Below are 57671 nucleotides of genomic sequence, written 5' to 3' on the forward strand. Positions count from 1 at the left end.
GGTTGCTTGGTTGTTTTTGATGACATAACTTTGTAAAGTTACGCTTTTCGACTGTCCGTCTAAATAGGACCACTCCATACATCGGTAAAGGTACTCCAAAGATGAGTACTCAGTTTAAGAGCAAAGGCCTTAATTTCGAGTATCAACTTCGGTCAATCAAAGACTTTGATTATCAACTTTTCTTAAAATCGAGCAAACCAGAAGAGGTTGTGTTTGCTGTTTTAAGTAATTTTGGGGAAGATATCCCTAAAATTGCCATCGAAAAAATAATTGACAGGCTTGAGGAAACTACTGAAAATGAATTATCGTTGAAAAAATACATCAATCAGTTGCGTGTTCTAGCGGAACTGCGTAAATTAGACCTTAGAATAGATGAAATCATGGAAAGTATAGCAAAATATTTGAACGAAGAAAATGACTATTTCGTAGTCAAAGCTAAAAGAAAGTTTGTCGAAAACTTAATCAGAATTGGTAAGTTATCAATCAAAGAAATAGCTGACGCCGCAAACGTTACTATTGATTTTGTAATTGGTATCCAACAAAAACTTTCAGCCGACAAGTAATTTGAAAGGCTTTTGTTTCTTGGGTAGGCAAATTCACGAGCAACCTTCAAGCACTTTGGGACTTAGTTCAAGCCCCCCGATGGAACAATCCTACCGCTCCTTCCCTTTATGAGCCGTCTTCAAGCCTTTCTTGCACCCTAACTAGGCTCGAAGCCTTGGAATAGTAAGCACGAGCAGAATGCTCGCGCTATCGGGTCTTTGTTTTCCTTTTTTCTACTAAGATTTCGCCTCTCTGAGGCTTTTTTGTTTTTAAGGCGTTTAGCCTAATAAAAAAAGCCTTTGCCAGAGTAGTTAAACTTTGACAAAGGCTCGTAGCTGTTCCCGAAATTCGGAAACGTTATGGTCTAGCGTCTCTGACGCCACGGCAATTAAATCGCTTCCAAAATGCGCTGTTCCGATACGGCGTAGCCAATCTTTGCTTTGAGTTCGCTGATGTGTACGCGCTCTTGCTCCATGCTATCGCGGTGACGAATCGTCACGGTGTTGTCTTCCAACGTTTGGTAATCAACCGCAATACAGAATGGCGTTCCGATAAGGTCTTGGCGCGTATAACGCTTACCGATTGCATCGCGCTCTTCGTAAAACACGCGGAATTCGGTTTTCAAGGCTTTTTCGATTTCGCGGGCTTTTTCTGGCAAACCGTCTTTTTTCACCAATGGGAAAATCGCGGCTTTGAAAGGCGCCAACGCAGGGTGCAATTTCAACACCGTACGCTCTTTTTGGTTTTCGCCTTCGCCTACCATTTCTTTGGTAAAGGCATTGCAGAATACCGCCAAGAACAAACGATCTGCTCCCACCGACGTTTCTACTACGTACGGAATGTAGTTTCCGAAAGGCTTACCGTTTTCGTCGAGGTCATTATCGAAATACTGTTGCTTTTTCTTTGAAAGCTCTTGGTGGTTTTTCAAGTCGAAATCCGTGCGAGAGTGAATCCCCTCAATTTCGCGGAAACCAAACGGGAACTGATACTCAATGTCCACGGCGGCATTGGCATAGTGCGCCAATTTTTCGTGAATGTGGAATTTCAATTTTTCCGTAGGAAGACCCACCGCTTGGTGAAACTTCAAACGCGTATCGCGCCATTGTTCGTACCACGCCATTTCGGTGCCAGGACGCACAAAAAACTGCATTTCCATTTGTTCAAACTCCCGCATACGGAACGTAAACTGACGCGCCACAATCTCGTTACGGAACGCTTTCCCGATTTGGGCAATTCCAAACGGAATCTTCATCCGACCAGATTTTTGTACGTTCAAGAAGTTCACAAAAATCCCTTGAGCTGTTTCGGGGCGCAAATAAATCAAGTTGGAATCTTCGGCCACTGAACCCACTTGCGTGCTGAACATCAAGTTAAACTGACGCACTTCTGTCCAGTTGGACGTGCCCGAGATAGGACATTTAATCCCTTCGGCAATGATTAATTCACGCACCGCCTCTAGGTTATTGTCACCCAACAAACGTCCCATTTCGTTCAACAACTCCTGTGCTTTTTCGGCTTGACCCTCAGCGGCATACTGCTCGGCTTTCCCTTCGAGAAGTTGATCGGCACGATAACGCTTCTTTGAATCTTTGTTATCAATCATGGGGTCGTTGAAGCCATCCACGTGGCCCGACGCCTTCCACGTGAGCGGGTGCATGAAAATAGCCGCGTCAATCCCAACGATGTTGTCGTTGAGTTGCGTCATGGCTTTCCACCACATGTTTTTGAGGTTGTTTTTCAGCTCTACCCCGTTTTGACCGTAGTCATAAACTGCTTGTAAACCGTCATAGATTTCAGAAGAAGGAAATACAAAACCGTATTCTTTGGCGTGAGATACGATGTCTTGTAAGGAAGTTGCTGGAGCTTGGCTCATGAGGACGTTATGCGTTATTGGTTAATTGCGGTTTGCCGCTTCGCGGAGCCGCACATGCGGTTATCTTTAGTATTGGGGCGCAAAATTACGCAATTTGTGGCTAAACTTGTCGATGTGTATAATTTTTCTATTTTTGTGTGTAAATAATATGCAAGATGAGAACGAATATAGAAATTGACGACCAGTTATTGAGCCAAGTAATGGCTTTTAGCGGTGCGAAAACCAAAAAAGAAGCCATCAACGAAGCCCTCAAGTTCTATCTTTATAGAATGGCTTTGCAAAAACTAGAAGAACTGAGGGGGCCAGGTTCGTGGGAGGGCAATTTGGATGAAATGAGAACGGTAGAGCGATGATACTCGTTGATACTTCGGTTTGGGTCAGTCATTTTAACGGGTTTGCCACGCCGCAGACGCTGTTTTTAGCGAATGCACTGGACAGCGATCCCAAAGAAATAACCATCAACGCCACCATTTATCAGGAAGTGTTGCAAGGAGCAAGAAGCGATAGTCATTTTCACGTTTATCAAATTGTGCTGGATAATACCCAATTTTTGCAATTACCACTGCGTTCTTCGGCGCTTAAATCCGCTCAACTCTACCGCCAACTCCGCAAAAAAGGTGTTACCATTCGCAAACCCAACGACTGCTTGATTGCGGCTTATGCCCTTCATTTTGACCTCGAACTTTGCCACAACGACGTGGATTTTGATCAAATTGCCGCCCATACTGACCTAAAAATTTGGAAACCGTAACGATATGTTAATCCAGAACCTTTCCCTCAAAAACTTCAAGTGTTTTGAAGAAGTAGATGTAGAATTTGCTCCCATCACCCTCTTGACAGGCGCTAACAGCAGCGGAAAAAGCTCACTCATTTACAGCCTCTTAGCCGTTTTACAAACCGAACAGTTTCCCTTTTATCTATCTCCAAATGGGAAATATGTGAATTTGGGTAGTTTTGAGGAGATGGTTTATAAGAAAGATATTAGTAAAAAAATAGAGATAGGAATATCTCCTTTTTTAGAAATTTATCGATTTAGACTACCTCCTCCTGAACATAGATTTCAATGGACATGGACAGTTGATACCCTCCATTCATTACCTAAATTAGAAAGTCTCTCATTAGCATTTGAAGAGTTATATTTCGTAAACTCTACGTTCAGGATGGATATTAAAGCTATTGATAAAACTTATGAATTTTCCTTTCAAATGTCTGCACACGATGGCAGGTTTAAAGGGGTAAGTCGTCAAATTAAGGAAAGCGAATTCATGAAAGATAAATTTAACATTCATCGCATCAGCGATACTAATATATTTGGTAAAGGGTATTTTAATCTAGATACTATAAATAGTATTTATAAAGACCCAAACTTCATATTTCGTAAATCGTTTGAGAATGCCTTCCTTATCTCTGACACAAACTTCAACTACATCGGCTCTTTCCGCCAGCCACCCGAACGAACCTACTACCAAAAATCCAAAGCGCAATCCAAAGTAGATACTGACGGGGCAGGTTACATTGACCAAATCATAGAATGGGAAGAAACTGATCCTGATAAGTTGGCAGAATTGGCTAAAATCATGTCAGAGTTAGAGCTTTTCAAAGAAATAAAATCCAACAAATTTAAAGGAGGTCGCTTTGAATTGGCAGTTAAAACACAAACTAACAGCGAGTTAGCTGCTTTAACCGATGTAGGTTTTGGCATTAGTCAATTTTTACCCATTATCGTGGCTGATTTACAATTAGGTGATAATTCGTGCCTAGCCCTTTCCCAGCCCGAAATACACCTTCACCCTAAGATTCAGGCACTGTTTGGTAATTTTTTGGCCAATCAAATTAAGCAAACACAGAAGCAGTACATCGTCGAAACGCACAGCGAATATTTATTAAATCGCATTCGCTTATTGCTGGTAAAAGGCGAACTCAAACCCGAGGATGTGCGGGTCTATTACTTTGAAAATGACGGTGTAAAAACCACGACCCACCAAGTAGAATTTGCCACCGACGGCCAAATCAAAGGCGCTCCACAGGGATTTTTTGATACTTATGCCATTGATGTGTTAGATATAGCCATGAACTCATTTGCAGACTGATGAAAGATATTTTTATCGATAATAATGTGGCAAGCCGCTTCAAAAACCCTGCTGACGAAGAATACAAAAAATTGCTAAATTGGATTACAGAAAAAGGCCACTTAGTTCTTTCTCAGAAGTTACTTAAAGAATATATTAGTAGTAATCGTGGCAATTTTGGACAGAGTATTATTACGGTAATCGACCGATTGACGCGTGAAAACAGAATCGTTAGAATTGAAAACACACAACTAAAAGCCTTTTCTTTTCCTTCTCATATTGAAAAGAAAATCAACAAGTTAAGGATGAATATTGAAGATTACGACCATTTGAAAGCAATCATTATCTCTAATCGAAAAATTGGAATTGTCATTGACGAAAAACTCCGACTATCAGTAAACGATTATCCTAGCATTGATGGAATAAAACCTCAAGCCGTCTCTCGTCCTGAGCAGATTGATTATGAGAATTATGAGCCATAATTGCCCATCTAAAAGAATAAATCTAGGCCACATGTAGTAACTCCAACGCAGTCCTTGCGTCAAAGGCTAAAAAACAACCTATGTTTCAGCGCCTTTTAGTTGCAATTCGTGACGAATTTGGGATTTCCCGCAGCCAAGCGCGGGGTTTTATGGTACTTGCCGCCCTGATGGTTTTGTGTTGGTTTGGGCCTTTTTTAGTGGGACGGCTTCTTCCACTTCCCTCCTCCGAAATAAGTCAAGCCGACCGCCAAACCGCCGATAGTTTGGTGGCTGTTCTGGAATCTATTCAGCCCGAGCAACCAACGTATTCTCCAAAAAATTACGCCAATTACCCCTCTAAAACGCCCGAAAGCCCCCGACCTCTCTCAGAACCATTTCCCTTTGACCCCAATACCGCCACCATACAGCAATTGCAAGCCTTAGGAATGCCGACGTTCATTGCCGAGCGCATCGAAAAGTACCGTTCCAAAGGAGGGAAATTTCGTAAAAAAGAAGATTTGCAACGAATTTATGGGCTACAACCTACGCTCTATCAACGCCTCGAACGGTACATTAGCCTGCCCGCACCCAGCGAAAGGAACGCAACCACGGCTGCCTCCGCCCCTAGTTCGTCGCTCCCTCCCCCTCCTACTTTTGCTAAAAAAGCTGCTCCCGCGCCCTTCGACATCAACACGGCAGACACCACCCAACTCATTCGTTTAAAGGGAATTGGCAGCAAACTTGCCGCAAGAATTGTGAAATTCAGGGATGGTTTGGGCGGATTTATTTCAGTGACCCAATACAATGAAATTTTTGGTCTTGACTCCGTAGCGCTGAGTGAATTGAATCGTTGGGCGGCGGTTCGTACGCCTGTTCAAAAAATCAACATCAACACGGCTTCCGCTGAAGACATCGACCGACATCCGTACATTTCCAAGCGCCAAGCTGAAATCATCGTACGTTACCGCGAACAACACGGCGCTTACAAATCAGCCCAAGAGTTGCTGAATATCAAAATTTTAGACGAAAAACTGGTTTCAAAAATAGCACCTTATTTGGCTTTTTAAGAGCGTTCTAAGGAAAACGCAGGTAAACCAGCGTGCCCTTAGCCCCAATCGCCCAGCAAGCATTCCCGACACAGGTCATGGCATGTAAACCCACGGGTGCGTTGGTCAAGGCTTGCCACGTTTGACCATTATCCTTGGATAGACTTGTGCCCGCTGGCCCAACTGCTACAAAATAACCGTTATTCAATTTACGAACGGCTTCTTTTAAACCCGCTGGCTGAGTTGGCGTTGCTTTTTGCCACGTTTGTCCGCCGTCGTGGGTCACGATAACGTTATCCGATGCGTCTTTGTCAGCTTTGTAATTTCCTCCAACGGCTATCCCATTTTTCGCATCCCAAAAATTCAACCCAAAAATCCCAGAAGAAGCATTGGCCGCCATCGGGGTATCTGTCACTTGCCAAGTTGTGCCACGGTCGGTCGAATAAAACACGCGGGCGTGATCGCTCCCACCCGTGCCAATCCACACATTTTTCTTACCTTGGAGCACCATGGTAGAATTACTAGCCGCAAAAGCTGCTTCGCCCGCCTTATTTTCGGGCAATTGCGACGGTGAAATACGTTGCCAAGTTTGGCCGCCATCAGCGGTTTTAAGCAAATAAATTTTAGTGCCAATGGGATCCCCAAAAATCAGTCCGTTTTTAGCATCCCAAAATGATATACCATCCAAAAAGACTCCTTTTTCGGTTGTTTGCCATACTTCTTTCCACGTTTTCCCGCCATCGTTGGTTCTAAAAATACGTGCTTGTCCTTCCTCAGCCAAACCCGCACTTACTGCCACGGCCGTTTGGGCATCTAGGCCTTGAATCCCACGAAAGTCTAATTTTTCAGCACCTTGTACGTGCAAAACCTCCCAAGTAGTTCCTCCATTTACGGTATGTAGCACCGTTCCTTTGGAGCCCCCTGCCCATACAATTTTCTCATTCACGGCCGAAATTGAACGAAAATGAGCATCAGTGCCGCTATTTTGTGGGGTCCACTGAGCATAACTTACACAAAGCGAGAGTTGTAGTAAAAAAAAGGACGCAATAAATTTCATCGTAGTCTTATATTTGTCGTAAATATAGTCAAAACAATCCTTGACATTTTACGTTTTTGCTTCATCAACCTTCTTAATGCCATGCACAAAACGGCCTTTAAATCCCTCTCTTACGCAGCCCTGGTACTGCTTGTGACGCTTTCGTCGTGTAGTTTGTTCAAAGAGGTAGCCTCTGGCGATGCCTTGGTGAATGAGTTTATCAAAGTAAACATGGAGTATTGGTATTATTGGAACGACAAAATTCCAAGCGGCGCTGACAACAAACTTGCCTCTTCCGACTATTTTAATGCCATGCTTTATACGTATGACAAGCAAGCACGCCCCGACGGAGACCGTTTTTCTCGTTTTTTGGACAATGCCGAAACCACCGAGGCATCACTCGCAGGAGAAAGTAAAACAACAGGCGCACGACTTAGTTTGTATAACATCAATAATACCATTTCGGCCCTCGTTTTGTACGTCATTCCTGGCTCACCCGCTGCCCAAGGTGGTGTCAAACGAGGCGATATTATTGCTAAAATGACCGTTGATGGACAAGCAGTTACGGTCGATAACTACGCCAATTTACTCGCAGTTGGCACCAATTATGTCTTTACGCTAGGTCGATACGAAAACGCTGCTTTTGTAAGCACGGGCCAAACCAAAACGGTAGTGGCGCAATCGCTCCAAGAAGACCCCATGCCGTTTGATACCGTTTACACCAAAGGCAACAAGAAAATTGGCTACTTGGTCTATAACCGTTTTTATTCTAAACCCAACAACAGCGACCAAGCCCTTTACGACCAAAAAATGGCGCAGATTTTTGGGAAGTTCAAAGCCGCTGGTGTCACTGATTTTGTACTTGACCTGCGCTACAACGGTGGCGGCTACATTTCTACGGCGGTGACGCTGGGCAGTTTTATTGCCAAAGGAGCAAATGACAAAGTACTGATGACCCGCGACGAATACAACAAAAACGTAACGCCTGACTTACAGAAGCAATACGGTGCCAACTACGGTCAGCGTTTTTTTGAAAACCGCCCCGAAAACATTGGCAGCAACCTGAGTCGGGTCTATGTTCTGACCAGTACACGCACGGCATCGGCCAGCGAAATGGTTATCAATTCCCTCAAACCTTTTATGGAAGTGTTTTTGATTGGAGATGTAACGGTAGGTAAAAATGTGGGTTCGACGGTCATAAAAGACACTAAAAAGCGCTTTGTGCAAGGTATTATGCCGATTATTCTCAAAACATACAACTCCGCAGGGCAGTCTGACTACACCGCTGGATTTACGCCCAATGTCACTGTAAAGGAAAGCATTACGCAACCATTTTACGCTTTTGGCGACTTGAGAGACCCCCTACTTTCTGAAGCTTTTTATCAAATTACAGGCACACGCAACGCCCGTAGAGGCATAAGCGAAGCTGAGCCTATCGAGAGGTATAAAATACAGCCACAAGGCCCTGAAACCGAAATGTTTATAGATAGCCCCCAACAGTAATGTATTGTGTTGTTGGATGCTCACATCCAACAAAAGAGGTTTCTCAAAACCTCGTCAAAAGTGCTGTTGGATGCTCACATCCAACAAAAAAGGTTTCTCAAAACCTCGGATTCGTTCGGTTTTGAGAAACCTCTCGGGTGGGTTATAGTAACCCACCACACATTATGAATAACCCACCCCACAAAATGCTCATTTAGCTTATTCGGCTTTCAACTGCGTCAGTTTTACTTTCGTTGGGTTTGCGTTTACTACGTCGGTTTCCACTAGCCCGTCGCGTAGACGGATGATGCGGTGGGCATATTTGGCAATATCATCTTCGTGCGTAACGACGACAATCGTGTTTCCTTTAGAATGAAGTTGGTCAAACAAATCCATGATTTCGTAAGAAGTACGGGTGTCCAAGTTACCTGTAGGTTCGTCGGCCAACAAAATACTCGGGTCATTGACCAATGCGCGGGCAACAGCCACCCGCTGACGCTGCCCTCCCGAAAGTTCATTGGGGCGGTGTCCAGCCCGTTGTTCCAAACCCACACTTTTCAGCGCAGCCATGGCGCGTTCGGTGCGTTGTGCTTTTGTGTATCCTGCATAAATCAAGGGAAGTGCCACATTTTCGAGCGAAGTCATCCGAGGCAACAGGTTAAAAGTTTGAAACACAAATCCAATCTCTTTGTTTCGCACCTCAGCCAATTCATTTTCGGTCATATCGCTTACGTCCTTGCTATTTAAGATATACTTTCCCGAAGTAGGCGAATCCAAACATCCAATGATGTTCATTAATGTTGACTTTCCTGATCCAGAAGGACCCATAAAAGCCACATATTCTCCTTTACTAACCGAGATGGTCACATCTTTGAGGGCGTCGATAATTTCGGTACCCATGATGTAGCGTTTGGCGATGTGCGATGTTTCGATAATTTTCATGACTGTATTTTTTTCAAAATGTCTAACACTTCCTTGCTATCAGCGTCATTTTTCATGATTCGCTTTAAAAACTCCTGAAACTCCGCCTGCAAAAGGGTTTGGTCAAACACCTTTAATTCGTTGGTAAATAGGACAAATTCAATTTTATTTCCTTTTTTATCAGTGGCATACAAGGCATAATTCAACACAAATGCGGTTGAGCCACCCTTTGCCCCGAAATGCGTAAAATACCGTTTATTTTCAGGGTTTAATCGCATTGGCCACTCCATTAGGTCATCGAGTACGGTTTGGGTGGCTGTGTCAAAATAGGTACGACTATCTATTTTTTGCATCAAAGAACCGTATTCTGCCGCCGTTGAAGCTGGCAAGCGATTCGACCAAACTTTTTGTACTGGCAACGGAATATTGGCTAGCTTAAAATTCGCCTTCGTTGTTGTGTCTATTTTCAGTAATTCAAAATATTTATTGGCACGTTCCAAATAAACCGACATTGGCAATTTTTTCATCGCAGCCTCTGAATGCTCGTCCGAACAAACATACAAAGCCGACACAAAAGGGTACAACGGCTGGTGTTTGGTTAGCCCCAATTTGGGTAAATTGGCATTGATGTTGTTCAAACCCAATTTCCACATCAAATACTCCGTGTTGGCATTGCTACTGTATTGAAGCATTCCTTTGGCTACTTCTAACAGCGGCACTGCGTTATTTTGTAATTTTTTGGTTTTTCTTTGTTCGGCCAACCATTGTGGATGAGCGCCTCCATCGGTTTCTGGAATGTAAAACCGCGCTAGTTCTCCTATCGCAATCGGTTCCTCTGGTTTTATTTTTCCAGAAGCTACCTGCTGCGCAAACTCCACAGCAATGATAACCTTTACGGTACTTGCCAGCGGCATCAAGGTGTCCACCCTGTGGGCGACCTCCACCTTCCCGTTTTTAGCATAATAGATAGCACATTTTTGAGGATTTTTCTGAAGATATTCGGCTACAAAATCGGTTTCGTAGCGTAAATACTTAAAATAAAAATACCCAAACACACAGCTAAACAACAAGGCAAGTATGCCAAGACCCGTGGCAACAACTTTCCACATAATACGTGGTTTTTAAAAAATTAACGAAAGTTCAAAAGCAGGGAAAAAACAATGCGTAAAGGTACATTTTTACCTGAAACTTTCGCGTTCTTTTTCGATGAGTGCGCGTTGGGCTTGATAGGTTTTCAAAAATGCTTGATAATCGGTAGCAGTGGTCATTTGGGCTAAGTCCTGTAGCCCTTCTTCTGCGAAGTCAGTTAGGTATAATTTTAAACACTGAAGAACATACAATTTTTGCAAATCAGGCGCTGTCCGACGAAAGCGTAAGGCATTGAGTAGAATATCGTAGGCCGCTTTTGGATTTTTTTGAGCATTAAAATAGTGGGTCGCCGCCGTCAATACACCCATGTCAAACGGATGCTGTCTCACGGCCGTCCAATAGTCGGCTTTTGTTTTCAATTTAGCAAGGTTTACAAAGCTTGGACGGGCTTCTTTAATAAGCCAAAAATCCAGCATCTGACGGGCCATCGCTACCTTTTGGGAAGTATCCGCTACTGTTTCCGACGCCAAAATATCGAGGGCCGTCAATTTGTTTCGGGGATATTCCGCGTACGCTTGGGCTACTTGCAGCTCATGGTAAAAATTACCGTTGTTGCCCGTATTTATCAGTTTTTTAAACAAAATGGCTTGGTTTGTATCTTTCGTAAATTGCCCCAAGTTGTACAAATACGCAAAGTTATTGACACTCAATGCCGAATCTTTGGCAAAATCAGGGGCTACCTTCACGGCTTCGGTGCGGGCATTTGTTAGCTGTACAACGGCCAATCGGTTGGCTTCGTGCGAAAGATTGGCGGCTTTGTTTTCGAGCAATTGCGTTTCTTCTACGTCCTTTTTGGTAAGCCCCAACGACGCCAACGACCCTTTCCCCGACGAGGTAGTAAGTGCTTTTGCCCAGAAAGCCAGCAAATTACTCTCCGCCACGTCGCGGTTTTTAGCATTCTGACGTGCCAACTCAAAATAATAATACGTAGAGTCTGCAATGGCCGTTCGAGAATACAAATACCCTAAATTGTTTTGAATTTCACCATTATCAGGAAACGTTTTTAGTCCTTTTCGTAGGTTAAAAACCGCATCAAAAAATAGGTTTTCGTTCAACAGCGCTTGCCCCAAACCCACATACGCTTGTGGCGTCGGGTCTTTTTGCAAGGCTTGTTGAAAAAAAGACCCTGCCGTAGCCTGATCTCCCTGCCGCAAAGCCAAGGATGCTAGGGCAAAAGCCGACTTATGGTTCTGATAATCAATGTCCAGTGCTTGTTGGTAATAACCACTCGCCACTGTCCACTCCCGCGTAACGGTATGCAAATCGCCCAAGCCATTGTAATACCCCGCCTGCGCTTGGTCGATGGTATAAAAACGATTAAAAGCTAAAATGGCAATCCAAGCCATGCCACCAATCAGCCAAGCCTGCGACTGTAAAAATCGCATGGGTTTGTACACCACTTTATAAACGGCTTTCCCCTGTTTGAACAACGGCCAGAAATTAAGACCAACATAGACCACAAACAGCGTTCCGATGCACAATTGGCTATACACCACCGCATCCTCAAAAACTTCAATAAACGAATTGTTATGGGTAAAAAGCGCAAAGGACATCACAGAAGTCGTCACCAATCCTAGTCCGACGTATAACCATGCCCCAATCTCACGAAAAGGCAAAAATGCTTCGGTTCGTCGGGCAAAACTCCATATCCCTAAAGCAAGACTTATAGTATATATCACGACAGGACTTATATACCAAAACGCCGCATCACTCTGACGGGTTACTTTGAGGTACAACAGATACGTACTAAAAATGTACAGTACCGACAAAAACAAAAAGTTGAACAAACTCGTCTTGCCAAAACCTGTTCGTGGGTTGGTGACGACATACACAAAACCCGCCACAATTTCTATCGACAGCCACCCGATAAACCCAACACTCAACATCAACATGGGAAGCAAACTGTAGGTAGTCGCCGTCAGTGCTTGCAGAGGAGCATTGCTTCCAAAATAAAAAACGCCTACTAAAACGCCTACTACTCCCGCAAATAGAAAAATCCGCTGCACCATCGGCATATCTTCTCGAAAAGCGTGGACATAGTAACTTACAATACCCAACACTGCCGCTACCACCACAAAGCCCGTTGAATTGTCGGTCCCAAAAAGTTGCAGCACTTCAAAATGAGACAGCGAAAGCAGCGTAATGACTAACATCATGGCGCCAATGTACCACCTACGTGGCAAGCCCGAAATCGCGGCCAACAATAGCACAAAACCCGCCAACACGCCCCCCAAATACCCCCACCCCAGCCATTCGGGGACGTCGATTTGAACAGGTACAAATTGCTCTTTTAAAATATAGGCTTTTCCCAACAAAAAGAGGGTTTCTACTGACTGCTGTCCGCTATCTGCCGACCGCTGACTGCTATCTGCCAACTGCTGCCCACTCACCTTCAAACTATCGAGCTTTACGGGTACTTCGTCCAATTCGCTCAAAACTTTCCACTCAATCGAATTTTCGATGCCACGGTAGTGAAAAAAGAGAAGACAAACCAAGCTAAACGTCAAAAGCCCTAAAGCAGTAAGGTACAAAAACCGCTCAGAACGGTTCCAATTTTGCCAAAAAAGAAGAAATCTCATTGAATTTGAATGAATACTGAATGTCATCAGGCGATCCTGAACCACGTGTTACTAAAAACGTCCTTCCGAAACGGTTATTTTCTCGTTCTTCAAAAAATCGAAAAGCGTTAATCGTCGCAAGGTATAAAAGGAAGTCCAGTATGTCTTCAATACATTCACATAATTTTGTCGGGCTTGTACGGTTTCGTTGAGGGCGATGCTCAGGTCAGTGATGGTCAATTTCCCTAAAAAATAGCGCTGTTTCGTGATTTCAAATCGTCGCTGCGCAATCGTATCTGCTTTTTGAGCTACGGTGAGTTGTCCTTGTTGCTGATTGAAACGAAGTGCTTGCAGGTAAATCTCTTGCTCAAACGTAATTTCTTCTTGCTTTACCGTTACTTCTACCAATTCCCGATTGGCTTTGGCCAATTTTATCTGGGATTTTCGATACCCCCAATCTTGGATAGGGACGTCGATGTTGACCCCGATGTATTGGCGGGTTTGAAGGTTTTGGTACGACTCCAACAATCGGTTAGAGGTTTGTTGCGTACCCACGTTGGCAATCACGCCCAAGTTGATACTATTTGAACCTTTCGCCTCGGCGAGTTGGCGGTCGGCTTCCATACGCTGACTTTTAAAATCCGTCAACGCTTTGCGATTGGCTTTTGCTTCATTGAGTGCTATTTCGGGTGAGACAGTCAACAACGGAAGTTGAGAAGGCAGCACAAACGTCAGTGACTCCCCCAACGGCAGTCCAAGAATCCGTTTGAGGGTTTGGGTCGCAATTTCGAGCGTCACCTTTGCCTCGTTCAATTGATTTTGGGCATTTAAACTATTTAACTCTAACTGTAAAAGTTCGTTTTCGGTAATTTTCCCAATCAAGTACCGTTCCTTTGATACTTTTAAAAGAGTATCGGTATTTGCCTGATTTGTTTGCGCAATTTCCACCGCCGCCTGCGCCACCAATCCATCAAAAAAAAGTCCCACGGCCCTTAGACTTGCTTCTTCAATTTCTTCCAAATACCCACGCTGAGCTATATCGTACTGCAAGGGCTCCAGTAATTTCCGCCATTTTAGTTCATTATACAATAACGAATTTTGTTCGTAAGACAACGTAAATGGCGACGAAAGAAAAAAACTATTTTGACCTACTAAAAAATTATCTGTTCGTTGTAATGCCGTTCCAAATCGCAATTGTCCCCCTGTCAATCCGACATTTTGTACCATTGTCAGTCCTACTGAGTTATTAGCTTGGCTTACTTTTCTAAATTCCAACGAACCATCGGGTTGCGTAATAGGATTGATAGACCGATAAAACGTAGGAGCATTGGCGCTGAGTCGGATTTGAGGCTTAAAATTTGCCTTGAAGTTTTGATACCTCCAGTAGCTACGTTCATAGGTATTTTTGGCACGGTAATAATAAGGCGAATTTGTTTTCGCCAATTCAATTGCTTCTTCTAAATCAAGTAATTTAGCTTGTGCACTTACAGTAGCAATTCTACCACTAGCTAAAAAGCAAACAATAAAAGCAAAAAAACCGATTAATTTTCTCATAAAATATTACATAATTTAAAACTATTAAATACTATTTCTTAATTAAAAAACAAGGCATAAATACTAAAAGTACCACAAGTGACATAAGTAACCCTCCTATTGTACCTACTCCCAAGGCAAACCAGAAAGGCTCATTTTCGTACAATAAAAATGGAATTAACCCTACGATTGTTGAAGCAACAGTGAGCCAAATCGGGCCGATTTTGTGTTTAAAAGCCCGCAAGTAGGTCTCTATCTTAGGCTGTTCTGGAAATTGTTTTTGTAATGTATTCCACTCAGCAATGATAAAAATACCTGCACAGACCACATTTCCTGCCAACAGCACAAAAGAAGCGTAGCCGCCTTGATCAAAATTAAAATCAAACCAATAAAAAGCTAAAAAGACGCCTACGTACGACAGCGGAATCATGGCAATCAGGGCGAGCGGTTGCAATACATTTTCAAAAATGACAGCACATACAATATAAATCAGCACCATTACCAAGCCAATCAGCTCGTATTGTTTTCTTGCTTCGTCACTAAACCAATTGTACTCCGACTTTTTAGCGGCATAACCCACGGGCAAGGTGGGGCGAAACTCATTCAGCGTTTTGGTTAAAAATTTATCGCCAAAGTGTCCGCTCCCAAAATACTCAAAACTCACCATTCTAACGTACTGTTGGTCTTCCTTGTAAATCTCTGGAATGACCTTTTCCTTGGTAATTTCCGCCAATTTGGACAATTTGTAAACGACTGTATCCGATTGTAAGGGTTGATTTGTCAATTGATACACATCAAAACCATTTGCCTGCCGAGGTAAAACTTTGATTGATTGGTATTCTCCACCCAAAAACGTATATATATCAGAGTTAGGCTTATTATTTCTTTGATAAACGCCCTGGTAAATACCCGATAACGTGGTGTGATTCCAAGCCAAATCATTACTCTTTGTTTTTAACGTATATTCATATAGGTTTTTATTGGTAAACATTCCCATGCCCCGATTCACATTCACTTCTTGTACCCGTGGGTGGGTCTGAAGCCTAGTTTGCAACTGTAAGGCTTGCTGTTCCAGTTCTTGGTAATTGTAGCCTAACATTCGGACATTAAAACTCGGCGTTTGATTCTCGTCCAATGATTGGCTGAACCCCTGCCCTACTCCGTAAATATTCCAGCTAATGCCGCTCATTTCGGTGGAAAGGGCAATCATGCGATTTTTGAGCAAGTACGGAAATGAGGTACTTTCGTGGGCTTTTTTGAAGTAAATAACGATACTTCCTTGTTGGCCATTATAGACTTGCGTGATAAAACGATCCACTTCTGGGTACGCTTTGATCTCATTTTCAACCCGTTCAAAGACTAAATTCATTTGCGCAAGTGTACTATTGTTGGGTAATTCTGCCAATACGTATAAAGAAGTACGTTCAGGTTTACCAAAATACGCTCCCTCATACACATAATTCACAAAAAGGCGGAGCGTGCCGCCTAGCCATTTGTTCAGCGCGGGGCGAACTTCATCGCTAAACCACTCATTTTCAGATATCTGATTGTACCAATCCGCCAATGTACCCTTGTCTTCTAACCTATTGGGCAACAAAAAAACGGGTGTGCCAAAAAGCAATATACCTACCAAAATGACGGTTTTACGAAAACGAAGCAAGATGCGTAAAATAGCCTTGTAAATAACCTCACCACGCGGCAACCCGCCCCAACCCTCTCCGATTCTCTCGTAAGAATGGGTGAGATTACTCCCTCTCCTGAAAGGAGAGGGTTGGGGTGAGGTTGACATCAACGCAGGTACAAAACCCACCGCAACCACCAAGGATACCCCCAACGTAATGACCATCACTACCGCAAAATCAAGCAAATCGAGACGAGCTTCATCGGGCAAAAACCAAATCACCGCCAAGCCCGCGCAGGTGGTGAGCGTCGCCCCCAACAAAGCCGTAAAAACGTTCAGATTACGGTAACGGCGGTAGTGCTCAATCATCACGATGACGTTATCGATGATGATGCCCAGCGAGGTCGTCAACGCGGCCAAGGAATACAAATGAACCTCCACCCGAAAGACATACATCACAATCACAGAAAGCAACAAACACACCACCATACTCGCCCCAATCAACCCCACGTACCACCAACTGCGCATTGTTACTAACACAAACAAAAAAAGAATCAATACCGCCACACCCGACTGAATACCAATACGTTGCAAGTTTTCTTCGATGTATTTTGTGGCATCGTATTCTACCCGAAGTTGGTATCCTTTGGGAAGCTGCTTCCGTAGGTTTTTAATACGTTCACGCAGGGCTTTAGCTACCTCAAGCTGATTCGCCCCTGCCGCCGCCGTGATGCGCACGTTCAACGCATTTTGCCCATTTACCCGATAATAAGCTGTAGCGGGCTGCTCCTGTCGAGCCACTGTAGCCACATCGCCCAAGCGCACAATTCTCCCCCCAAGCCGCGCCACAGGCAAAGCAAGCAACTCCCCCTCCTGCAAGGAGGCAAGTCCCCTCTCCTGCAAGGAGAGGGGATTTAGGGGTGAGGTCCTCGGCACCAAACTCACCAACACCCGCCCCCCATCCGCCAACGTCACACTCCCCAGCGCCTCTCGCCGAAAAGTCGCCCCAATCGCCTCAACCAATTGTTTTTCAGAAAGTTGAAACCCTCTTAATGCATCATCATCGTAGCTTATTACCCATTCTTGGCGGCTTCCACCACTGACTTGTACCTCATACACCCCTCTTACCTGCGCCAAAGCAGGCTTGAGTTGCTGTTCTGCGTAGGTCAATAATGCCGCCGCCGCCGTAGACCCATCGAGCTGAAGTGTAAGTACCGCTTTCTGCCGTTCTTTTTGATTAGGGGTATTCAACGCGACCTCGGGATAACTCACCTCACTTGGCAGACGTTTATAGACTTGCCTCACCAATGACGCCACCTCCAAGCGCAGGGCATCTGCGTTGGCTTTTTTATCAAGCTCTAATGTGACATATCCGTAGCCATAGCCCGACACCGACGTTACCTTCTGCACTCCCTGCACCGTACTAAATGTTCCCTCCAACAAAGCCGTTACTTGCGCTTCCACCACCAAAGGCGACGCACCCGCCCAAGCATAGCTCACCGTTAGGTTTTGCCCACCGCTGGAAGGGGCCAATTGCACTGACAACCTTGGCAAAAGAAGTACACCGACCAAACTTAGCACCGCAAACGCCAACAAAAGGGGATATGCACTTTTCATGACTTTTTACTTAGTATATTATTTGGATATAATCTATAAATAATTCACAAAAAGTAATAAAATTCCTTGCAAAACTCATTTTCTTTTCATTGCTTTGGCTCATTAAGCATATCGTTATTAAAGGAACGAATTGTTTATTTTACCTTACTTTAAAATGTAAATATAATCGTTAGCATTTCCTTTGGCACAAAACAGGCACGAGGGAAGGGTAAACTATTGTTGAAATTTTAAACTGTAAACCTAAAATAAACAAAACATGCAAGCTACTGATTATCAATTACTCCCCCCCCAATCACACGCCCTAAACGTCTCTTTGACGGTGGTAGTGCGTTGCCATTTCTTAACCCAAACATCCTTTAACCGCTAACAGCCATGAATACCATCATGCCCAACGAACGTTATTTTCACTACAACGGCCAACGCATCTCTTACCGCGAGGGTGAGGTACTATTAGCTTGTGCCAAAGGGTGGACGATTGAACAAACAGCCGAAAAACTTTTTATTAGTCCGAATACAATCAAACGACACCGCGAAAATTTACGCTTGCGTTTTTCGTTGCAAGGATACAGCGCTTTGGTGTGTTTTGCTAGTAAATTAGAACCTGATTTAGAAAAATGGGTAAAGTAGCCCATTGACATTTTTAGTAAAAGCCCCCACCTTTGTATCAACCAAACTCACAGGGCGCGTGGTGAGGGTGTAAAATAAATAAAACGAACTTTTAAACTTTTACGAACATGGAAAAGAAAAAAATGTCAAAAGCCTTGATGATCACAGCCGCTTTAGCTGGAGGTATGGCTCTTACGCAATCGTTTTTTAATGAGGCGCAGGCGAGTGGGGGGGGCATAAGGTCTTGCCAAAATAGGCCGAGAGAGAATAATGGTGATTGCGAAACTAAAGACCAAACTAATGGTACATATTATTATGTCTGTGAAGACTCTTGGTTTTGGCACGATTGTGTAATAGGAGGCTAATAGCAAATCATCCTCAATCGTTTTGAAACATAAATGGTTGAGGATTTATTTACATTATAATACATAATAAGTACCCCACAGACTTAAGAAGTCCCTTAATATATTTACAAATATTTTAATTTTAAAATCATGAAATATAAAATCATTATTATTGCATTTATTTTGTTGTCATTTATTGGTTTATTATTCTTTTTTTTTAACGAAGAAAGTGTTTTTATTGTAAAAAACAAAGAAAAAGATTATTATAAAAATAAAAAATTAAATATAGAAATTAAAAAATCGATAACCGTATCATTAGATATTGAAACTCCTCAAGAGTTGAATGGGTTATACGCTATTAATAAAGGAAAATACATAGGGGGACTCATTTTTTTAAATAGTATAGTTAATTCTTTGCAAATTTATAATAAACATGGCGACTTAGTTCATAAAATAAAACTACCAAAAGAAGGGCCTAAAGGTGTAGGGGTTATAGAGGGGTTTTTATTTATTAATGAAGATAGTTTGTTTATATTAAATAGAAGTGATGTTTTATTTTTTCTTGATAAAGATTTAAATATTAGAAAAAAATACAACCTAAGGCCAAATTATTCAATGGCTAAATATGCTCCCAGTCCACGAATAGTTATTTCAGGGGATATGCAAATGGCAATAATTAACAGCAAGGAGCACATACTAATTAATGGTGTAACAATGGGAGAACCACGAGATGAATCCAAAAATAACAGGCCAAATATTATTGATTTGGATTTGAATATATCAAAGTTTAATTACAGATGGCATTATCCAGAAAATTATAGACATGGAACATGGGATAATCTCAGTATACGTTCATTTCATAAAGCTTATAATGAAGAAAAAAAAGAATTCATTTTTAGCTATCCTATCGAACACAATATTCACATTAGTAATGATTTAATCAATGATAAAGAATTGTATGGAGGTAGTATATATATCAATGAAATAAAGTCTTTAAGCAAAATAAGAATGCCTCCCCCATTTAGATTTAGTCGATCGAAAAGGAAAGATTTGTTTTTCTTAAACTCACTCTACTCTTCTATCTATTATGACCCATACAGAAAGTTAATTTACCGCTTTTGTCATCATAGCTTGAATGAAAGTATTTATAATTTAAAAGGCCCATATGCTAAAAAAATATCATTAATTGTATTAAATTCTAAATACGATTATATTGGAGAATCTATGATTGGCGACTACGTTGACCCTGAAACTTGTTTTGTAAATGAAGAGGGGTTGCACATAAAAAAATACAATAATAATGAGAATTTAGCTGAATTCGTATGTCTAAAAGTAAATATCGCAAGACAATAATAGTACTTGCCTTTTCTTGTCTTTGGATGCAAGTTTCTTGTTCATCCCCTAATTGGAGTGAAAATGATCTCTTAAGAACATTTAATTTTTCTACTTTACAAAAGAAAAAAATAAGTAGATATAATTTTATATTTATTATACCAAACTCTGGCTGTTCTGGCTGTATTTCTAATGCAGAGTCATTTTTTATAGAACATCAGAATCAAAAGTCAAATAAAATATTGTTTATTTTTAATCGAATAATTTCTAAAAAAAAATTTAATATACGCTTTAAGAGCTATACTGAAGGATTTTCTAATGTTATTGTTTTTGATGGTATTGATTCATATCCAGAAATATATCCTGTTATTTTAATAAAAAAACAAGCAAATATTAATCAACACTTTGTATCTCCCAAAGAAGATGGTATAAAAATTTTGGTAGAAGAATTAAAAAAAAATCAGTAAAATAACCCATGATTACATATATTTGATAGAAAAAAACTATTTCACCGTGGAAACAAAATACATTCAAACGTCTTGGATTGATAAGTCTGGCTTAGAAAATGTTGTGAGTTGGATTTCTCCTTTATATTACTTAATGAGTTGGTCATTAAGTTCCTTATTATTGTCACGTCATTCGTCTCGTGTGTACCTTTATGGAGACCAGAATTCAGGCGAATTGTTGATAGATAAACTAAAGCTTCCATATACTGATTTTATTCCTTGTCTTGAGATATTTCAAAATCCATTTCCAGAGGCCTGGGTACTTAATAAGATGTATGTATATGCCCAGCAAAAAGAACCTTTTGTGCATGTTGACAGTGATGCTTTTTTATTCCACTCTCTTACTCAAATACAATTAAATGCCCCCTTTTTAGCACAAAACTTAGAAGAAAATCACCCTAACTATATCAAAGGAAAAGAAACAATATTATCCACTTGTAGTGATCTTCCGCCTTTTTTGATTAATGATAATATTAAAAAATATAGTGCTATCAATGCAGGTATTGTAGGAGGGCAAAATTTTTCATTATTTGAAGAGTTATATTCTCTTGCTATTGAGTTTTTAGAAAACAATCCATATCTGCTTTATTCACTTGATAATGATTGTTTAAATCTTTGTATAGAGCAGTTATTTCTTCATCAATATGTGGCTTCAAAAAATATTACATCTCAGTATTTATTAGACTACACAGTAGGTTATCCATATCAATATGGATTGGATAAATTTACACAATTACCATGTAATTGCTCATATGTTCATGTAATGAACTATAAAAAAAACTCAACGATATGTGAGCAATTAGCGCAACGACTCTACATAGAATCACCTGAATTATACGAACGATGCATTCAAGTCTATCATGCCATTTCTAAAACTTCTATTTCAGTTTTGGAAAGCGATTTTTCATTTGCGAAGAGTAGCATAAGTAAACATAGTAATATTTCTCTTTCTAATGAATTAATAGAAGATATTAGCCAGTTTGAAAAAGAGAAGAATGAATTTATTGAGTCTATATCTGACAAAAAAGAATTTTTAAAATGGTGGAAAACTCATTCGATTCAAGTTAATTCTGCATTGAAACTAGAGCCCAAAGAGGTTTTTCTAAAAAATATAAGACATTCCAATTTCTCAAAACGAATAGTTTCAGAGTGGAATTGGAGCGAAGCAAATGAATTTTCTACTCAATCAATGATTGATCACCTCTCAATCAACACATTTTTACCTCCTACTTACTTTGAAACTTTGCTTTATGTTTATCCACATCAATCTATTATCAAAGAGCAAGTATTGGATGTTTTTGGAATACTTATACTTGACAATATTGATTTTCCTATTCCTTTAGGAGAGGTAATTAATATTGTTTGGAATCAAATAAAACACGCTCAAGTAGAAGGCACTAACAACTCCTTGACGAAAGAAGATATATTCAATAGAATATGCTTTTATCTTTATCAAGGAATACTTGAATTTGAAGAAGTATAAGTAGTCTAAATATTTGAACAAATGAAAATTAGAATTTGTATTCCATACAGGAATCGAGAAGAGCATCTTTCTCTATTCATTCCACATATATGTAAGTATTTGTCGAATAAAGAATTTGAAATATTAATCATAGAACAAACTCAAGGTAAACCATTTAATCGTGGAAAACTGGCAAATGTAGGTTATTTATTGTCCGATAATACAAGTGCCTTTTGTGTACATGATGTAGATATGTTGCCTCAAAAAGTTGACTATGAAGTAGTAGCTGATGCAAACCACCTTGCAGTGAATGTAAGCCAATTTGGTTATCATCTTCCATTTGAAACATATTTTGGAGGAGTAGTCTTATTTGCTCCTTTTATAATGGAGAAAATTAATGGGTTTAATAATGACTTTTGGGGATGGGGAATTGAAGATAATGATTTATTTGATAGGGTTATTTATCGTGAATGTACAGTATTTAGGCCACAACAAGGTTTTTTTTCGTCTCTTCCACATAAGAAAGCATTTCAAAAAGATATCTATGAAAAAAATTTAATAAAACTAATCAAAAGCCAAACAAATAAAAGTGAATATGATATAAATGGGTTAAATTCTTGTGATTATAAAGTTATAAAAGCATACTCAGTCGAAAAAAATATTAAACATTTTATTGTTGATATTTAATTTTATGTGGTTGATTGTAACATTACTGTCAACTTTTTAATATTAGATATTCCATGTTCGCCAAAATCGTTTTTCAATTGTTTCGGCAAACTTTTATCAAGCAGTAATTTCATGAATCCATTGGAGAAATTTTGGTAAAACAACGATCTTTTGTACTATTTCCAATAAACCCACGGCCTGTTCTCTTTTTTTACAGACGGAAAATTTTGCAAAAAGTCGTTTAATTACATTCCGCCTTCTAAATGCCAAAATAAAGTTTCAATCGGCACACGAGTTCCCGCAAAAACGGGAGTAGCCGAAAGAATTTCTGAGTTAATCGAAATAATTTTCTGAATGTCCATTTCTGTAATGCTTTTAAACAAAAATACCAAAATTTTTAATGGATGAAGATACTCAAGATAAAATAGACCCTATTCAGGGGTTTGACTGGTGAGATATTCAAAATAAGTTGTTGTTTTATTGCTGTTTTCGTCGTATTTTGACCTCTACCTTTAAAAATTTCTGCATGAAATATTTAGCCCTTTTTTTTGTTTACGTTGATGCAATGCACCTCACAACCCAAGGAGGAAGAAACCGATACAGCCCAACCTTCCGTCAATGCCACGCCCGCAGTAGCCATCCAAATCGCCCAACGCAAAGTGTTCTGGGGGTTGTTATTGTCTAATGGAAAGGTGAGCCACCAAAGTGAGTCTAAAATCAACTTTGCTACCAGCAAGTATCAATACTCAAATTCCTCTTCAAAAAGGCTCAAGTGATTGAGACTTTCATGTTTTTAATCGTATAGCCACTACGTCTTATAAATTATGAGTTAACTCCTAAAAAATAGTCATAGAAGTTATTGACATTTTACTAAAAGTTTACATCTTTGTAAATAAAGCGCTTTTCTGGTCTGTATTTACTCTATTACAACTATGATAAACTTATGACGTTCAAGACCTATTCTAAAAAAATCTTTACATTACTTTTTTCAGCACTAGTAGTTTCTTGCACTAAAACCGAACAAGAAGAGTCAAGTTATGGAAAAACATCAATTAGTAAACAAAAATCAGTTTCACTACAACTGGATTCTAAGAGTCGAAACTGGTCGATGAATAACCAATACATCGTCAGCAATGACCGCAACGAAGAACGTCTATGCTTATTAAACTCACCTACCAATTCTTTGCAGTTTTATACGCTTGGTGGCAACAAAGTACATGAAATTAAATTCAAAAATGAAGGGCCTAATTCAACAGGGATTGTAAATGGTTTTTTATACGTCAATAACGATTCAATATTTATTTTAAATAATTTACAAAACCGCATCTATCTATCAAACAGTCGCGGAGAAGTAAAAAAGACCTACCAATTACCTGCTTTTTCAAAAAACAAGTATTTTCTTCGCCCTTGGTGTGAGGATGGCACCGAAATCTTTCTCCACAAAGGTCATTTATTCATCCCTGGCCTACCTTGGATCAGCTATGACAAAAATCCAAAAGACTATTACAACAAAGGTTTGATAGGGATTGATTTGGATTTGGCAACCTCCTCATCAAGGTTTCACATTCCGTACCCAAACAAAGAATGGTTAATAGACAAACCTTTTAACTCACAGAGCATATCCCCCAAATGTATTGCCAACCCTACAACAGGACATTTAATCTACTCATTTGGGGTTGATTCTTACGTGTATGAATATTCTACCGAAGGGAAGTTATTAAATAAACATTTCTTTGGAACTAAAAACAAGGAGGAAGTACCCAAACCCATGGCCAATAGAAATGGACTCCATGACCCAATCGAAGAGGCTTTAAATTATACCAACAATTTGTGCTACGAAAGGTTATTTTTTGATAAATTTAGAAATTTATATTACCGTATCGTCAAACATTCAATCCCTGAATCGAGCGAATATACCCGAAAAGATTTCAATCTGGGTAAAAGGCCTTGGTTTGGGTATTCGTTGATTATTGCCGATACAAACTTTAAAATTTTAGACGAAGTACCGTTAAAGGATGGAATCGGCTCGGGTGCACTCATTGTTACAAAAGAAGGAGTTTTAATACAGAAGGAAAATGAAGACGAAAATCTTATGGAATTTGATAGTTTTATTTTTACTCACCCGTTGCACACCCTCCCAACCCAGTGAGGAAGAAACCGAGAGTGCTACCCCTTCTGTCAACACCACCCCCGTGGTAACAACGCAGGCCGCCCAACGCAAAGCGTTTCGGTGGTTGCTGTTATCTAATGGAAAGGTGAGCCACCAAAGTGCGTCTAAAATCAACTTCGCGACCAACGGGGTCATTGCCCAACTTGCCGTTCAAAACGGTTCGGTTGTTCGGGCGGGGCAGCTTTTGGCCCAACTCGAAAACCGAGAGCAACAACTCGCCCTCCGTCAAGCCGAACTACAGCTCGCCGAAGCCCGCATCGAAATCAATGACTTGCTCATCTCGCAAGGTGGCCGCAAAGGCGACAGTACTTCCGTCAAAGCCGACGTATGGACGTATATCAAACTTAGGAGTGGTTACGAACGCGCGCTTTTGGCGGTCCAAAAAGCCAAAAATGACCTTGAAAATACCTACTTACGAGCGCCGTTTGCGGGGGTTGTTGCCAATCTCAAAGCCAAACCCTTCACCCCTACTGCCACGGAGTTTTGTACGCTTCTCAGCCAAACGGCTCCCATGGTCGAGTTTTCGGTGCTCGAAACCGAGCTGTTGGTGGTGCAGGTAGGGCAGGTGGTCACGATTCAGCCCATCGCTTTGGGCGGGCGCAACTACCGTGGACAAGTTGCCGAAATCAATCCTTTTGTGAGCGAACAAGGGCTGGTGCAGGTCAAAGCCCGCCTCCAGCAAGCCGACAAGTACCTATATGAAGGCATGAACGTGCGGGTGCAAGTAGAGAAAACCATCCCCAACCAAGTCGTCGTTCCAAAAACAGCGGTCGTAGAACGAAGCAGTCGCAAAGTGGTCTTCACCTATGCCGCCGAAACCGATACAAGCGGCTTGGCCAAATGGAATTACGTAACCGTAGCCCACGAAAACGACACCGAAATCGCCCTCAGCGAAGGCATCAAAGCGGGCGATGTCGTGATTACCAATGGCAACTTAAACGTAGGGCACGATGCACGAGTGAGAATAACCAGTAAGCAACCTAGCACAAAAGGCGACTGAGCAAATGACACGTTTTCTCCTTCATCGCCCCGTTGGGGTACTTATTATTACCCTTGCGCTATCAGTGCTGGGGGTTGTGGTGTTTCGATTGTTGCCAGTGTCGCTGTTGCCCGATATTCCCGTACCCGAAATCACCGTGCAGGTAAGTTACCCAAGTGCCGCTGCCCGCGAATTACAGCAGTCGGTGGTGCTTCCTCTCAAAAATCAATTACTGCAAGTCAATCACCTGGATGACATTGAGGCCACTACCCAAGATGGATACGCGGTCTTGAAACTTCGCTTCGATTTTGACACCGACATACGGTTGGCGTACCTCGAAACCAACGAAAAAATAGACGGCATCGTCGCACAATTCCCCCGCGACATGGAGCGCCCCAAGGTCATCAAAGCAGGAGCAGGCGACATTCCCGTATTTCAACTCAATGTAGCCCCCCAATCCCCAACGGAGGGGCTTCTTGAACTCTCTGACTTTTGCCAAAATGTGCTCAAACGACGCATCGAACAACTCCCCGAGGTGGCTTTGGTGGACGCTTCGGGATTGGCTTTACCCGAAATTGTGCTCACCCTGAATCCGCCAAAAATGCAAAGTTTGGGCGTAACGGAGGCGCAAATTGTGGAACTGTTGCGTCAAAACAACCTTGATTTGGGCAACATCGCCGTGAAAGACGGGCAGTACCAGTACAATATTCGGTTTTCGTCGGTTCTTCGCACCCCACAAGACATTGAAGGCATTACGTTTCGGGTGGGTGCGGGCAACCAAGCCTCCAACGGTGGGCGCCTGATACGCTTGGGTGAGTTGGTCACGGTGTCGGTGGAGGAACAGCAGCAAAAAGGGTTTTATACCTTCAACGGCCAACGGGCTGTCGCGTTGGCCATCATCAAACAATCTGACGCCCAACTGCTCCGAATGCGCGAGCAACTCGACCAACTTTTGACCCAATTTAAGAGGGATTATCCCAATTTAGAATTTTCGCTTTCGCAAGACCAAACCGAGTTATTGGATATTTCCATCAACAACCTTATCAGCAACATTCTCACGGGGGCGCTGTTGACGTTTGTGATGATTTTTTTCTTTTTGCCCAACCCTCGCGTTCCTGTTCTTATCGGCATTGTCATTCCTGTTTCGCTGAGTATCACCTTTTTAGGGTTTTATCTTTTGGGCTTGAGTATCAACATCGTCTCGTTGGCGGGGCTGGTATTGGGCATTGGCGAAATCATCGATAGTGCCATTATTTTGATTGAAAATATTGAAGAAAAACGCGACCAAGGGCTTCCACTAGACACCGCCTGCATCGAAGGAACGGAAGAGGTGATTCGTCCCCTTTTTACGTCGGTCTTGACCAATTCGGCCGTTTTTCTCCCGCTTATTTTCTTGAGTGGACTGGCAGGGGCGTTGTTTTTTGACCAAGCCCTGTCGGTATCGTTGGCGTTGGCCGTTTCGCTCCTTACTTCTTATACGTTGGTGCCTGTTTTGTACCGTTTGGCATTTTTAAAATCAACCAACACGTCAATTTCCAACGAAACATGGCTAACGCGCCGCATCGAACGTTTCTACAACCTTACTTTTAACCTCGCTTTTCGCTTTAGAAAAGTGGCTTGGGTTGTTATTTTGGGCTTGATTGGTGGCGCTATTTGGCGCACTATCGGCCTCGAAAAGCGCGGAATGCCCGCCATTAGCCGAAGTGAGTTAGAAGTAAAAATCGACTGGAACGAACCACTCAACGTGCAACAAAATGCCCAGCGCGTCAATGAATTGATGAAAGGACTTTCGCCCGTTTACGTTTGTGCGTACATCGGTCAGCAACAATTTTTGTTGAATCGGCAATTACAGCAATCGTTTAACCAAGTTACGTTACAAGTAAAAACCGCCGATAGCCGAGCGTATCAACAACTATCTGCACACGCAACCAATTACCTTCGTCAGCGTTTTCCGTCGGCAGTCGTCGAGGTGCGTCCCGCTCAAAATGTCTTTGAACAATTGTTTGGCGCACAAGCCCCTCCGCTTCAAGTAAGGCTCTACAGTAGCCAGCAGGAAACCCTCCCCACTCCTGCCCAAACGGCCACTTTTTACGAACTTTTGACCAAAAATGGATTTCAAACCAACCCACCGAGTTTTCAGAAAAGTCTGGCCGTGAGCTTAAATCAAGAACGGCTGCTGCTGTACGGTATTTCGGCGGAACAAGCTTATGCGCATTTAAAGACATTGTTCAACGAAAACCAAGTAGGCCAGCTTCAATCACAGCAAAAATTCATCCCAATTGTATTGTCGTCTCGTGCCTCATCTTCCCTAGAAAGTAAACTGAGTGAAAGTTTTGTCAATAACCGACAACAGCAACCCATTCCGCTCAAAGAGCTCGTTAGTGTGCACTCGCTGGACGATTATCGCCTGTTTTTTATGGGGAAAGATGGAGGCTTTTTACCCGTCGATATTGCCACCCAAACGAAAAAAACTACCCCTCAACTCATCGCTGATTTAGAAGACCTTCTCCGCCAACTTCCCCAACTTAATTATCGTTTGGTAGGTGAGTATTTTCAAAATATAAAATACCTCAACGAACTCCTCTGGACCTTACTCGTGGCAGTCGGCTTGCTGTTTTGTATTCTTACTGCGCAGTTTGAATCCTTGCTTCAACCGTTTATTGTCATGCTTACGGCCTTGTTGGGAATCTCAGGAGCGCTCCTTACTTTGGCTATTTTTGGGGAAAGCCTCAACGCCCTTTCCATCATTGGGCTCGTCGTTTTGATTGGTCTCATTGACAATGATTCTATTCTAAAAATTGATACCATGAACCGCGAACGCGAAAAACTGGGATTGATTGAAGCCATACGACTATCGGGGAAACGACGTCTAAAATCGCAATTGATGACTTACCTCACCACCGTCTTAGGATTATTTCCCGTGTTATTTTCGGGGGGATTGGGAGCCGAACTCCAACGCCCGCTCGCCCTAACAGTTATTGGCGGAATGACTGTGGGAGTGGTGGCGTCTTGGACCATTATTCCGTTGTTGTATTACTGGATTGCCCAGCGCTCTAATCGCTGATTTCGTCGGGTTGGGAGCAACCATCCACACAAAAAATTCGGGTTGTGAGCAACCCTCAGCACATGTGAGCAACCCTTTTCACGTTATTTCTCGGTGTTTACCGAATTACGATAGGTAGTCAACCTTCCTGAGTCGGTTTTGGGAAGCGTTTCGGGGCGTGATTCTTTCGGCCCTAAATTTCTAAATGAATTGAAACTACGGGTAAACAAATAACTGGCCCCGTAGGAAACGGCCATTGGTGTGCCCGTAGAAGCAAGATATTGATTTTGGACGTTACGGTTGTACATCCGCAGGCGCTGGCTACCGTCGTCGTTAAGCCAGTATTCTAGGGTCCAATCCAACAATAAACTCGTCGCATCGTATTGATTTTGGCCGTACGACAAGCGGCCGTCGCGCGTGATGCGGAAACGGTCGTTTAGGAAACGGTACGAAAAGCGTAACTGTAAATTGTTGAGAGCGTTGATGGTAGGGTCGTTCAAATTAAAGTTTAAGCCCGACACGCCCAACTCTAAGTTTTCGTTCAACGACGACCCCCATTTGTTGATTTGGCTCGTTACCATTTCTCCAATGCTGTTTCCGATACCCGTCGCCGATTGCGCCAAGATGTTGTTTTGATCCGAGAAAAGCTGCCCAAATAACAACATACTACTCACCTGCTGCGACAGCGACTGTTCGTCACGCTTGAGCCGTTCTTCCAAAGCCGTTACAATGTACGAGTAAGCCGCAGGATATTCTTTAAACTTCAAACCATACGTCACTTGAGGCGACAACATTCGCTCGCTCAGGCCAATGGTTACTTCCACTGGATAACGGCGCGACATGAGCGCATCGTTGTTGGAAGTAGAAGTCGTAGTGGTGCTTGCTGACAGTACAGGTGCCAACGAAACGTTGGACAAATAGTTTGCCTTTACATCGAGAATTGCGCCGTAAGGGTCGCCCGTCCACGAAATTCGGCTTCCTTTCTGGATTTGGAATTTCTTGTTGATGACATTTTGCAAGGTAAACAAATAGTCCCCGTTTTGAATCTCGTACGACCCTGCCATGTCAAACACGTCGCGGGTATCAATTTTGAGATTAATAAGCCCTCGTCCGTAAGCTTTGATGGCATCTCCTCCTTGGCGGTCAAACTGAATTTCGCAGTACGCATCGGGCGTCATGTTGAGGCGAAAATCCATTTTGATGTTACTTTCTTGGGCGGGAATGACTTTATCCTCTTTTGCAATTTGCGTGGTGGTATCTTCCACTGGCACCACAAACTGGACAAAATCTTCGGAAGCCACTTCGGCCGCACCATCGAGCGGAATGTAGATTTTTGTTCCCTTATTGCTGGTTAAATCGGCACTGATGTTCAAATTATTAATGGGGCCAAAAATCTCCATTGTACCCGTTGTATAGGCATTTCCGTAGAAAAGTTCATTGTCCCGAATCGTTGTATTTAGCATTCGGAAGTTGCGCATTTCGGCATCAAACCCTATCGAAAACTTGCTAAATCCATCGTGGTAAACGCCCCCGCGTAAATTTGCCACGTTACCTTCAGGGTCGGTCAGGCGAAGGTTTTTTACCCGAATATCACTTTCTCCAAAATAGACTTTGTCTTCAAATGACAATACCGCTTTTAAATAGTCGAACGTCAAACGTCCTTTTTTCACATCCACCGTTCCATCCAACACGGGCGACAACGCCGCTCCTTTGACCGACACTTTGCCTACTGCCTTACCTGTGATATTCGACACCAACCCCCGCGCAAACGGCTCAATCAAATTGAGGTTCGTTTCGTTAAATTCGGCCGTTAAGTCCAACTCATTGTCAGTGCGGTCGGGAGTATAAGTGCCCGTTACGGTAAATTCGCGTTTCTCGTTTTTGTCCAAATGAATGTCAACGTGCAAGTGCTTATCGACAGGATCCCACTCGCCATCCCCCATCAAGTTACCCATCAAGAAATTATTGTACGTCAGTTTTTTAATCTGAAGTTGACTGTCAAAAATCAACGTACGATATACATCCCTCATGGTCAGGCTGCCATTGGCAACGCCCCCAAGGTTCACATTTAAGACGGGATTAAGCGTAGCTAGTTCAAAATTATGGGTTTCAAAAGCCAGTTCTTCGGAGGCATTGGTGGACATTTTTCCGTTCAACGAAATCAACTGGTCTTTTTTATCTGCTTTTAAGTTGACATTGCTCAAAAGGACTTCTGAGCCATTGATCGTAATCAGGTTGTTAGCATCCAAGTTCCAGTCTTCCTCCAACAAGCGGAGTTTCGACTTTTTGAATTGCAATGACATGTAGTCACCCACAAACCGAAGTTCGCCATTGAGCGTGGCGCGGTTAGGCAGTTTTTGTTGGCGTAAGTTACTACGAAAAGCAATGTGGTCTTCGTTCCAAGCGGCTTCGATTTGCATGTTTTCGGTAGGTGCAATGCCAACCAATTTTTGTTGGTCAGACCGAATAATCGCCGATGCAAGCACTTGAGGTGTATTGGTAAACTTTGAGGTATTCAAATCCACCTCAGTGTGATAGAACGAGTTATTTCCAATTTTGAGGGTATCCAATTGCCCCGTCATCGAAAACATTGAGGTATTATCTACCGTAAACACTCCCTCCACACGCGAACCGTTGGAGACGTACCCTTCTGGAAAAAGAAACGCCAACAGGCGATCCATTTTCTTAAATTTCAAATCGTACGCCACACTGTAGCGCTCCCCGATTGGCTTTTTGAGTTGCTTGTTTTCGTAATAAGCGATTTGGGCAGCTTCGTCTCCCAAAAAGTACATTTGGTATTCATCAAACAAACGTGCTAAGTCCACCACCGCTTTGGTGGGTTCAAAGCGTCCATTGGCTTTAAAATTAAAAAACTCAGAGCGAATGTCTAAGTCACGATTTTTCTCTTCTAAGCGAGAGTCAACCAACAAGGTATCAACGACCAAATTGCGGTTTTTAAAAGTAGCGTAGTTATTCAAAAACTTCGCTTTTCCCACCATTTCATCCATCGTATTACCCTCCAAATCTACGTTCAACTCCGTGTGAATCAGCAGGGAGTCTTTCATAAACTTGAGCGCGCGCAAATCGGCGCGTTGTACAAAACCTTCGGCGTGGTAGGAGTACCTCTCTTTATTAAAGTTGAAAGTTCCGTCCACGTCAGCAATGAGGTTGGTATCGCGGACAATCACCGAGCCTTTGAAAAGCTTATTTTGCAGCGTACCGTTCAGATATACATTTTTATAGACGTAGCCGTTGTAGGTAAATTTCGGCATTTTACCATCAAAGCGTAACCCCGCATTTTTGACGTCAAATCCTTTTCCGCTTATTTTTCCGTCCAAATCAAGTTGAGAAAACGCGTCGTCTTCCACCAACTTCCCCAAATCAAAATCTTGGGTTTTCATATCGGCCACGTAGGTAGGAACGGGCGCGGCAAGGTTCATTTCCAGCGCTCGGACGTTGATTTGCCCCATCGCCGTTTTAAAATCCCCGCTCATGTTGAAGCGGTCGATTGTGCCTTTGTATTTACCCGAGAAATCAACAACCCCGAATTTTTTCGCCAAATCATTAAACGATTTTTCGGGATAATATTGGTACAAATCAGCAGCATCGACGCGCGTCTCAACCATGTCAAAATCTAACAACGAGGTCGCAAATTCAGTGACTCCTTTGAAAGCGATTTTCCCACGGAGACGGCTATTTTTCCCAAAACGCAAATCGGTGTTTGTCAATTTGAAATCATTGACCGTTCCCAGAAAATCCCCGTGGACTTTCCAGGTTTCGTTGAGGGTAAACAAATAATCGGCAAACCACCCCAAATCCTCCGAACGCACCCGCGAACTGTCGATGTGGGCTTTCATCAACACCTTGGCATTAAAATCGCCAAAAGCCGATGGTTTGTCATAGTTGAAGGAAATATAATTGCGAATGATTGAGTTACCAATGGGCGCGTATAAATCTGCCAACTCCAGCTTGGTACGGCAGTACATCACGTTGGAATTCAGCCCTTTTACCGTCAAATTAGTACGTTTATCGTAGGTATGTAGCCCCCGAACTTTCAGGGCGATGGTATCCCCCAAAATCATAAAATTTTTGGCCTCGCCGCTGATACCTTTCAAAGTAAAGTGATTGTAATCGAAGGCTTTACCCGACATTCGTTGCTCACGAGGATCGTCAAAACGAAATGTACCTTCAATCAAATGCACTTGTTTAATATAAAACGGCACATTTTGGTCTTTTACCCCTGGAGAATTGGGGTTTGCAGTCAACTCTTCGATGCGGGCTATAAATTCGTCTAGGTTCAAATCGCCCGTTTTGGGGTTCTTCACTAACCATACCGAGGGGCGGTAAAGCGTAGCCTCATCGAGCCATGTCCCAAAAGTCTTTTTATCTTTGCCAATCGCCAGCTCCAAAAAGTCGTGGTTGACGTCGAGGCGCTCCACTTGAATCATGGGGCGGCCTTTGCGGTCGCGAATCTCAACTTTTTCGAGCGAAACGGCGTTAAACCATTTAATGCTTACCCTTCCAACGGAAGTCGGGTGCTGAAGTTCTTTAGAAAGTTTTTGGGTAACGTAGCCTACGAGCGAGGTTTGTATCAATGGAAATTGAACACATAGACTTATCATCTCTGCCAACAGCACGACTGTGACAAAGAGGATAAAGAGTGTGTTCAAGATGTGCCAAAGGATACGCTTCATGGGCTGGGTCACTACTCAACAAGTAACGTAAATTTCCAACAAATGTCAACTATTTTAGCCATCGAATCTTCGTGTGATGAAACTTCCGCGGCCGTTATCTCTAACGGCAAAATCTGTTCCAACATTGTAGCGACACAAGTGATTCACCAAAAATACGGTGGGGTTGTCCCCGAATTAGCCTCTCGTGCCCATCAGCAACACATTGTTCCTGTGGTCGAAAAGGCGCTTCTGGATGCAAAAGTAAGCAAAAAAGACCTGAATGCCATCGCTTTTACGCGCGGGCCTGGCCTTTTAGGCGCATTATTAGTAGGTGCATCGTTTGCCAAAGCCTTTGCTTTGGGGCTAAACATACCGCTCATTGAGGTAAATCACATGCAGGCGCACGTTTTGGCGCACTTTATTGAAGACCCAACGCCATCCTTCCCGTTTTTGTGCCTTACTGTCAGCGGTGGGCATACCCAAATTGTGTTGGTACGCTCGCCCCTCGACATGGAAATTATTGGTGAAACGCAGGACGACGCCGTAGGAGAAGCCTTCGACAAAACCGCCAAATTGCTCAACCTTCCCTACCCAGGAGGTCCGTTGGTTGACAAACACGCCCAACAAGGAAATCCGTTGGCTTACACTTTCCCTCTCTCCGAAATGCCTGGGCTCAATTACTCATTTAGCGGCATCAAAACATCCATTTTGTACTTTTTACAGGGTAAAACCAAGACAAATCCACAGTTTGTCGAAGAAAACATCGCCGATATATGTGCCAGTGTGCAGCATACGCTCATCAAAATGTTGTTACAAAAACTCCGCAAAGCCGCCCGCCAAACAGGTATTTCTGACATTGCAATTGCGGGGGGTGTATCGGCCAATTCAGGTTTACGGAAATCACTTTTAGAACTCGGAGAAAAAGAACGTTGGAATGTTTTTATCCCGCGTTTTGAGTACTGCACCGACAATGCCGCGATGATTGCAATGGCCTCCCATTTCAAATTTGAGCAAGCCGCTTTCTGTGAGCAAACCGTGAGCCCCTTGCCTCGCATGGCGTTTTAGAGGCCGTTTAATAAAATCTTTTTAAAATTTCAAATCATTGACTAGCAATAATCTATCATCGTAACTAGAAAATCACTAGCTTTATAATTCCTTTAAAACAACCCTTAACGTTTTGAGCGCGGAAGATGATGAAGCGAGTGATTTTTGTGTTTGTATTTTTCTTGTCTATTTCAATTGATGGATGGGCTGTCCATATTTTTGGAGGCGATTTTCGGATGATAGCGCAGCCTACACAGGGTAATTATACCTTAACACTTACCATATATGCTGATGCCAATACCCTCGGTACTGGAAACGACGACCTGAGTGTGAAGGTGTACATCTTTCGTAAAAGTGACCATGTGAGGATGGACGCTTTTGAGTTGCCACAACAAGTAAACCAAAACAAACCTATCATTTATCAAAATGAAGCTTGTGCGGGAAATCAACAACTGCGTACCGTGGCCCAAATTTATAGTCGCGCTATTAGTTTAAGCCCCGCACGCTATAACGATTCCCAAGGGTACTACATCATTTGGGAACGTTGTTGTCGGACGGCGGGGGTGGACAATCTCCAAAATAGAGGTCAAAACGTCGGGATGGTTTTTACGTTGGAATTTCCTGCCCTTATGCAAAACGGCACTTTTTTTCGTAATTCTTCCCCCGATCTCAGTATCCCCAACGGCGAATACATTTGTATTAATAGGCCATTTAGGATGAACATGAACGCCACCGATGCCGATGGGGATGAATTGCGGTACTCACTTGTAACGCCCTTAAACGGCTATACAACTAATGATGCGGACAATACCATAGGAAAAGGAGATTCTCATAGCACTTATCCCGAAGTTAGGTGGGCGGCAGGCTATGGACTTTCTAATACTATTCCAGGAAACCCCGCTTTAGCAATTCACCCGACTACGGGCTTCCTTACGGTAAGAGCCTCTCAACTAGGCAGATTCGCGTTTGCTATTCTGGTAGAAGAGTTCAGAAATGGGGTAAAAATTGGTTCAACCCGTCGGGAGTTTCAGTTAAAAGTCATCGACTGTGGCGGCACGCCACCTCCTTCACCCACCGTATTCAACAGCACCAATACCAGTTTACCCGCTTCGGTTGTCGAAATTTGCGATGGGGCAAATGCGACTCTACAGTTTACCTCACAACCCAATGTTTCGTACCAATGGCAAAAAGATGGCATCAACATTCCAAACCAAAAAAGCACAGCTGTCACCATCAGCCAAGCAGGTGAGTATCAAGTGACGGCTAGTTATACCAGTCGATGCGCCCTCGACACGGTTTCTCAACTCGTAAAGGTTGTGTTAGCAAAAGGACCAACCATCCGTTTTTCTCCGTCTGATACGGTCAGAATTTGTAATGGCGACACAGCTTTGGTACAAACTACCCAAGGAAACGGTTTTGTTTATGAATGGCGTAGAAATGGCGCAGTGCTTCCTACTGAAACCCGTTCTAGTTTATCCACAACTCAAATTGGCACTTATCAGGTCGCTGTTAGGAGCACAGCCAATTCCTGTATCAGTCGCGACACCGCCTTCGTTGTGCTTCGTCCTTCCCCCGCAAAGCCAGAAATTACCTCAACCAAAACCTTGCTTTGTCACCGTGATTCGATTCGACTACAAACGGCGCTTACCCCCGATTTAAGTGCTGAATGGCGTTTTAATGGCCAAGTTTTGCCCCAGCGTTCCAACCAATTATCGGTCCAACTTGCGGGGACTTATCAGGTACGAGTTTTTAATGGTAGTTGCTCGGCGCTTTCAGACCCCAAAAGAATTACCCAAGTATTGGCAGACACCATCCGATTCGACTCGCTGCTTGCGGTTTGTTATGACCCCGCACTTCGGGTGGCGCTTCAAGGTAGCCCCGCAAACGGGATATTTGTGGGAAATGGGGTTGAAGCAAACAACTTAAATGTTCAAAAAGCGGGGGCAGGTCTTCACCCTATTCAATATCAAGTGAGCTTTGGCAATGATTGTGTCTTGTCCAAAACCCGCATTTTGGAAATCAAACCCGTTCCCGTTTTAAAAGCGCCCAACAGCGTTACTCAATTAAAAGATGCTTCGGTGACAGTGCAAGTCCAAAGTGAAACACCCAACGGCGAAACATACCAATGGACACCGCCAACGGGTGTTGAAGACCCTACTGCGTTACGAACCAACATCGCCACTCCCAACACTGAGACTTATACCCTCACCGCTACCGCCGCCAACGGGTGTACTTCCGAAATTAGCATTAAAGTAGTGGTGGTACATCTAATGTTTATTCCCGACGCATTTAGCCCCAACGGCGATGGCACCAATGACACGTGGGAAATCAAAAACCTTGAAAAATTCCCCGACGCGGAGGTATTTGTTTACAACCGCTGGGGTGAGCTCATTCACCACCAATCGAAAGACCGCCCTTTGCCTTGGGATGGTTTTTACGAAAATAGCCCTGCGCCCATCGGCGAATATACCTACCTTATTTTGCCCAATACGGAGTCCGACAATGTAGCTCGACGGGGTAAGGTTTTACTGCTTCGATAGCGCAAATTCTGCACAATCTTCACATATTTTATCAATAAAAAGGGGTAATAATGCCCCTTTTTTTGCTTTAGAATAACATGACTTTGGGCTCAGAGATGCTCTTTTTTTGTATTCCAACGGAATGGGTAAACAACTGAGTATAAGTCAAAAAACGCAGGAGATAGCGCAAATACAGTCAAAAATAATACAAATGAGCAGGTAGGTGTAGGATAGTCTTTCACACTCTTTTTAGAAATATTTGAATATTAATTTGTCCGTTGCTTAGTTCCCAAATCATTTTTGTGGCTAAACACCAGACTTATTCCTAAAACATAAAATCGTTATCTACATGCTTAACAAAATGAGTGCTAAATTTCTACAAGCAGGATTTCTTTCCGCTATGATAGTACTGAGTGGTTGCAAAGTTTCTAACACAAGCACGGGTACGTCTGAAAAAGGCTTTAAACAAATTTTTAACGGTAAAAACCTCGACGGTTGGGACGGTGACCCTACTTACTGGCGCGCCGAAAACGGTGTGCTTATCGGCGAAATTACTCCTAGCACATTGCTCAAAGCCAACAACTTCCTTATCTGGAAAGGTGGCGAACCTGCTGATTTTGAACTAAAAGGCGAATTTAACATTGCCAAAGCGGGCAACTCAGGCATCAATTATCGCAGTGAACGCCTCACGGACGTTCCGTTTGCGTTGAAAGGCTACCAAGCTGATATTGACGGCCAAATCAATTACACAGGTCAAAACTATGAGGAACGTAAACGCACGACCCTCGCCTACCGTGGTCAAATCACGACGATTAGCTCTCAGTCTTCTCCGATGACCCCTGAGCAAGTTCGTGGCAAAGTAAAACGCAATGCCTGGACCGACCTCCAAGTAACAGGTTCATTAGGAACTTCAGACGAGTTAAAAACAAAAATCAAGTCAGAAGATTGGAACGAATTTCACTTGGTTATCAAAGGCAATCGTTTACAACATTATATCAACGGCGTATTGATGAGCGATGTCACTGACAATGACCAAGTAAACGGCAAATCAAAAGGATTTTTGGGCGTACAGGTACACGTTGGCCCTCCAATGAAAGTACAATACCGCAATCTGCGTTTGAAGCAATTGTAGTGCTGTTATTGGTTATTGGTTAACCGTTATCGGTGATTGGTTATCTGTTAACCGTTAACAGTTATCAAAAAACTTCACTAGCGCAATACCATAATCAATGTTAAATACCTAGTAATCAAACGACTAACAGATAACAGTTATACAAATAACAGTTAACGATTACACCAGGTTAAACGCATTAAAAAAAGAGCCTCGGAGAGGCAAAACCTTTGTAGAAAAATGTAAAATTCTACGAAGATTTGGCTCCTCTGGAGCAATAAATAGTCACTTTTTATTTTAATGCGTTCAACCTGCGATTACACAGACAAAAAACTGCTCAAAAAGAATTATGAATAAAATTGGCTTTAATGTATTGGCTTGGTCGGCGGGAATGTCTGACGAATTATTTCCCATCATCGAACGCCTCAAAGAAATTGGCTACGACGGCGTCGAATATTTTATTGGCGCTCCCGACGAAGACGCTTACAAACGTGTAGGGAATCGCTCGCGCGAACTAGGTTTAGGCGTAACAGCCGTGACGGTGGTTAGCCCCGATACCAATCCCGTGAGCGAATCGGCGACGGTACGTGCCCAAGCCCTCGACCAACTCAAGTGGGTGATTGACCGCGCGCACGACTTAAACGCCGAAGTTCTTTGCGGACCTTTTCACTCAGCCCACGCGCATTTTGTGTCTCGTCCAGCTTCCGCAGATGAATTTGCGCGCGCCGCTGAAGTACTTCATGCCGCGGGCGAATACGCCGCGCAAGCCAATTTAATTCTTGCGCCCGAAGCGCTCAATCGTTTTGAGTGCTACCTCTGCAATACGATGGAGCACCTTGCCAACTTGGTGCAATTGACCAACCACCCCAACGTACGGGCCATGTTCGACACGCACCATGCCAACATCGAAGAGAAAAAATACGAGTCGGCCATTCGTACCATCGCACCTTACTTGAGTCACGTCCACATTAGCGAAAACGACCGTGGCACACCAGGCGATGGCCACATTCCTTGGGACAATGCGTTTGCGGGATTGGCGGCGGTTGGCTACAAAGGCTGGTTGACGATTGAAGCATTTTCTCGTAACGACCCTGATTTTGCCAATGCGATTGGGGTATGGCGCGAATACAACGACCCTTGGCACATTGCCGAAAACGGTCTGACGTTTATTCGAGAAATGTCTATTAAGCATAATTTGTAATTAAAAAACAATGCCCTGAAACGCTATTTACTATGAAAAAAAGCGGTCTTTTGATAGTTTGGTGCAGCTTGCTTTTCGGCGCATTTGGGTTCACCTTCGACAAACCCACTCGCTCGGCCAAAGGCCCGCATCCAATGTCGGCCTACCAAATTGTTTATAAGGGAGAAAAAGGCCCAGGGCGAGGAAAAAATATTGTTTTTATTACCACCGACCACGAATACCGCAGCGAAGAGTCGTTGCCTGCCTTGGCCCGTATTTTGGCCAAACGCTACGGGTTTACTTGCACGGTTATTTTTGGACTTGACGACAACGGATACATTTTACCAGGCAGCTCCAACCTCAAAGGATTGGCGGCGTTGGACAAGGCCGATTTGATGGTGTTGTTTACCCGCTTTTCTAATTTCGATGACGAAGAAATGCAGCACTTCGACGCTTACATTCGTCGCGGAGGCCCTATTGTTGCTTTTCGGACATCTACCCATGCTTTTAACAACAAAGGCAATGCCAAATGGGAGCATTATTCGTGGAACTACAAAGGGGAGAAAAGTGCGTGGAAAGACGGTTTTGGTGAATTGGTATTGGGGGAAACGTGGGTGTCTCACTACGGCACCAACCACAAACAATCCTCAAAACTACTGTTGGAAGACGCCCAAAAACAACACCCCATTTTGCGCGGTGTCAAAGACGTTTGGGTGCAGTCGGGTGGCTATACCGCCTATCCCAACGGGGCTACCACTTTGGCACGCGGGCAAGTGCTTAATGGCATGACGCCCACTTCCGAACCCGACCCTACCAAAGAGTTGCTTCCTGTTGCGTGGATTAAAAACTATTCAGTCGAGTCTGGGCCAACGGGGCGTGCTTTTACTACCACTCACGGAGCTTCTGAAGATTTATTGAATGAAGGATTCCGTCGCATGGCAATCAACGCCGCCCTTTGGGCAATAGGCATGGAGCAAGAAATCAAAGCCAACAATCCCATTGAATTTGTCGGCCCTTACCAGCCAACCCCATTCAATTTTGACGGTTATAAAACAAAAGTAAAACCAGCCGATTTGGCCGATTGGAATTCGCTAATCATGCCAGGTGAACTATTCAAGAAAAAATAACCCATCATTTTATGTCAGCATCACTTCCTTTTCGTTTCGGTTCTGAAGTTTATACTTGGTTTATGAGCGGAAACGGCACCACCCACCAAGGGCGTTTGGGCCACATGATTGAAATTATTTCTAAAGCAGGTTTTACGGGAATTCAGCCTATTTTTACGTGGATGGGCGATTTGGTAAACCCCGACCTGTTGGAAGCTAAATTGAAAGAACAAGGCATCGAACTAGCCGCCGTGGCGCTGGCCTTGGAGTGGAACGGTAACGGAGAAAGCGAAGACGAACGCCGCATCGCCGACAACGCCATCGCTTTGTTGCAGCGTTTTCCTGGAGCGGTTTTAAATACGGTACAAATTCCGACGGGTCGCCACGACTTGGCTGCGCGTCAGAAAAGCTTGGTGAATATTGTCAACACCGTTTCGGCCCGCGCCAATGCCTTGGGCGTTCCTTGCAGTTTTCACCCCAATTCGCCGCATTCGTCCATCATCCGTACCGAAGAAGATTACAAAATCGTGTTGGAGTCGTTGGATGCTACCGTGACGGGCTGGACGCCAGACGTGGGTCACATCATCAATGGTGACATGGACCCGCTCGCCAAAATGAAAGAATACGCCCCGCTTATCAACCACGTTCACTACAAAGACTGGGACGGGAATCCTGAATTTACGTTGATGGGACGCGGAAAAGTGGATTTGCTCGGCGTTACGCAGTGGTTGAAAGACATCAATTATTCGGGTTGGATTATCTGCGAAGACGAAGGCGAAGAAGCCCTCGACGACCCCGATTTTGTGACCCTCCACGACGGACGTTGGATTTTAAACGATTTAATCCCCAATCTAAAATAACCTTAAACTGATTTAACCACATAGAGCACAATAGAATTAACACATAGAATCACAGATAGCTAAATCCTCCTAGGTTTTCTATGTAAAAAAACTATGTGAGCTATGTGGTAAAAAAGCAAAGTCTCGTAATCAATCCTCAATAGTATGCCTTTCGTACAAACCAACGGTATCAATTTTTACTACGAAGAACGGGGTGCGGCCAACGCCGAGCCGTTGCTACTCATCATGGGAATCACGGCAGCAGGCGGTGTGTGGGAGCCCCACGCCTCGTACTGGGAAACCGATTTTCGGTGCATCATTGGCGACAACCGTGGCGTAGGCAAAACCGACAAACCGCAAGGCCCCTATTCAACGGCTCAAATGGCCGACGATTATGCAGGATTGCTCGACGCGCTGGGTTTGGACAATGTTCACGTTGTGGGCTGCTCAATGGGAAGCACGATTGCGCAACAACTCGCCGTTCGTCACCCAAAAAAGGTACGTTCACTGGTATTGATGTGTCCTTGGGCGCGCTGCGACAACGCCGCCAAAGCCATTTTTACCCACATGATGCACTGCAAAGCGCGCTTCCGTCCCGAGGAATTTAGCTTGTACATTCAGCAATTGATTTATTCAAAATCGTCGTGGGACAACGAAGCCATCGCGGCAGACTTGGAAGCGGGACGCGCCCAAGCGGGCCTCGACCCGTTCCCTCAGCCGTTGCACGGATTGGAAGGACAAGCAGCCGCCTGTATTTCGCACAATGCCTTGGCCGATTTGCCGAACGTCACGCAACCGACGCTTGTGATTGGTGGCCGCGAAGACATCTTTACGCCCGTTTGGATGGCCGAAGAAGTGACCAATGCGATTCCTAACGCTGAATTGTATTTGTACGAAAAAGCGGGACATATTTTCCATTTTGAGCACTTGGACGACTTTAACCCACGGGTGAAGAATTGGTTAAGTCAGCATACGTAATATTTATGAACACAAACGAAACAAACACGCAACCTTGGACCAACAAACTGTCGCACGCAGCGCAGTGGGGGGGCATCGAAACCTCCGTACTCGACAACGGCGCAGGACGTGGTACGCGCATTGCGTGGATAAATACGGGAACGGGTTTGCGGTACAAAGTGGTGCTTGACCGCGCCATGGACATCGCCGAGGCGTTCTACAACCAACACGGCTTGGCTTGGTTGAGTCATGCGGGCGTTACGCCGCCTCAGCCTTTTTCGGACGGTGGCATTGATTGGCTTCGGACGTTCGGCGGAGGTTTAGTTACCACGTGCGGCTTGAGCCACGTCGGCGGACCTGAGTCGGACGAATACGGTCAGCGTGGTCTTCACGGCGAAATCAGCAATATTCCCGCCGAAATTGAATCCATCGTTCAGCCCGACCCTGCGGCGGGCAAGTTGGACATGAGCATTACGGGGATTATCAAACAAGCCCGCGTTTTTGGCCCCGTGTTGGAACTGCGTCGGACGATTTCGGGAACACTCGGACAACCAACCATCAAAATCCACGACGAAGTCATCAACCGCGCCAATACCCCCGCCCCGCACATGTTACTTTACCACTGCAACTTTGGTTGGCCACTGGTGGACGAAGGAGCGCGCTTGGTGTGGCAAGGCAAATGGCAATCGCGCGATGGCAATCCGCAAAATCCTATTTTTAATAACGACAACGATTTTCGCCGTTGCCCCGCGCCGCTCGAAGCCCACAGTGGTTTTGGCGAAGAGGCTGCCTTTATCGACATCGACGCTGACGCCAACGGCCAAGCAAGCTGCGGAGTTTACAACGAAGCGCTCGGTTTTGCCGTAGCAGTTCGTTTTCCCAAAGCTCAACTGCCTTGGCTCACCAACTGGCAGCACTGGGGCAAAGGCGAGTACGTCACGGGCTTAGAACCTGGCACCCACCCTCCGATTGGTCAAGCGGCGGCACGAGCACAACAAACGCTCATTGAACTAGCGCCAGGAGAAAAGCGCAGTTACACCCTTGAAATTGAAATCATTACCGACTCCGCCGCGCTTCGCGACTTTGTTGGTTAACCCTAATTATACACACACAACTTTCATTAATTAACTCTTAACAAGTGCAATTGCACCCCCTGAAAAAATGGCAAATTCAAGTATAGCAGCAAAAGCGTTAGAGCAAGGACAAGGTATTTTACGTTTAGCCCCCACGTGGGTTCCGCGCTCATTTTGCGTTCCTGGTCGTCGTATCAAACTTCACCCCGACGATTATTATGTATTAGGTGGTGTTCGTGGTGGTATCGACGAGCGTTGGCTTTCTTCTACCACTCCAGCCAAAAACGGCCCACTTACGGGCGAACACGAAGGTTTGAGCAAAGTAGTTTTTGAAGAAAATGGACAAACCGAACAAGTGTTGTTGAAAGACGTCATTGAAGAATTAAAAGGCGAAATCGTTGGCGACCGTCTTTGGGACGAATACCAAAGCTGGCCGATGTATTCAAAATTCTTTGACAACATGGGGCCACTGCCGCACCATATCCACCACAACGACGAAAAGGCGGCTTTGGTAGGGCAAAATGGTAAACCCGAAGCCTATTATTTCCCTCCTCAACTCAATAACCACGGTGGTGATTTCCCCTATACTTTCTTCGGAATTACGCCAGGTACCACCAAAGAACAAATCAAGCAATGCTTGATGGACTTCAATAAAGGTGACAACAAAATCACCAATTTCTCGTCGGCTTATAAATTAGAACCAGGCACAGGCTGGGACGTGCCTCCAGGAATTTTGCACGCGCCAGGTAGCTTGTGCACCTACGAGCCACAAAAGGCTTCCGATATTTTTGCCATGTACCAAAGCCTTGTGAATGAAGCAATTGTACCAGAAGAATTGCTTTGGAATGGCACGCCACAAGACAAAATGGGTGATTATGACGAGTTGGTTTCGGTGATTGACTGGGAAGCCAATGTTGACCCCAATTTTGCCGCCAATCACTTTATGATGCCTAGACCCGTGCATCCGTTGGAAGAAATGCAAGCCCAAGGATACGTAGAAAACTGGATTTGTTACCGATCGGAGGCATACAGTGCCAAAGAACTAACCGTTTTGCCAGGCGCTACTGTCACCATCACCGACAACGCGGCATACGGCTTAATCATGATGCAAGGACACGGTAAAATGGGCGTGTGGAACATCGAAACACCTGCCTTGATTCGTTACGGACAATTGACCAACGACGAGTTTTTTGTCACTGAAAACGCAGCCAAAGCAGGCGTTACCATCACCAACTACTCGTCAACGGATCCTATCGTGATGTTGAAGCACTTCGGGCCTAATAACCCTGATTTGGTCGTCGTGAAGTAATTAAACTACCCTAAACCTATAAGGTTTTTGAAATCTTATAGGTTTTAGGTTCTATTCATACGTTTTAAATGCAAACTAATCAAACCAGTAAGGTTTTGAAAACCTTACTGGTTTACCAAAATTAAACCTTTTCTAACAATGGCAGAAAACAATTTTCCAAAACTCCACAATGCCACTTGGCCTGGGATTGTGGGTAAAGGCCCAGATTCAGAGCCTGCAATCGCATTTGACACCATGCTCGAAATGACTGCGGCAGCAGAAGTGGACGGCGTAAAATTTGACGGCGTGGACGTCGGTCTTTTTGACCCTCACTACGACCTCGATATATCGGACGACGGCATCAAGCGCCTCGCCGACAAAGTAGCCAAGCACGGCCTCGAAGTAGGTAGCTTGGTGGCACCGATCTGGGGTGGCCCAGCGATGGGTACCAAAGAACAACGTGCCGAATTTGTGGAAATGGTGCGTAAATCATGCCACATCGGTCAAAAACTCCGCGAGTGGGGACTTCGTCCGAACGGCATTGTTCGTATCGACTCTGCAAGTAGCCCGCACGATTGGGCACTTGACCCCGCAGGAAACACCAAGCTCATTGCCCAAACGTTCCGCGAAGCCTGCGACGTAGCCGCTGATTTTGGTGAAAGCCTAGCCGCCGAAGGAGAAATCTGCTGGGGCGGGATGCACTCGTGGAAATACATGCTCGACACGCTAGAGGCCGTTGACCGCAAAAACATTGGTTTCCAAGCCGATATGTCGCACACGACCTTGTATTTATTGGGTTACAATGCACCAGAACACCGCGTGTTGCCCGAAGATTTCCAATGGGGCGACCGCGAAACATTCCTCGAAGGTTTGCGCAAATTGACCGCCGCCTTGCGTCCGTGGACCATCGACTTCCACGTTGCCCAAAACGACGGCACCGTGTTTGGTTCAGGCTCGCACGACAAAACGGGTCGCCACTGCCAAGCGACCGACCCGAACGGTAAACTCGACATCACCAACGACGCGGGGCTTTGGCTTCGCAACGAAAGCGGCGAGTTGACCAAGGCATTCAAGCACATTTGCTGGGATGGCTGTATGTTCCCGAACGCGGTCATGAACAACCAACAAACGTGGAACGACATCCTCGCGGCCATGATTAAGGTACGCAAAGCACACGGATGGGTAGAATAAATTAACTTAACCCCACCCCTACCCCTCCCCTGTGAGGGAGGGGTAGAGTTACCTCCTCCCTCACAGGGGAGGAGGACAGGAGGTGGGGTTCAAAATACTATAAAACTATGTCAGCTAAAAAAGAAATCAGAATCGGATTAGTTGGGACGGGTTTGATGGGCCGTACCCACGCCAACGGATATAATCGAATTGCCAATTTCTTCCCAGAATTGGAGTACCGCCCTGTTTTGAAAGCGGTGTGCTCACGTAACCCTCAAAATGTGCAGGCATTTGCCGAGCAGTGGGGTTTTGAATCGTACGAAACCGACTGGAAAGCATTGATTGCCCGCGATGACATCGACGCGGTTGATATTTGTACGCCCAACGACAGCCACGCCGAAATCGCGTTGGCAGCAGCGGCGGCGGGCAAAATGATTCTTTGCGAAAAGCCACTTGCACGCACTTTAGCCGAAGGCGAAACCATGGTGGAAGCAGCCGAAAAAGCGGGCGTTAAAACCACCGTTTGGTACAACTACCGTCGGATTCCTGCCGTGACGTTGGCCAAACAAATCATTGATTCGGGGAAATTGGGCAAGATTTTTCACTACCGCGCTAACTTCCTACAAGACTGGACCATCAACGCCGACCTACCACAAGGAGGAACGGGGCTGTGGCGCATGGACGTATCCTCGGCGGGTTCGGGCGTAACGGGTGACTTATTAGCGCACTGTATCGACACCGCAATGTGGCTCAACGGCGCCATCACCGACGTATCGGCCATGACCGAAACCTTCGTCAAAGAGCGTATGCACCAGCTTACGGGCAAAGTAGAGCCTGTGGGCATCGACGACGCTTGTCTTTTCCACTGTCATTTTGCCAATGGTTCGTTGGGCTTGTTTGAGTCAACGCGCTATGCACGCGGCCACAAAGCCCTTTATACGTTTGAAATCAACGGCGAACACGCTTCGATTCGTTGGGATTTGCACGATTTGAACCGCCTCGAATACTTCGACCACAAGGACGAATCTATCGTACGCGGCTGGCGCTCCATCCACGTTACCGACGGCGACCAACCGTACATGAACCGTTGGTGGATTCCTGGCTGCGGTATCGGATACGAGCACAGCTTTATCCACCAAGTAGCCGATTTCTTGAAAAGCCTCGAAGACGGCTCACCTTGCGGCCCAACGTTCAGAGACGCGCTCCAAACCCAAAAGGTATGCGAAGCAGTCATTGAATCGGCCAACTCTCGTAGCTGGAAAGATACGGGTGCCGAGGCGATTGGGTAGGCTCATTTCCTTTTTATACACGAAGCGCGGGGCATTGCCTCGCGCTTTTTTTGTGAAATTTTAGCGTTTGATAACTTTATTAAAAATAAATTGGTTTTAATATCAACTTTTTATTAAATAGCTAAACAGAAGTTTTCGGGGTATTCAAAATGGTAGTCGCTTGTTAGAGCGGCCCGAGCTGTGAATGCTATCAGAAGGCTGATAATAACAGTCACTCGCTTTAAAGCGAACGACTACAAAAATTTGACTGTACAATAATTGCCCAATCTGCAAGTACAATTTTTATTGTTTTGTATGATGAGTCAAAGTTTCCTTTTTATCCGATTGCTGTTATTTCGAATAACAGGTAACTTTACCAGTAATAAAACTTCAATTTGTTAAACACGTAATCAAAAAACATGAGCCCTTTAAATATCCTACACTTATCAGATTTTCATATTGGAAATTTTCGTTACAATGACCCACGTACATTAGCAGTTAAAATAGCCAATACGCTCTATGATTCGGCTAAAAAAGTAGATGTCGTCGTAGTTAGTGGAGATATTTTTGATGGTCGAAGAGGAGAATTAGATTATGAGGAAGATAGAAAAAAAGCTATTTTACTATTTGATACACTTATTGCTCAATTAATCGCAAATGAATTAGCAGTTGATAGTTTTAGCAAAGAAGATATTTTATTTGTTCCTGGCAATCATGATTTGGTAAGAGAAAAAAGTCGTGAATATGAAAAATATGATGCTTTTATAGATGAGTATTACACTGGTGGTCGCAGAAGTGTTAATGTAGTGTTCTCAGATAAATATTCATTTTATTATGTTTTTCCAGAAAAGAAAATTGCCATTTTGGGTTTCAATTCTTGTAAAATTGAAACTGAGGCAGTTAAAGCAGAAGAGTTAAAATGGGTTGATAAGATTGACTTATCTTCCTTTCCAGAGGCTGATAAAATCAAAGAAAAAATAAAAGAGGAAAAAAGTAAAGAAAAAAAATGGGATGATTTCGGCTACATAGATACGTTAGAAATGAATAACTTATTTCGGAAAGTTAAAAAAGAAGTCTCCAACCTTTCGGAATATACTATTGTTGCAACATTCCATCATCACTTTTACCCTTTTCCTGAAATTGTAAAGAAAGATGGTGACCCAAGCTGGATTCGCAATTATCAAGAAGTTGTTGATAATTTCTTCCGTCATAATGTAAGCATAGTTCTACATGGCCATAAACATCTTTCTATTCATCGAGCTGTAACTGATAATAAATATTTTGAAAACCCTGACGCAGTTATTTACGTATTAGCCGCAGGTAGTGCTGGTTGTAATGATGTTTACAACCCATCCTTTCAATGGCTTCGAGTATTTGAAAAACAAGCGGCTAAAATTGCAGAAGCTGAAAGGTATGACTTCAAAGATGAAGAATTAGGTTCAATTACGCCTTTTATATTACCTCCACAAAAGAAAGAAGAAAAAAGCGTATCAATTCAACTTTTAGAAACACTTCAAACAGAAGACCCTGAGCTATATAAAAAATATATAAACCTTACCGATAGCTTTGAGCAAGTTTTTCAAGATAATAATATTGATAAAATCATTGAGGTCATTAGTGGTTTGATTACCATTTTCAAAGATATTAATCGTGAGTTACAAAGAGACTCAAAATTGGTTTATTGCTTATTAATATGTATCAATTATAGAGTTATCTATTTGAGAAATATACGTATTAAGGATAGCAAAGGCAATTTGAATGTTTTGTTAAATAATTTAGAAACCGCTATCAATGAATTGTATTCAGAGGGAAATTATGCTCAAAACCTACTATATTTTCTAAAATCTACAACTAATAAAGAGCTTGACGATACATATTATGAAAAAATCATGAAAAATGTAAAAGTATCTGAAAAAAGGAACTCTGCATATCTTTCTATTGGCGTTTTTTTTACTGATTTGTTCTTAAATATTAGTCAATATGGCGAATATTACTTTGAAAAGGAAGGCATAAAGCATAAAATCAATATAAAACTTGATAAAGATGTTTTTTATGACAATATTCCAAATCAAACAATTTCTATTGAAGGAAATATAGATAGAAGGGCAATTATTTTGAATTTTAAGTGCAAAAACCCAACGGTTCATAAAATTGCTGTATTGATTGTTAAAGATTTTGAAATGAGGTTAACAAAGTTCGAGGATAGCCTAAAAGAAATCAATTTAAAACTTTACTATATACTTCCAAAGGTACAACCCGATAAATATGATTTAGAGAATTTCCATTTTGATGCTTATATCCCTACGCTTTTACCTTTGTTGACAGGCGATAATTTGTACAAACAAAAAGAAGTATTTATCAGAGAGCTTGTACAAAACTCAATAGATGCAGTTTTATTGAGACAAAAAATACAACCTAATGAAACATTTGATAAAACTATCCGTATTGAATTAGGTACAGAAAGAAGAGGGCAAAAGCAAGTAAAATATTTCAAAATCATTGATGAAGGTATCGGTATGACAAATTTTACAATTGAGCGGTATTTTACAAGTATTGGTAGAAGTTTTTATGTTTCTGAGGAATTTGACGAACTACAGAAAAATAAAAACATTAAATATCAAGCAATAAGTAACTTCGGAATTGGTTTTCTCTCATCCTTTATGGTATGTGAGGAAGTCTCAGTAAAAACCAAAAGTATTTTGGATAATGGTGCTGGATTAGAGATTGAAATACCCAACTATGAAGGATGTTTTTTTATTAGAAACCATGAAAAGGAAAGTATTGGAACAGAGATAACATTATATGAAGATAAACGAAATCTTTTTGATTTTAAGAAATTTGTTGATTATGCAAAAAAGGTATTTCTAAATACTCCTCTTAAAGTCGAAATTATAGACAAAGGATTAATAGATTCAAAAGTAACCATTGAAAATCATTCTCTTCAAAACCAATTAATTTTAGAACAATTAAGAAGAGACAAAAAGCCAATCTTCTTCATACCTTTTACTGATAAAGGAGCTGGTGAATTATCATGGAATGATTTAAATTCAAAAAAAATAGAAGATTTGCCAAAATTTGGGGTTTATTTTGACTTTTCAGATTTTAAGCCAAAAAATCAAAAAAATAGTTATATTTTCAATAAAACACTTAATCAAGGCTTATCAATTTCAGAAAATTACAATTTTTTAAAAATAAATCAAGAAATATATCCTGTTCAATATACAAATTTTTCAAGTGCTGTTATTCAATTAGATGTTTCCAGAGAAAAAATCATACAATTAAAAGATGGATTCAGACTTAAACAAGATGTCATAGTTGAAAACCTAAAAAAACAGATTGAAGGTTATGTACAAGACAACTCCTTCACAAATCATCTATTCCCAATAGAAATAGATCAAGTTATAAACTTCTTAAAATTAGGACTTTTGGGTGACAATTCAAGTTTAATAAAATTCACATATTCAATGAAAATAGAGATTTATAAAGATGAATATCTTCAACTATCTTTAATACAAAATTGTCTAATTCCAGAAGAATATGATACCTCAAACATAGTTTATTATAATATAAACTATGATTTAGGAGTGTTTATTGAGAGTAAAACTGTGCTACATAGAAATAAGATAGCGGAGAAATATTCAAAATTAACGCAGGGGGGAAGAAAGGAAATAGACAAACTTGTTGAATCCAAATTAATAAACGAAATTTCTAATAGATTCCAGTTTTTAAGAAGATTTCAAATGGAACATTTTGATTATTATGAATCAATAAAAATACTGGAACACAGTATAGATGCAGTTCAATTTGAAAAAAATGAGGAAATTCAAATAACTGAACAAATAGAAATAATAGAGGAGATTAAAAGAGCGAAGGAAATCAAGTATATCAGACCTTATTCAACAAAAAAAGGCATTGTAATGAGAAATTTAATAAATGGTAACGAGGACAAATACGAATTTGAGAAGATTCAAGTTAATAAAGATTTAGGCATAAGAGAATATTTAAAGAATAGTAAAAGAAAGTACACGAAGGAGTTATTAGAAGAAGGGGTATTAAACAATAAATCTTCTGATAATATTATTGAACAGAATATTAATGATTTGTTCTTTTTATTATCTCGATACAATTTTAATCCATCAGAGAAAACATCAAAGTATATACTTTTATTTTATGAATCAATATTTGAAATTTTTTACTTATCATTAATGTCATCAATAAAAGTAAAAGATATAGAAAATCAAAAAATCAAGCTTTACTTACAATAATACTTCTTGCAATCACTCGCATCTGCGACGGGACAGCCCGAGCCATGACGCCTATCAAAAGGCTTCTACCTCTGAATTGTACGTTTCAACATGAGTTGTACATCATAAATTTTGAAAAAAGCAAACGCCTCCATGCAACTCCCTCTTTATCAAGTTGATGCTTTTACCGATACTCTTTTTGGAGGAAACCCCGCCTGCGTAGTGCCGCTTGAAACGTGGCTGCCCGACGAACTTTTACTGAAAATTGCGAAAGAAAATGCCGTGGCCGAAACCGCTTTTTTTGTGGACAAAGGCGACAAAATTCAGTTGCGTTGGTTTACGCCCGAAATTGAAATGGATTTGTGTGGCCACGCTACCTTGGCTACGGCGCATTGTCTAAAAACTAGTCTGAACTACCCCAAAGACACCCTTATTTTTGAAACCCTGAGCGGCGATTTACGCGTGTCGGTGCAGCAGGAATTATACCAACTGGACTTCCCTTCCCGAATGCCCGTAGCCGCCACTTTGCCATCGGTAATTTCGGCAGCGTTGAATCTCCAACCCCAAGAAATTTACAAAGCCAGAGACTACGTATTGGTGTACGAAAATGAAGCCCAAATCAGAAGCATCACCATCGACAGGCAGTTCTTTGACCAAATCAACCTCGACCCAGGCGGCGTCATCGTCACTGCCGTAGGCGATACTTGCGACTTTGTCTCTCGTTTTTTTACCCCCCAAGCCTCCATTTTAGAAGACCCCGTGACGGGTTCTGCGCACTGTTCGTTGATTCCTTTTTGGGCAAAAAGATTGTCAAAAACGTCGCTCTACGCCCAACAAGTGTCTGAGCGTTTGGGAAAATTATACTGCGAAGACCAAGGAGAGCGCGTCCTCATTAGCGGCCAAGCCAAGACCTATTCGGTCGGAAGTTTCTGGGTCGAATAGTGAATAGAATGACCCTAATTTACACAAGCCGCTCAAAATCAATATGCCTGTAAAAAACACTTTCTTGTGCCACCTTACAATCACTTTTATCAAAAGACTCAGTCGCGTTTGGAAACAGGTTGAACGCATTAAAAAAAGTAGCCTCAGCGAGGCTAAATCTTAGTAGAAAAAAGAGGTAAAGGACATCCAAAAGCCCCATCGGGGTGATATCTTTCACCGAACGTCGGCCGTCCAGATAGGGATTGGGGGGATTTCATTCATTTTTCTACTAAGATGTAGCTCCTCTGGAGCAATCAATAGCCATTCTACATTTTAATGCGTTCAACCTGGTTTGGAAACCTTTAGCATACAATAAAATCTTTTCAACAGATTCCAACATGACCAGTAAAGGCTTCCTCTCCTCTGGCAAACGACCCAAATACCCCCAACTGTTGGTATTTCGCGACCTTTTTCATTTCTCCAATTTTATTTTGATGGATTATTGAAGCTAACAATGCTACACAAAATCCCACGACCTAAAAACAATAGTCATGTTAGCGTAGCTCCAAAAAAGCGATGCCCAAAGTCTCAAACTACCTACACCTCCCTAACAAAGTGGGGCGAAAATCGTTGTCTGTCGAAGAAAATTGCTGTTCGTCTATTGAGGCTTGAAAGGGAAAAGAGCGTGTCGTTGTTTTGAACAAAAAACAACACAACTCCCATGAACACGCCTTTCAAATCCCTCGCTTTTGGCATTCTTTTCGTTGCTTCCTTGGTTTCGTGCACCAAAGAACCCAGCTTACCCCCCAAAGAGCGTTTTTTGAGTGACAAACCGTGGTACGTTACGGCTTACACCGTCCAACTAGGTAGTCGCTACGAAGATAGGCTTTCGGCCATGCCCAATTGCCTCAGAGACGACATGTACGTTTTTACGGCTAAAAAACAATACGAGTATAACGCTGGCGCGACCAAATGCGCCCCCAACGACGCACAAGTCATTCATACAGGTATATGGTCATTGAGCGAGGATGGCAGTACCCTCAAAATCAACATCAAAACGGGCGATTCAGGCTTGGGTTTGTACGAATACAAAGTCACCGAGCTATCTGAACACATGCTTCAACTCCAATTCAGCGACGGCGGTTTCGTCTATCGGCTCTTGTTTGAGCATCCGTAAAACCTTCATTTTTGCCAACAACTCCCCACTTTTCACCTCAAAAACGAGTAAGGAAAGCCCTTTTTTGACTTAGTACACTGTTTTCCACCAAAGGGCTTTCCTCCTAATGACCCGCCAACCTGACCAATTACTGCAAGTACGCAACCTTTCTAAGTCGTTTGTGGGCGTGAAGGCCCTCGACCAAGTCCAGCTCGACCTTAAAAAGGGCGAAGTCCATGCCGTCATGGGCGAAAATGGAGCGGGGAAATCCACCTTCATGAAGATTTTGATGGGGCTACTCTCTCCCGATTCGGGGGAAATTTGGCTTGAAGGTGACATCCTAAAAAATGCCGACGTCAACGAAACGCTCAAACGCGGTATTTCGATGATTCACCAAGAAATGCTCATCGTGCCCGAGTTGACCGTTGCTCAAAACATTTTTTTGGGTCGCGAAAAAACCAATTGGCTCCCTTTTTGGCTCGACGACACCCACACCAACGCCCAAGCCGAAGCCATTTTACAACAAATGGGCGTGGACATTGCCCCCACTACCCTACTCAAACACCTGAGCGTAGCCGAAATGCAAATGGTCGAAATCGCTAAGGCCATTTCCAACAACGCCAAGGTCATCATCATGGACGAGCCTACTTCGGCCATTTCGGACAAAGAAGTGGCCACCTTGTTCAAAATCATCAAAGACTTAAAACAACAAGGCGTCGGAATCCTGTATATTTCGCACAAAATGGACGAGATTTTTCAGATTTCGGACACCATTACTGTCTTGCGCGATGGGCAATACATCGGAACAAAACCCGCTTCCGACCTCGACCAACCTACCTTGATTTCGATGATGGTGGGGCGCGAAATCACCAATCTTTTTCCCGAAATCGTTCCTTCCAAGGGCGACGTAGTGCTCTCGGTCAAACAACTCACACGTCAAGGGGTATTTTCTGACATCACGTTTGAGGTACGCAAAGGCGAAGTTTTGGGTTTGGCAGGCCTGATGGGCGCGGGTCGGACGGAAGTGGCACGGGCTATTTTTGGACTAGACCGTTATGATAGTGGCGAAATTCAACTCAACGGACAAACCGTTCGCGTCCAGTCTCCCGCCGAAGCCATTGCCTTGGGCATTGGTTATGTCAGCGAAGACCGCAAAGGGCTGGGCTTTATTCCTGCCATGACCATTCAGGATAATATTACGCTTTCGAGCCTCCCGCAACACGCCAAAGCAGGCTGGGTAATGACCGACAGCGAAGCAACCGTTGCCGCGCGCATGATGCAAAACTTGCGTATCAAAGCCACGGGCGCGGCTCAAAAAGTAAGCCATCTCAGCGGTGGAAACCAACAAAAAGTGGTCATCGCCAAGGTACTTCAGGCTGCTCCCGACGTAGTGATTCTGGACGAACCTACGCGAGGCATCGACATTGGGGCGAAGTTTGAAATTTATAAACTTATCAACGACCTAACGGTGCAAGGTATCGCCGTCGTGATGATTTCGTCGGAATTACCCGAGATTCTTGGACTTAGCCACCGAATTCTGGTGCTGTCGAAAGGTAAACAAACCGCCCTGCTCTCCACTACCGAAGCCACGCAGGACATGATTATGAAATTTGCAATGCAATAGGAAACAAAAAAAATGAATACACTTTTAACTCGTTCAAAAAACCTTGGCCAATACGGCATATTTGGGGCTTTTGTGGTGATTTGCTTGGGATTGGCCGTCATCAATCCACAGTTTATGACCGTCTCCAACTGGACCATCATCATCACCCAAGTATCTATCAATGCGCTTTTAGCCTTTGGGGTCACGTTTGTCATTATTACGGGTGGCATCGACCTTTCGTTGGGCTCGATGGTCGCCGTGACGGGCGTCGTGGCAGCTTCACTGGCGCATCCTGATACCTACCCCGTCATTGTACCCATCGGTGTTGGGGTGCTTTCGGGCGTCGCGATGGGTGCGCTCAATGGGTTGGTTATTACCAAAAGCAAAGTCCCCCCCTTCATTGTGACGCTGGGAATGATGACCATTGGGCGCGGTTTGGCCTTGATTTTGAGCAAAGGCCGTCCCATTTCTAACCTTTCCGATTCGTTCAATTTCATTGGCGGCGGTAGCCTTTTAGGAATACCCTTTCCCATTCTCATTTTGGTCGTCTTTTTTATCCTTTGTACACTTCTTCTCAAAAAAACGGTGTTGGGGCGGTATATTTACGCCGTTGGAGGAAACGAACAAGCAGCAACAGCCTCAGGAATTCGGGTCAATAAAGTCAAAATGGCCGTTTATACTTTGTGTGGCGGCTTGGCAGGTTTGGCAGGAATTCTTCTAACGGCCCGCATCACCACAGGACAGCCCAACGCAGGGGCAGGTTTTGAACTCGATGCCATCGCAGCGGCCATTATTGGTGGCACCAGTACCTCGGGCGGAACGGGTACGATGACTGGCACGCTCATTGGCGCACTCTTGATTGGCGTCATCAGCAACGGCCTCGACCTCCTCAACGTCACGTCGTATTACCAACAAGTGGTCATGGGGGCGATTATTATTGGAGCGGTTGTACTTGATAGTTGGAATCAGAAGAAATAGTTTCCGATAGCGCGAACGTCCCGTTCGTGATATTTATTATTAGGCTTCTAGCCCACAATGCACACGCAGAACCTTTGTGAACTTTGTGCCATTCTTTGAGTACTTTGTGGTTATTATTATTCACTGACATTATTTATAAACATTACAGAACACGAATGAAACGTACATTAATTGGTTCGGCGCTTTGCGCTTTATTATTGGTAGGTTGCGGGCAAGGTAGCAGCGACAACAAAGAAGCCAACGGTGACAAAAAAATGAAGATTGGGGTCACGATGCTCAGTATGCAAAATGAGTTTATCGTGAAAGTAAGCGATGAAATTGAGAAAAAAGCCCAAGAAATGGGCGTTGAACTCATTGTTGTCGATGCCGAGCGCTCCGCCTTGAAGCAAGTAGAGCAAGTCGAAAGCTTCATCGCGCAGAAAGTCGATGCCATTATCATGAACCCCTGCGAAGTAGAAGCCAGTTCGCCCGCAGTGACCAAGGCATTGGCCGCTAAAATCCCCATTGTTAATGTCAATTCGGAAACCAGTGCCGCCCCCACGGCCTTTGTGGGCTCAGACGACGTAGAATCGGCGCGGATTGCGATGAATTATATTGCAGAAAAACTCGGCGGAAAAGGCAACATTCTGATGATGCACGGCTACATGGGACAAGCCGCCCAAATCAAACGGGAACAAGGCGCGCGCGAAATCCTTCAAAAGAACCCTAATTTGAAACTACTTGCCCACCAAACGGCCGAGTGGGACCGCGCCAAGGCCATGTCGCTCATGGAAAACTGGATTCAGTCCTACGGTGCAAATGTCAACGCCGTTTTTGCCCAAAACGATGAAATGGGCATGGGCACCGTGAATGCCCTGACGGCTGCTGGTATGAAAGACAAAGTCATTGTGGTCAGTATTGATGCCATTCCAGACGCGCTACAAGCCGTCAAAAAAGGGACACTCAACGCAACTGTATTCCAAAACGCCCAACAGCAAGGTGCCAATGCCCTCGAAACGGCCGTTAAAATTGTAAAAGGGGAAAAATTTGAAAAACAAACCTTAATTCCCTTTCAGCTCGTGACCAAGGAAAACGTAGAAACGTTCCTAAAATAGTGTTGTAAAAGAAATATTTTTTACAAACAAAATTACATTTTTTCAATCAACACCAATGGTCAAAATCAAGTAACTAACTGACAAATAAAGATTTAACAAAACCCCAAAAGGGGATAAACCATGCAAAATCGGTTTATCCCCTTTTTTTATACCAATGATACAGGATTGCATAGGATAGTTCTCTCAGCCCTACAAAGCATATTTGTATAATGTCAGGGATTTGTAGAATTATTTAAAGTCCTGATACCATTCTATTTATTTATAAACACTTAATTTTTTACACCATGCAAAAAAAGTTTATCCTACTTCAGGGTAGAGGCAACTTGTGTGTAGGCATTATTGCCTTACTATTACTTGTAGCTACCAGCTCATTTGCCCAAAACGCCATCAAGGGAAAAGTCTCTGCCAAGGACGGAGAAAGTCTTGTTGG

The 57671-nt window shown here is 43.3% G+C and carries 44 protein-coding genes (1 of these 44 running past the window's edge); 35 read left to right on the forward strand and 9 right to left on the reverse strand.

Annotated features, from left to right (window positions below; genetic code table 11):
• Positions 1-101 precede the first annotated feature (101 nt).
• The gene (locus tag AC23N5_RS14245) at positions 102-563 is read left to right on the forward strand and encodes a hypothetical protein (protein WP_487756102.1); all 462 of its coding nucleotides are present in this window, start codon (positions 102-104) and stop codon (positions 561-563) included.
• A gap of 368 nt (positions 564-931) precedes the next feature.
• On the opposite strand, the gene AC23N5_RS14250 is transcribed toward AC23N5_RS14245, so the two are convergent.
• Positions 932-2416 (reverse strand): glycine--tRNA ligase, encoded by a 1485-nt coding sequence (locus tag AC23N5_RS14250; protein WP_183976328.1) that lies wholly within the window; start codon positions 2414-2416, stop codon positions 932-934.
• Between the two features lie 155 nt (positions 2417-2571).
• Here AC23N5_RS14250 and AC23N5_RS14255 point away from each other — a divergent pair, with 155 nt between their 5' ends.
• From AC23N5_RS14255 to AC23N5_RS14275, 5 genes are all read left to right on the forward strand, one after another.
• Positions 2572-2769: a type II toxin-antitoxin system VapB family antitoxin gene (locus tag AC23N5_RS14255; protein WP_487756103.1), complete on the forward strand. Its 198-nt coding sequence runs from the start codon at positions 2572-2574 to the stop codon at positions 2767-2769.
• Positions 2766-3167 carry a type II toxin-antitoxin system VapC family toxin gene (gene vapC, locus AC23N5_RS14260; RefSeq protein ID WP_487756104.1) on the forward strand — a complete coding sequence of 134 codons (402 nt, stop codon included), beginning with the start codon at positions 2766-2768 and terminating at the stop codon, positions 3165-3167. The genes AC23N5_RS14255 and vapC overlap by 4 nt, the downstream gene beginning before the upstream one ends.
• A 4-nt stretch (positions 3168-3171) precedes the next feature.
• Entirely contained in the window at positions 3172-4506 is a 1335-nt protein-coding gene (locus AC23N5_RS14265; protein WP_487756105.1) for an AAA family ATPase, read from the forward strand.
• The gene (locus AC23N5_RS14270) at positions 4506-4967 is read left to right on the forward strand and encodes a hypothetical protein (RefSeq protein WP_487756106.1); all 462 of its coding nucleotides are present in this window, start codon (positions 4506-4508) and stop codon (positions 4965-4967) included. Before AC23N5_RS14265 ends, AC23N5_RS14270 begins: the two co-directional genes overlap by 1 nt.
• Before the next feature lie 80 nt (positions 4968-5047).
• On the forward strand, positions 5048-6013 hold the full coding sequence (locus AC23N5_RS14275; RefSeq protein WP_487756107.1) for a ComEA family DNA-binding protein: 966 nt from the start codon (positions 5048-5050) through the stop codon (positions 6011-6013).
• A 7-nt stretch (positions 6014-6020) separates the two neighbouring features.
• On the opposite strand, the gene AC23N5_RS14280 is transcribed toward AC23N5_RS14275, so the two are convergent.
• The gene (locus AC23N5_RS14280; RefSeq protein WP_487756108.1) at positions 6021-7049 is read right to left on the reverse strand and encodes a WD40/YVTN/BNR-like repeat-containing protein; all 1029 of its coding nucleotides are present in this window, start codon (positions 7047-7049) and stop codon (positions 6021-6023) included.
• An 81-nt stretch (positions 7050-7130) separates the two neighbouring features.
• On the opposite strand from AC23N5_RS14280, the gene AC23N5_RS14285 reads away from it, so the two are divergent.
• Positions 7131-8531, forward strand: a complete 1401-nt coding sequence (locus tag AC23N5_RS14285) for a S41 family peptidase (protein ID WP_487756109.1) — start codon at positions 7131-7133, stop codon at positions 8529-8531.
• A 198-nt stretch (positions 8532-8729) separates the two neighbouring features.
• On the opposite strand, the gene AC23N5_RS14290 is transcribed toward AC23N5_RS14285, so the two are convergent.
• The 5 genes from AC23N5_RS14290 to AC23N5_RS14310 all read right to left on the reverse strand — a co-directional run bounded on the left by AC23N5_RS14290 (position 8730) and on the right by AC23N5_RS14310 (position 17909).
• Positions 8730-9452 carry an ABC transporter ATP-binding protein gene (locus AC23N5_RS14290; RefSeq protein ID WP_183976319.1) on the reverse strand — a complete coding sequence of 241 codons (723 nt, stop codon included), beginning with the start codon at positions 9450-9452 and terminating at the stop codon, positions 8730-8732.
• Positions 9449-10540 carry a serine hydrolase gene (locus tag AC23N5_RS14295; RefSeq protein WP_487756110.1) on the reverse strand — a complete coding sequence of 364 codons (1092 nt, stop codon included), beginning with the start codon at positions 10538-10540 and terminating at the stop codon, positions 9449-9451. Before AC23N5_RS14295 ends, AC23N5_RS14290 begins: the two co-directional genes overlap by 4 nt.
• A gap of 69 nt (positions 10541-10609) precedes the next feature.
• The gene (locus tag AC23N5_RS14300; RefSeq protein ID WP_487756111.1) at positions 10610-13159 is read right to left on the reverse strand and encodes a tetratricopeptide repeat protein; all 2550 of its coding nucleotides are present in this window, start codon (positions 13157-13159) and stop codon (positions 10610-10612) included.
• A 51-nt stretch (positions 13160-13210) separates the two neighbouring features.
• On the reverse strand, positions 13211-14692 hold the full coding sequence (locus AC23N5_RS14305) for a TolC family protein (protein ID WP_487756112.1): 1482 nt from the start codon (positions 14690-14692) through the stop codon (positions 13211-13213).
• Positions 14693-14723: 31 nt separating this feature from the next.
• Positions 14724-17909: an efflux RND transporter permease subunit gene (locus AC23N5_RS14310; protein ID WP_487756113.1), complete on the reverse strand. Its 3186-nt coding sequence runs from the start codon at positions 17907-17909 to the stop codon at positions 14724-14726.
• A gap of 372 nt (positions 17910-18281) precedes the next feature.
• On the opposite strand from AC23N5_RS14310, the gene AC23N5_RS14315 reads away from it, so the two are divergent.
• The 6 genes from AC23N5_RS14315 to AC23N5_RS14340 all read left to right on the forward strand — a co-directional run bounded on the left by AC23N5_RS14315 (position 18282) and on the right by AC23N5_RS14340 (position 22846).
• Positions 18282-18536: a response regulator transcription factor gene (locus AC23N5_RS14315; protein ID WP_487756114.1), complete on the forward strand. Its 255-nt coding sequence runs from the start codon at positions 18282-18284 to the stop codon at positions 18534-18536.
• Positions 18537-18643: 107 nt separating this feature from the next.
• A complete protein-coding gene (locus AC23N5_RS14320; protein ID WP_487756115.1) occupies positions 18644-18880 on the forward strand; it encodes a hypothetical protein in 237 nt (78 codons plus the stop codon).
• A 129-nt stretch (positions 18881-19009) separates the two neighbouring features.
• A complete protein-coding gene (locus AC23N5_RS14325; RefSeq protein WP_487756116.1) occupies positions 19010-20212 on the forward strand; it encodes a DUF4221 family protein in 1203 nt (400 codons plus the stop codon).
• On the forward strand, positions 20182-20658 hold the full coding sequence (locus tag AC23N5_RS14330) for a hypothetical protein (protein ID WP_487756117.1): 477 nt from the start codon (positions 20182-20184) through the stop codon (positions 20656-20658). The genes AC23N5_RS14325 and AC23N5_RS14330 overlap by 31 nt, the downstream gene beginning before the upstream one ends.
• 46 nt (positions 20659-20704) lie before the next feature.
• A complete protein-coding gene (locus AC23N5_RS14335; RefSeq protein WP_487756118.1) occupies positions 20705-22180 on the forward strand; it encodes a DUF6734 family protein in 1476 nt (491 codons plus the stop codon).
• Positions 22181-22201: 21 nt separating this feature from the next.
• The gene (locus tag AC23N5_RS14340) at positions 22202-22846 is read left to right on the forward strand and encodes a galactosyltransferase-related protein (RefSeq protein WP_487756119.1); all 645 of its coding nucleotides are present in this window, start codon (positions 22202-22204) and stop codon (positions 22844-22846) included.
• Between the two features lie 224 nt (positions 22847-23070).
• Here the strand turns inward: AC23N5_RS14340 and AC23N5_RS14345 are convergent, their stop codons facing one another.
• The gene (locus AC23N5_RS14345; RefSeq protein WP_487756120.1) at positions 23071-23187 is read right to left on the reverse strand and encodes a DUF433 domain-containing protein; all 117 of its coding nucleotides are present in this window, start codon (positions 23185-23187) and stop codon (positions 23071-23073) included.
• A 164-nt stretch (positions 23188-23351) separates the two neighbouring features.
• Here AC23N5_RS14345 and AC23N5_RS14350 point away from each other — a divergent pair, with 164 nt between their 5' ends.
• The 4 genes from AC23N5_RS14350 to AC23N5_RS14365 all read left to right on the forward strand — a co-directional run bounded on the left by AC23N5_RS14350 (position 23352) and on the right by AC23N5_RS14365 (position 29038).
• Positions 23352-23510 (forward strand): hypothetical protein, encoded by a 159-nt coding sequence (locus AC23N5_RS14350; protein ID WP_487756121.1) that lies wholly within the window; start codon positions 23352-23354, stop codon positions 23508-23510.
• A 258-nt stretch (positions 23511-23768) separates the two neighbouring features.
• On the forward strand, positions 23769-24974 hold the full coding sequence (locus AC23N5_RS14355) for a DUF4221 family protein (RefSeq protein ID WP_487756122.1): 1206 nt from the start codon (positions 23769-23771) through the stop codon (positions 24972-24974).
• Complete coding sequence (locus AC23N5_RS14360) at positions 24925-25995, forward strand: efflux RND transporter periplasmic adaptor subunit (RefSeq protein WP_487756123.1); 1071 nt, start codon at positions 24925-24927, stop codon at positions 25993-25995. Before AC23N5_RS14355 ends, AC23N5_RS14360 begins: the two co-directional genes overlap by 50 nt.
• 4 nt (positions 25996-25999) lie before the next feature.
• A complete protein-coding gene (locus AC23N5_RS14365; RefSeq protein WP_487756124.1) occupies positions 26000-29038 on the forward strand; it encodes an efflux RND transporter permease subunit in 3039 nt (1012 codons plus the stop codon).
• An 83-nt stretch (positions 29039-29121) separates the two neighbouring features.
• On the opposite strand, the gene AC23N5_RS14370 is transcribed toward AC23N5_RS14365, so the two are convergent.
• Entirely contained in the window at positions 29122-33711 is a 4590-nt protein-coding gene (locus tag AC23N5_RS14370; protein WP_487756125.1) for a translocation/assembly module TamB domain-containing protein, read from the reverse strand.
• 42 nt (positions 33712-33753) lie between these two features.
• Here AC23N5_RS14370 and tsaD point away from each other — a divergent pair, with 42 nt between their 5' ends.
• The 18 genes from tsaD to AC23N5_RS14460 all read left to right on the forward strand — a co-directional run.
• Positions 33754-34755: a tRNA (adenosine(37)-N6)-threonylcarbamoyltransferase complex transferase subunit TsaD gene (tsaD, locus tag AC23N5_RS14375; RefSeq protein WP_487756126.1), complete on the forward strand. Its 1002-nt coding sequence runs from the start codon at positions 33754-33756 to the stop codon at positions 34753-34755.
• A 125-nt stretch (positions 34756-34880) separates the two neighbouring features.
• A complete protein-coding gene (locus tag AC23N5_RS14380; RefSeq protein WP_487756127.1) occupies positions 34881-37274 on the forward strand; it encodes a T9SS type B sorting domain-containing protein in 2394 nt (797 codons plus the stop codon).
• A 379-nt stretch (positions 37275-37653) separates the two neighbouring features.
• Complete coding sequence (locus AC23N5_RS14385) at positions 37654-38385, forward strand: 3-keto-disaccharide hydrolase (protein ID WP_487756315.1); 732 nt, start codon at positions 37654-37656, stop codon at positions 38383-38385.
• Between the two features lie 328 nt (positions 38386-38713).
• The gene (locus tag AC23N5_RS14390) at positions 38714-39565 is read left to right on the forward strand and encodes a sugar phosphate isomerase/epimerase family protein (RefSeq protein ID WP_028522643.1); all 852 of its coding nucleotides are present in this window, start codon (positions 38714-38716) and stop codon (positions 39563-39565) included.
• Positions 39566-39597: 32 nt separating this feature from the next.
• Positions 39598-40671: a ThuA domain-containing protein gene (locus tag AC23N5_RS14395; RefSeq protein WP_487756128.1), complete on the forward strand. Its 1074-nt coding sequence runs from the start codon at positions 39598-39600 to the stop codon at positions 40669-40671.
• Between the two features lie 11 nt (positions 40672-40682).
• Positions 40683-41510, forward strand: a complete 828-nt coding sequence (locus AC23N5_RS14400; protein ID WP_183976306.1) for a sugar phosphate isomerase/epimerase family protein — start codon at positions 40683-40685, stop codon at positions 41508-41510.
• Positions 41511-41654: 144 nt separating this feature from the next.
• A complete protein-coding gene (locus AC23N5_RS14405) occupies positions 41655-42467 on the forward strand; it encodes an alpha/beta fold hydrolase (RefSeq protein ID WP_487756129.1) in 813 nt (270 codons plus the stop codon).
• 5 nt (positions 42468-42472) lie between these two features.
• The gene (locus tag AC23N5_RS14410; protein ID WP_487756130.1) at positions 42473-43540 is read left to right on the forward strand and encodes an aldose 1-epimerase family protein; all 1068 of its coding nucleotides are present in this window, start codon (positions 42473-42475) and stop codon (positions 43538-43540) included.
• Positions 43541-43607: 67 nt separating this feature from the next.
• Complete coding sequence (locus AC23N5_RS14415) at positions 43608-44828, forward strand: class I mannose-6-phosphate isomerase (RefSeq protein WP_122931200.1); 1221 nt, start codon at positions 43608-43610, stop codon at positions 44826-44828.
• Between the two features lie 138 nt (positions 44829-44966).
• The gene (locus AC23N5_RS14420) at positions 44967-45998 is read left to right on the forward strand and encodes a sugar phosphate isomerase/epimerase family protein (protein WP_183976301.1); all 1032 of its coding nucleotides are present in this window, start codon (positions 44967-44969) and stop codon (positions 45996-45998) included.
• Between the two features lie 107 nt (positions 45999-46105).
• On the forward strand, positions 46106-47266 hold the full coding sequence (locus AC23N5_RS14425; protein ID WP_183976299.1) for a Gfo/Idh/MocA family protein: 1161 nt from the start codon (positions 46106-46108) through the stop codon (positions 47264-47266).
• Between the two features lie 398 nt (positions 47267-47664).
• Complete coding sequence (locus tag AC23N5_RS14430) at positions 47665-51510, forward strand: metallophosphoesterase family protein (protein ID WP_487756131.1); 3846 nt, start codon at positions 47665-47667, stop codon at positions 51508-51510.
• A gap of 132 nt (positions 51511-51642) precedes the next feature.
• The gene (locus AC23N5_RS14435) at positions 51643-52431 is read left to right on the forward strand and encodes a PhzF family phenazine biosynthesis protein (protein WP_487756132.1); all 789 of its coding nucleotides are present in this window, start codon (positions 51643-51645) and stop codon (positions 52429-52431) included.
• Positions 52432-53131: 700 nt separating this feature from the next.
• On the forward strand, positions 53132-53587 hold the full coding sequence (locus AC23N5_RS14440; RefSeq protein ID WP_487756133.1) for a hypothetical protein: 456 nt from the start codon (positions 53132-53134) through the stop codon (positions 53585-53587).
• 106 nt (positions 53588-53693) lie between these two features.
• Complete coding sequence (locus AC23N5_RS14445) at positions 53694-55190, forward strand: sugar ABC transporter ATP-binding protein (protein ID WP_487756134.1); 1497 nt, start codon at positions 53694-53696, stop codon at positions 55188-55190.
• 12 nt (positions 55191-55202) lie between these two features.
• The gene (locus AC23N5_RS14450) at positions 55203-56147 is read left to right on the forward strand and encodes an ABC transporter permease (RefSeq protein WP_487756135.1); all 945 of its coding nucleotides are present in this window, start codon (positions 55203-55205) and stop codon (positions 56145-56147) included.
• Positions 56148-56302: 155 nt separating this feature from the next.
• Positions 56303-57241, forward strand: coding sequence for a sugar ABC transporter substrate-binding protein (locus tag AC23N5_RS14455; protein WP_487756136.1), 939 nt, complete (start codon positions 56303-56305; stop codon positions 57239-57241).
• A 284-nt stretch (positions 57242-57525) separates the two neighbouring features.
• On the forward strand, positions 57526-57671 hold the 5' end (the start) of the coding sequence (locus tag AC23N5_RS14460) for a SusC/RagA family TonB-linked outer membrane protein (protein WP_487756137.1). Its footprint extends 2953 nt past the window's final position; 146 of the gene's 3099 nt are visible here — the first part of the coding sequence; its start codon is at positions 57526-57528; its stop codon lies off the right edge, out of view.

The organism is Runella sp. R5_40, from assembly GCF_057652295.1.

Excerpts from the sequence above, each read along its gene's own strand:
- AC23N5_RS14385 (WP_487756315.1), top strand. The coding sequence starts at position 37,654 with ATGATAGTACTGAGTGGTTGCAAAGTTTCTAACACAAGCACGGGTACG.
- AC23N5_RS14270 (WP_487756106.1), top strand. The coding sequence starts at position 4,506 with ATGAAAGATATTTTTATCGATAATAATGTGGCAAGCCGCTTCAAAAAC.
- AC23N5_RS14245 (WP_487756102.1), top strand. The coding sequence starts at position 102 with ATGAGTACTCAGTTTAAGAGCAAAGGCCTTAATTTCGAGTATCAACTT.
- AC23N5_RS14290 (WP_183976319.1), bottom strand. The coding sequence starts at position 9,452 with ATGAAAATTATCGAAACATCGCACATCGCCAAACGCTACATCATGGGT.
- AC23N5_RS14370 (WP_487756125.1), bottom strand. The coding sequence starts at position 33,711 with ATGAAGCGTATCCTTTGGCACATCTTGAACACACTCTTTATCCTCTTT.
- AC23N5_RS14285 (WP_487756109.1), top strand. The coding sequence starts at position 7,131 with ATGCACAAAACGGCCTTTAAATCCCTCTCTTACGCAGCCCTGGTACTG.
- AC23N5_RS14365 (WP_487756124.1), top strand. The coding sequence starts at position 26,000 with ATGACACGTTTTCTCCTTCATCGCCCCGTTGGGGTACTTATTATTACC.
- AC23N5_RS14355 (WP_487756122.1), top strand. The coding sequence starts at position 23,769 with ATGACGTTCAAGACCTATTCTAAAAAAATCTTTACATTACTTTTTTCA.
- AC23N5_RS14455 (WP_487756136.1), top strand. The coding sequence starts at position 56,303 with ATGAAACGTACATTAATTGGTTCGGCGCTTTGCGCTTTATTATTGGTA.
- AC23N5_RS14325 (WP_487756116.1), top strand. The coding sequence starts at position 19,010 with ATGAAATATAAAATCATTATTATTGCATTTATTTTGTTGTCATTTATT.
- AC23N5_RS14400 (WP_183976306.1), top strand. The coding sequence starts at position 40,683 with ATGTCAGCATCACTTCCTTTTCGTTTCGGTTCTGAAGTTTATACTTGG.
- AC23N5_RS14430 (WP_487756131.1), top strand. The coding sequence starts at position 47,665 with ATGAGCCCTTTAAATATCCTACACTTATCAGATTTTCATATTGGAAAT.
- AC23N5_RS14300 (WP_487756111.1), bottom strand. The coding sequence starts at position 13,159 with ATGAGATTTCTTCTTTTTTGGCAAAATTGGAACCGTTCTGAGCGGTTT.
- AC23N5_RS14265 (WP_487756105.1), top strand. The coding sequence starts at position 3,172 with ATGTTAATCCAGAACCTTTCCCTCAAAAACTTCAAGTGTTTTGAAGAA.
- AC23N5_RS14450 (WP_487756135.1), top strand. The coding sequence starts at position 55,203 with ATGAATACACTTTTAACTCGTTCAAAAAACCTTGGCCAATACGGCATA.
- AC23N5_RS14350 (WP_487756121.1), top strand. The coding sequence starts at position 23,352 with ATGAAATATTTAGCCCTTTTTTTTGTTTACGTTGATGCAATGCACCTC.
- AC23N5_RS14425 (WP_183976299.1), top strand. The coding sequence starts at position 46,106 with ATGTCAGCTAAAAAAGAAATCAGAATCGGATTAGTTGGGACGGGTTTG.
- AC23N5_RS14305 (WP_487756112.1), bottom strand. The coding sequence starts at position 14,692 with ATGAGAAAATTAATCGGTTTTTTTGCTTTTATTGTTTGCTTTTTAGCT.
- AC23N5_RS14295 (WP_487756110.1), bottom strand. The coding sequence starts at position 10,540 with ATGTGGAAAGTTGTTGCCACGGGTCTTGGCATACTTGCCTTGTTGTTT.
- AC23N5_RS14315 (WP_487756114.1), top strand. The coding sequence starts at position 18,282 with ATGAATACCATCATGCCCAACGAACGTTATTTTCACTACAACGGCCAA.
- AC23N5_RS14255 (WP_487756103.1), top strand. The coding sequence starts at position 2,572 with ATGAGAACGAATATAGAAATTGACGACCAGTTATTGAGCCAAGTAATG.
- AC23N5_RS14405 (WP_487756129.1), top strand. The coding sequence starts at position 41,655 with ATGCCTTTCGTACAAACCAACGGTATCAATTTTTACTACGAAGAACGG.
- AC23N5_RS14250 (WP_183976328.1), bottom strand. The coding sequence starts at position 2,416 with ATGAGCCAAGCTCCAGCAACTTCCTTACAAGACATCGTATCTCACGCC.
- AC23N5_RS14445 (WP_487756134.1), top strand. The coding sequence starts at position 53,694 with ATGACCCGCCAACCTGACCAATTACTGCAAGTACGCAACCTTTCTAAG.
- AC23N5_RS14275 (WP_487756107.1), top strand. The coding sequence starts at position 5,048 with ATGTTTCAGCGCCTTTTAGTTGCAATTCGTGACGAATTTGGGATTTCC.
- AC23N5_RS14310 (WP_487756113.1), bottom strand. The coding sequence starts at position 17,909 with ATGAAAAGTGCATATCCCCTTTTGTTGGCGTTTGCGGTGCTAAGTTTG.
- AC23N5_RS14320 (WP_487756115.1), top strand. The coding sequence starts at position 18,644 with ATGGAAAAGAAAAAAATGTCAAAAGCCTTGATGATCACAGCCGCTTTA.
- AC23N5_RS14415 (WP_122931200.1), top strand. The coding sequence starts at position 43,608 with ATGGCAAATTCAAGTATAGCAGCAAAAGCGTTAGAGCAAGGACAAGGT.
- AC23N5_RS14435 (WP_487756132.1), top strand. The coding sequence starts at position 51,643 with ATGCAACTCCCTCTTTATCAAGTTGATGCTTTTACCGATACTCTTTTT.
- tsaD (WP_487756126.1), top strand. The coding sequence starts at position 33,754 with ATGTCAACTATTTTAGCCATCGAATCTTCGTGTGATGAAACTTCCGCG.
- AC23N5_RS14440 (WP_487756133.1), top strand. The coding sequence starts at position 53,132 with ATGAACACGCCTTTCAAATCCCTCGCTTTTGGCATTCTTTTCGTTGCT.
- AC23N5_RS14395 (WP_487756128.1), top strand. The coding sequence starts at position 39,598 with ATGAAAAAAAGCGGTCTTTTGATAGTTTGGTGCAGCTTGCTTTTCGGC.
- vapC (WP_487756104.1), top strand. The coding sequence starts at position 2,766 with ATGATACTCGTTGATACTTCGGTTTGGGTCAGTCATTTTAACGGGTTT.
- AC23N5_RS14345 (WP_487756120.1), bottom strand. The coding sequence starts at position 23,187 with ATGGACATTCAGAAAATTATTTCGATTAACTCAGAAATTCTTTCGGCT.
- AC23N5_RS14340 (WP_487756119.1), top strand. The coding sequence starts at position 22,202 with ATGAAAATTAGAATTTGTATTCCATACAGGAATCGAGAAGAGCATCTT.
- AC23N5_RS14280 (WP_487756108.1), bottom strand. The coding sequence starts at position 7,049 with ATGAAATTTATTGCGTCCTTTTTTTTACTACAACTCTCGCTTTGTGTA.
- AC23N5_RS14410 (WP_487756130.1), top strand. The coding sequence starts at position 42,473 with ATGAACACAAACGAAACAAACACGCAACCTTGGACCAACAAACTGTCG.
- AC23N5_RS14390 (WP_028522643.1), top strand. The coding sequence starts at position 38,714 with ATGAATAAAATTGGCTTTAATGTATTGGCTTGGTCGGCGGGAATGTCT.
- AC23N5_RS14330 (WP_487756117.1), top strand. The coding sequence starts at position 20,182 with ATGTCTAAAAGTAAATATCGCAAGACAATAATAGTACTTGCCTTTTCT.
- AC23N5_RS14380 (WP_487756127.1), top strand. The coding sequence starts at position 34,881 with ATGATGAAGCGAGTGATTTTTGTGTTTGTATTTTTCTTGTCTATTTCA.
- AC23N5_RS14420 (WP_183976301.1), top strand. The coding sequence starts at position 44,967 with ATGGCAGAAAACAATTTTCCAAAACTCCACAATGCCACTTGGCCTGGG.